We start from the raw sequence: 56836 nt of genomic DNA on the forward strand, positions 1-56836 counted from the left end.
CGTCGCGGGGTTCGTCACCGTCGGGGTCGAGGCGGTCGATGATTTCGGTGGCGAGGTGCTCAAGGTCCCGGGGCCCGAGGGTGTCGGTGTGGTTGGTCAGCAGGGTCTCGGCTTCGTCGAGGTCCGCGGGGTCGATATCGGGACGGCCGTAGAGGCGGTGCAGCGCGCGGTGGATGACGCGGGCCTGCGCCGGGGTGACTCGTCCGGTGGCCTGCCGCCGCGCGAGGTACTCCCGCTCGGGCGGCATCGCCTGCCCGCCGAGGGTGACCCGCTCACCGAGTGCTTTCGCGGCCTGCACCCGCTGGCGTGCGTCGCTCCGGGTGATCCGCAGTGTCTCGGTCAGCAGCGTGACCGCGTTACGCGCGGTGAGCACTTCCGCGGCGCGGGTGTCTTCCAGGGCGCCGATGATCGCGTGGTCGAGGACGGCGAGACTATTCCGGGTCCGTTCCAGGTCACCGGCGAACTGCAGCAGCTCGACCGGTCCGAGCCCGGACAGCGCTCCCCGGGTCGCGGTCGCGATCAACCCGGCGGCCGCGCCTGCGAGGGCGTGCTGGCCGTCGGTGAGCAGGTCCCGTTCGGGCAGGTACGCCACGCTCACGACTTCTCACCCCACTCCGTTCACCAATCATTTCGCTCATTAGCACGTACGTTCGATTATAGGCGATCACTGCAACTCTTGTCTAGTGGTCAGCGGAGGTTTTCCGAGAATTTGATGCCAGGTGATCTTGGACCCGCGTTCAGCTGTCCCATATCGGCCAACTGGGCGTTCAGCGGTCAGATGTCGGCCAACCGAAGCCCGTCGGTCGCCGGTGAGTTGTGCCGGAAACGGACCAATTACCATGAGGCGCAGCCAGGTCGGCAGTACGCCGTACCCATTTCCCGAGCCCGAACAGGAATCCCGTGCCGACGTCCCAGCCGACCCTCGCGCCACTGCGGGTCGCGGGCCTGACCAAGTCGTACGACGGGACGACCGTCGTCGCAGACTTGGACCTTGAGATAATGCCCGGCAAGATCCATGCGCTGTTGGGGGAGAACGGCGCGGGGAAGTCCACATTGATCAAGATGCTTTCCGGCCTCGTCACCGCGGACTCCGGTCATCTCACCACTGACCGTGAGGTGTCGCCACCGCGGACGGTGAAGCAGGCGCAGCGGCTCGGGATCGTCGCGCTGCCACAAGAGCTCAGCCTCGTGCCAACGATGAACGCGACCGACAACATCGCGCTTGGCCAGCGAGTCGGCATCCGCGCGGGCATAGTTTCCGCCGGGCGGCAACGGCAGTACGCCGAGCGGCAGCTTGCGAGACTCAACCAGACGATCCCGATGACCGTTCCGGTTCGTGAGCTTTCGCCGGTCCAGCAGACGATGATCGCGATCGGTCGGGCGCTGTCCCAAGACGCCCGCTACCTAATCTTGGACGAGCCGACGGCCGCGCTCACCGACCAAGAAGCGCAACAGTTGTTCGGAGTATTGCGACAGCTTCGCGACGACGGCGTCGCGATCCTGTATGTATCGCACCGACTCGAGGAAGTGTTTGCGCTGTGCGACACGGCAACGGTGATGCGCAACGGAACGATAGTGGCGACGAAGGCGATCTCGGAATGGACGCAGGACGCTGTCGTCTCAGCGATGATCGGCCGCGACCAGAACACGCTCTACCCGGAGCGTGAGTCACGGCCGGGTCCGCAGGTGCTCACCGTCGAGGGGGTTGACGGATTCCGGCTGCGGGACATCAACCTGCGCGTCGACGCGGGCTCCGTGCTCGGCATCGCGGGACTTGCCGGTGCCGGTCGTAGCGAGTTGATGCGAATCATTGCCGGGGCACAACGTCCGCGTTCCGGGCGGATCGGCGTTGCCGGTACGACGCTTCGCACCGGCTCGGTGACGCGCGCGATGCGAGCGGGGATTGCCTTGGCGCCAGAGGAACGACGCTCCCAAGGCCTTGTGCTCGGTCACACGATCCGGGAAAACGTCAGCATCGGCAACCTTGGAGCGGTCAGCCGCTACGGGTTGGTCACCAAGGCTAGGGAACGTGCGATCACGACCCAGCAGACCGCGGCCCTACAGGTGAAGGCGCGATCCTCCGAACAGCCAGTCGAGCAGCTGTCCGGCGGCAACCAGCAGAAGGTCGTCCTCGCCAAGTATCTTGCGCAACTGCCGAAGGTCCTGCTTCTCGACGAACCCACGCGCGGGATCGACATCGGCACCAAGGCCGAGATCTACTCACTGATCCGCCGACTCGCCAGTGACGGGGTGGCCGTGGTCGTCGTATCGTCCGAGATCCCTGAGCTGATAGGCGTCTGCGACCGCATCGCCGTACTCAACGAAGGCCGCCTCGTTGCTCAGGTAGCGGCCGACGGAGCGACCGACGACTTGATCCTCAACTATTGCTACGGGAGACACCAGTCGTGACGCCGACTTCCATGGAGACAGTTACCGAGGCACCCGAAGGCGCACCGCCCTCGACGTACGCCATGCGCCGGTCGGCTGCACTCGCGAGACTGCGCGCGTCCGGGACCCTCATCGGATTTGCCGCCCTGATCGTCGTGTTTGGCATTCTGAGGCCCGAGTTGTTCTTGAAGACCGGCAACTTCTTCAACATCCTCGAACAGGTCGCCGTACTCGCGATCGTGGCGAGTCTGCAGACGGTCGTCATGATCGTCGGCGACTTCGACCTGTCGGTGGGGACGCTCGCCAGCCTGGTCGGTGTCGTGACGGCCACGCTGCTTCACGGCGGAATGCCGGTTATACCGGCGATCCTGATCGGTCTCGCGGTCGGCGTGGCGGCCGGCGTACTCAATGGATTCCTCGTCGCGTACGTCGGACTGTCGGCGTTTATCGCCACTCTTGCGACCATGACGGCGTTCGGCGGACTCGCACTGCTGATCGCCAACGGTACGACTATCTTCGGACTGCCTGAGTCGTTTGTCGCGATTGGGCAGGACAAGCTCGGACCGATCGCGATTCCGGTGATAATCGCGGTCGTTGTCGCGGCGTTGGTCTGGTTCATCACCACCAAGACCACTGCCGGCCGTCGTTGGTACGCGCTCGGCGGCAACGCGGAGGCGGCCAGGCTGTCGGGGGTGCGGGTACGGCGCTCCCGCCTGTATGCGTTTGTGCTGTGCGCCGTTGGGGCCTCGGTGGCGGGGATCGTGCTCAGCGCGCGGCTTGCATCCGCGCATCCGTCCGCGGGCGACCCGATGATGCTCACGTCGATCGCCGCGGTGTTCCTTGGCATGACGATGGTCCGCACCGGTCAGGCAAACCTGCTCGGCACGCTCGTCGGCATCGGCATCCTGGGTGTCCTGCAAAACGGACTCAACATGCTGCACGTCAACGACTACGTGCAGCAGGTGCTCACCGGGGCGATCATCGTCGTCGCGGTCGCGATGAGCCGGATCGGCAAGAGCCGCACATGAGCGTCGCCTGCCTCGACATCGGCACGAGCGCGGTCAAGGCCGCACTGATTGGGCCGGACGGCGTGGTTCTGGCAACCGGTACGGCGCCGTACCCGACCCGGCGCGCACCTGGCGGAGTAGTCGAACAGTCGCCCGAAGACTGGTGGAATGCCTGTCGTACGGCGATTGCGCAGTGCGGACCACTCGCCGGCGAGGCGCGGGCGCTGTCGGTGACTGGTCAGATGCAAGACCTCATCTTGCTTGACGAGGGCACCGTCGTACGCGATGCCTTGCTATATAGCGACTTGCGGGCAAGCGCCGAACACGTCGAGCTCGCCGCGAACATGCCGGACTGGGACGATTGTGCGGGGACTGTGCAGGACCAGTCGAATGTGGCCGCGAAACTGTTGTGGTTGACCCGGCACGAACCCGACCACATCGCGCGCACCAGCCATATCGTGTTCGGCCCGGCCGGATTTGTGCTGCAGCGTTGCGGCGCGGGGACGTTGTGCGATGTCACGACGGCCTCGCCCACCGGCCTGCTAGACCTGAAGAAGCGCGACTGGAACTGGGATCTCGTTGATGCGTGCGGCGTGCAGCGTGACGTCATGCCGGCACTGGTGAGTGACACCGGGGTGGTCGGCGCTCTCAGCGGCGCCGCCGCGGCTGAACTTGGTCTGCCCCAGGGTATTGCGCTGGTATGTCCGCCGGGGGATGCGGGAGCCGCGACGGACGGACTGGTAGGTGACGTTCCCGGGGCGGCGTACCTCTACCTCGGTACGACGGGCTGGCTGGCGAAGATCTCGGCGCCGTCCGAGACGCTTGCCGCGCACCCTTCGCTGCACCGCCTGGCCTTGCCCGGCTGGTCGACCCTGGGAATCGCCGCCGTACTGCATGCCGGTGCCGCCGCAGACTGGGCTTTGCGCACGTTCCTGAACGGGCGCAGTTTTGGCGATGCGGACGCGCTGGTGCCTGTAGACCGCGCCTCGGGTTTGCTATGTCTGCCAGGGCTCGCCGGTGAACGCTCGCCGGTCCGCGATGCCAACGCGCGCGGTGCCTTCGTCGGGGCCGGGCCGGACACCGGCGCCGAAGACTTCTACCTCGCCACGCTCGAAGGGGTCGCGTTCGCGTTTCGGCACGCGGCCGACGAGCTGGGCGTGGGCTCGGGTGTGCTTCCGGTCGTTGGCGGCGGCGCGCGATCGACCGCTTGGCAACAGGTGCTGGCCGACGTACTGGAGCGACCGATCGCACCGAGCCCGGAGGCCGACGCGGGTACGCACGCGGCGGCGCGGGCGGCGTACCGGGCGATGGGCGAGCGGGTGCCGGACCCGATCGCGGTGTCGCTGGATCCCGTCTCGAGAGTCAATCCTGGTCCGCGAAGCGCGCGCTATCGCCGCCTGGCGCCGGTCCACCGCAACCTCTATGGCACTCTTGCCGAGACCTTCCGGCACCTTGCCGATGCGACGTCTCCTGAACGAAAGGACCCCGGTCATGCGTAACATTTTTCTGAGAGCGGTCGCGGTGCTCATCCCCGCCGTAATGCTCCTGACCGGTTGCACGAGCGGGGAGTCCGACTCCAGCAGCGGTACGTCGAAAAGCATTTCTGTGCTTACGCCGTACCTCGGCAATGCGGCGACCAAAGACGTCATCGACAAGTTCAAGGCCGAGGGTAAGAAGCGCGGCTGGGACGTAAACGTCACTGACACTGCGGGCGACTTCAACAAACTCAATAGCGCGTTTCAGGACGCCGTCGCGCAGAAGCCGGCCGCAATCGTCCTTGGTAGCGGCGATCCGACCCAGATCAGCCTCGGGCTCAAGTCGGCGAAAGCCGCAGGGATTCCAGTGTTTGCCATCGACGCTGCTCCGGCTGACGGCATTACCGCCAACGTCACGAGTGACAACGCGGACCTCGGCAAGAAGAGCGCGGAAGAGATGGTGAAACTCCTCGGCGGCAAGGGGTCGATCGTCATGCTGACCCATGACCCGCACCCCGGCGTGAAGGCCCGGACCGAAGCCGCCAAGAAGGTCTTCGACAAGGCCGGTATCAAGATCATTGCGAGTAAGCACGTCAACGTCCCGGGGCCTGTCGAAGACGCGCGCAATAGCGTGCAGGACCTGCTGACCTCGGACGCAGGCAAGTTCACCGGGATCTGGGGCGGCTGGGATGAGCCCGCTCTCGGCGCGACCCAAGCACTTCTGGCCGCTAACGTGTCGAACGTTCAGGTGGTCGGCGTCGATGGACAAGACTTCGCGATCGCGGAGATCGACAAGGGCGGGCCGTTCAAGGCGACCATCAAGCAGGACTGGTCGGCGATCGCGGCCAAGACCGCCGACCTGATCGCGGCGTACCTCAAGGACAAGGAGACCCCTGACCCGCAAGAGGTGGAGATCCCCGGCGTGCTTTACGAGGGCAAGCAGTAGTGCACCGATTTCGCTCTTTGCTAGATGGCGGGTGCGTCCATGGGGTACGAGTTGGTTCGACCGGGGAGGCCTTCTGGCTACCTGTCGACGCCCTCGTAGCAGATAGCGACCCTTCGACTGGCCTAGTTTTGCGTGGTTTCGGTAAGCGCCGCCAGTTGCATGCTGACGTCGCTTGCTACGTCAGCGATGTCTCGTCCCTCGGCCTGCGCCAGTAGCGACAAGACGATGTCGCAGAGAAATACGCTGCCGGCCACCTTGCACTGCTCGTCGTCAAACGAGCAGAGCAAGGAGTTGGCGCCTGTCAGGTCACCGCGGTGGCGGGCCGCGACCACGCCGGCAAGCCGCTGGGCTGATTCGGCGGTCTGTGCGAACCGGGCCCGCGTTTCTTGATGTTCACTCATGGGGCGACTAGTCCACCGTCGGTTTTGCGCGCTTTATCAAAACGCTTAGCTACATCCGACCAGTTGACTAGGTCCCAGAGCCGTTTCACGTAGTCGGGTCGCACGTTGCGGTATTGGAGATAGTAGGCGTGCTCCCACGCATCGAATGCAAGCAGTGGTGTCGTGCCCTGGCCAACGTTGCCGTGGTGGTCGTAGACCTGCTCGATGATCAGCCGCTTGGATAGTGGTTCGTAGCCGAGTACGCCCCAGCCAGATCCCTGGACCGCAGCAGTCGCTGTGCTCAGACGGCTATGGAACTTTTCGAACGACCCAAAGTACTCATCGATCGCTGACGCCAGTTCGCCTTCTGGCCGGCCGCCGCCCTCAGGGGAGAGGTTCTCCCAGAAAATCGAATGGAGCACGTGGCCGGAGATGTTGAACGCCAGGGTCTTCTCAAGCCCGACAGTCTGAGTTGGTGTTGCCTTGTCCGCCGCTTCTTCCAACTGTTCAAGGGTGTCATTCGCTCCCTTGACGTAGGCGGCGTGATGTTTCGAGTGGTGTAGCTCGAGGATCTCTCCGGTCATCGCGGGCTCTAGAGCCCCGTAGTCGTAGGCGAGATCGGGGAGTGAATAGACGGCCATCGCGCGCTCCTTCTTATTGCCACTTACTTGCAATAGCACCATAGTGGCAATAGATCCAGATGTCAGCACTGGGTGTGGAGCAGTCGATATGACTGGGCCGGCGGTCGCGATCAAGACCGCCGACCTAATCGCGCAGTGCCTCGAGGCCAAGAAGACGTCTGACCTGCAGCAGATCGAGATCCACGGCGTACTTCACGAAGGCAAGAAGCAGAGCGGCTACGTGCTCCAACCACCGATAACATCGCGACCGAAGAGACGCAGGTTATTCAGAATGGCTGCGTGTGACGGCGTCGAGGGCTGCACGTTGCACAAGACATCGGTTGCATACGGCATGACGAGGTCACGACGAAGAGCGTCCCGTACGTCGGACGTGGTGCCGAGATACGCATGCCCGGCGTCGACGTACTGCTGAGCGTCGTACCCCGCGGGAAACCGTCCGGATCGCTTCCCCTCGGCCAGCCACCGATCGATACCGGGGCGTAAGTGGTCCAACGCAAGCTGAGCGTTCGTCGCACACAAGACGGACCGCGACATGCCCACTCGCGGCGAGGCGGCGGTCTTGATGTACGCCGCGGCTCGGCCGGCGGCGATCTCGTCGCGTGGACCAGCGGGCGAGGACGACCGGCCGGTGAGTACGCCGAGGCCGAGGTTGGCGGCGAGCGCGAATCCGGACTCCGACGCCGTACCGATCCACAGCCGATCGCGCAATCCCGGTGAATGCGGTACGACGCCCGCCGAGTCCAAGAGGTCGCGCAGTGCATGCAGGTTCGTAAGGAACGACTCGTGCCGTCGCGCGTGGTCATGTCCGAAACGCCGTGCTGTGGACTCGTTCGCTCCTGCGCCGAGACCGAGTTCGACCCGCCCGTTGCTGAGTATGTCGAGCATCGAGGCGTCTTCGGCCAACCGGATCGGGTCCTCCAACGAACCGATGACGACGGCCGTGCCGAGCCGGATACGCGAGGTTTGCGCGGCGATCGCGCTGAGCAGCACGAGCGGTGACGGGCAGTGCGCGCGCTGTGCGCCAAAGTGATGCTGCGCCACCCAGAACGAGTCGAACCCGACCTCCTCGGCGTACGTCGCCAGCTCAACGGTCCGGTTGATCACTGTGCGCGATGGCTCGGATCCGACTACGTGCGAAATGAATCCAAACCGGGGCGGGGCGAGGGGTGGATAGTCAGTCATCGGATTCCTCAGGGGACTTGAGTCGGATCACTGTGTCGGTAAATTGCTTGAGCATGTCGTCGTCGTGCGACACCATCACGATCGGCAGTCCGTCGGCGGCCAGGTCATGAAGCAGCATGAGGACCCGTTCGGCGGAGGCCTGGTCAAGAGCGGCCGTGGGCTCATCGGCCAGCAGCAGCCGTACGTCCCCGACTAATGCCCGCGCGATCGCCACCCGCTGCGCCTGACCGCCCGACAGCTCGACCGCACGGGAATGCGGATCGACAGATGCCAGACCGACCCGTTCGAGCAGCTTTGCGGCTACCTCAAACTGGTCGGACTTGGGCATGCGCGTGCGCAGTTTACGGCGCAACGGCTCGGTGATGACCCGGTAGATCGGCCAGCGCGGGTTGAGACTTCCCAACGCGTTCTGGAACACCAGTGCAACGTCTCCGGGTGGGGGCGGCCGCCCGGTTTCGTCCCAGTCGACAGTCCCGGCCGACGGTCGTTCTATCCCCGCGACCACCCGCAGCAGCGTGCTCTTGCCACAACCGGATGGACCCCCGACTCCAACGACCTCACCGCGCCGTACGTCGAGGTCCACCGGCGCCAGCCCACCGGCGGCGTACGTCCGCGTGACGGCGCGGGCGCGCAGAACTGGCGTGCCTGACTTTCGTCGCCGAGCGTTCTTCAGCCAGCTATGTTCATCGATGCCGGACAGTCGTTTGCGGATGTCCGCGCCAGAATCAACCGATACGATGCGGCCGTTCGCCATCGTGTAGACGCGGTCGGCGTACTCACTTGCCAGATGCACATCGTGGCTGACAACGACGAGTGCGCGCTCGTCGCTCACGAGCGTGTCCATGACCCGGCGGGCGGTTTGCGAATCTAGTGCAGAAGTCGGCTCGTCAGCGAGTACGACGGCAGGCTCCAGTGCACCTGCGGTCACGACGGAACCGCGTTGGAGCATTCCTCCGGACCACGCGAACGGCGGCTGTCGCATTCGTCGGTCCGCGTCGCCGATATGGACGGCGTCAAGCCGTTTGGCGATGGTAGTTCGCTTCACCGGCAGGCTCTTGGTGCGCCATGCCTCGGCGATGTTGGTGTCGACGTTCATGATGGGGTTCATCGCGCCGTAAGGGTCTTGGCTTACATAGCCGATCGTGCTTCCGCGTAGTGCGCGGGAGGTATCTTCGTCGCTGCCGACTACATCGGATCCATCCACGAGCACCTCACCGCGGATGCGGGCAGACGGCTCGAGAGTTCCTAAGATTGCCTTGAGAATTGTGCTCTTACCGCTGCCGCTCTCACCTACGATTGCGACGGTCTCGGTCTCACGTACCGTCAAACTGACCTCTTGGACCACTTCTGGTCCTTCGCCGTACGCAACCGTGAGTCGACGAATCTCAATGATCGTCATTGTCGCCCCTGCGTGCTCACTGATTTGTGCAGCCCTTCTGCGATGAGGTTCGCGGCCGCGGCCATTGCCAGGATTGCCAGCGACGGCCAGACCAGTAGCCAAGGTCCGGCGGTGATGAATCGCCGCGCGTCGCCGAGCATCGCCCCGAGCTCCGCGGTCGGCATCTGTACACCGAGACCAAGGAATGACAGGCCGGCCAGGGACACCACGATGCCGCCCAGCCGCAGAGTCGAGATGATGAATACCTGCGGGAGGACCGCCGGCAGCACATGTCGGATGCCCAGCGCCGGGCGGCTGATTCCCGCCACTCGCGCCGCCGCGACGTACGGGCGGTTTCGCGCGTCAAGGGTCAAGGCGCGCGAAATGCGCGCATCGGTGGCCCAGCTGGAGATGACGAGCGCGATGAGGAGATTGAGGTAGCCCGGGCCGAGCAGGCCGACGATCGCGAGCGCGAGTACGAGGCTGGGGATGGCGAGGACGACGTCGATGATCCGGGAGATGACCCGATCCACCCAGCCATCTGAAAGTCCGGCCACCATCCCGACGAACAAGCTGACGGTCGACGAGCCGATGAGTACGACGAGCGCCGAGATCAGCGATAGCCGCAGACCGACGACGGTGCGCGCGAACTGGTCGCGGCCGTACTGATCGGTGCCGAGCCAAAACCGTCCGCTCGGCGGCTGAAGTTTGTCAGCGTAGTGCGGTTGATTAGGCGGAAACTTGGCGATGATCGGGCCGACGATCGCGATCACGACAACCGCGATGAACAGCCCGATTCCGATACGGACCGGCGTCGCCAGCCTCTGGCTCCTGGCTCGTGGCAGCGGCTTGATGCTCATGGTTGCACCCGGATCCGCCGGTCGATGAGCGCGGATAGAAGATCCGCGAGCACGCTGACGATCACATAACTTAGCGTCGCAAGTACGGTGAATGCCTGAATCACCGGCAGATCGCGGTTCTTGACGGACTCGACAATGAACGAGCCGAGGCCCGGCCACGTGAAGACCGTCTCGACGATGGCGGCCCCACCGATCAGGGCGGCGACTCCGACCGCCAGCGCGTGCAACGACGGCACGGCGCTGTTGGGAAGCGCGTGACGCCACACGATCCGCCACCGGGTCGCGCCGCGGGACCGCAGCACGTGCGCCGCCGACGTATCCATGAAGGTCAGGATGTTCGCCCTCAGCAACCGGGACCAGGAGTCGGCCAGACCGAGCGCAAGACACACCGCGGGCATCCATACCTGCGACCAGGAACCGTCCAGCGCCGCCTTGCCCTGGCCGAAGCCGATCACCAAGACCTGGATCAGCAGCAGCGCGACGACGAAGCTCGGCACGGACGCGGAAAGGAGCGCGACGGCCTGCGTGCCATAGTCCGGCCACCGGCCACGGCAGTACGCCGCCAGCACGCCCAGCGCGACCGCGAGTACGAATGCCAGCACCAACGCGACCACGGCGAGCCGCAGCGATGCCGGCAGCCTGGCGGCGAGTTCTTCGGAGACTGGTCGGCCCGACCGATACGACACGCCGAACGAACCGCGCACCGCATTCCAAAGCCAATGGAAGTACTGCACGACGACTGGCTGTTCCAGCCCGAGCCTGTCAGTCAGATCCGAGATCTGGCCCGGCGTCGGCTCCGGTATCCCTTGTGCGATCAGGATCAGCCGTGCGGGGGACCCCGGAGCCAACGGGAGTAGCGACCAGATCAGCACGCTCGCGCCCAGGAGCGTGATCACGGCCTCCAGTACTCGGCGGCGTACCAGTCGCAGGACTCGCATCGGACGTGGTGGCTATTTGCCGGTCTGGCTCGTGATGTGGCGCCGGACGCTGGAGACCTTGTAGTCAACCCAGGCCGGGCCGACGACGACGGTGAAGTACTTGTAGGTGCCCGCCACGACGTACGCCTCGTCTGCGACAAGGATCTTCTGCGCGTCCTTCAGGAGCTGGTCGCGTTTCGAATCGTCGAACTCACCACGAAGCTGGTCGCCGATTTTGTCAATGGTGGGGTTGGTTATCCCCTGCGCGTTCGAGGACCCGCCGGTGACCCACCGGACGAGATACGGCTGGATCGGGTCCGCGGTTCCGGACAACGACCCGCTCAGTGCGACAGACGACTCCCACGCATTAGGGCCCTTCTTTACCGCTGCGGAGTCCTCTGCATTGTTGATCTCTAGGTCGAATCCGGCCTTCGCCACCTGGTCTTTCATCGCGATCGCGACGTCGACCGTTTCAGGTCCCTGGGCCTGCGTCACGAATCGGACGGTCAGCTTCTGGCCGTCCTTTTCCCGGATACCGTCCGACCCGACCGTCCATCCGGCATCGTCGAGTAGCGACTTCGCCTTCTTCAGATCGAACTTCTGATTCTTGAGTGCGAAGGGCATCTCGGTCGGATATAGACTCTCCGCGGCCTTGAACTGTCCGTTGCCGACGTCGTCCGCGATGCCCTTGTAGTCAATGGCCTCGGTGAATGCCTTTCGCACGTTGACGTCGGTGAAGATCCCGGCTTTGAGGTTCATCTCGACCAAGAGAGACTGAAGCGCCAGCTTTGAGGAGAGCACGGCTGCCTCGGGATCGCCCTGCAGCTCAAGCTTCGCCGAGGTCGAGGGGTAGAAGGCCATATCCGCCTCACCGCTTTTGACTCCGGCGATACGTGCCTGTTCGTCGGGTACGACCTTGACGGTGATGCCCTTCAGCGGCGGCTTGCCTTCCCAATGCTTAGCGAATGGTTTCAGTTGGAGGTTGTCCGGATCCCAGGCAGTAATCTCGTACGGGCCGGAGTAGGCGCCCTTTCCGACGATCTTGCTGGAGTCACCGCCGGCGGCATCCATGACGCTCACGTCGTAAATCTGTAGCGAGTTGTCCCGGGCGGCGAGCGCCGCCGGGACCATCGCATTCGGTGCGGGCGTGGTCAGGATGACCTTGTCACCCTCGGCGATCACGGTGGTCGCGGTGTCCAGGTAGACCTGGGCGGCCTTCGACTTCGCGATCTGCCGGGTGAGTGCGGCAGCAACAGCCTCGGCGTCTACCGGATTGCCGTTCTGAAAGGTCACGCCATCGCGCAAGGTGACTACCCATCGGGTGTCGCCGTCGCGGGATACATCCTTGGCAAGCCACGGCTTTATGCTGCCATCGTCCTCGACTTGAAGGAGATTCTCGGCGACACCCCAGTCGAAGAGCCAGTTCGTGCCTGTACCGGCCGGATCGAGTCCCGCGATCGTGTAGGAGTTGTAGATCGTAAGAGTGCCGTCGCCTTTGGCCCGGAGCTCTTTCGCCGCGCTGGCGGATCCCTGGTTGCCGTCGCTCGATGCGCCCGCGGAACATCCGGTGACAATCAGCGCAACGATGAGTGTGAGTGTAGCGATTATCGTGGGCGATCGACGTGGTCCGTTGGTGCGCTGGTTTGGCCGTCCGGCAGTAAACCGGGTGCGGTGAGCTGACACTCGCATGTTCATCCTCGTGACGTTGACCTGAATGGGTGCAGGTGTCCTGGCTCCCGGATCAACGCGCGCCTTCGGCCTTCCAACCCAGGGAGGTCGTGACCGTACGTGAAGGTTTGCTACTCGGTGACAGTTGCGGGACAGCCCCGGATTCGCACCGGTGTTCCCTGCGCGTTAGAAGGTAGCACTCGGGAGCGCACGGCAATGCGATCAGGCGGCGCGGTGCGGACCGTGCGTGTCGCTGCGACCGCGATCGGGGTAAGGTCGCGATGCAGCTGGTTTGCCTCGCCGCGTCGTGCGGTAAAGCAAAGTAATAGGGAACCCGGTGAGAGTCCGGGACTGCCCCGCAGCGGTAATTGGGAACGAACGCCGTCAGACAAGCACTGGGCCATCCGGCCTGGGAAGCGATGGCAAGTAGGTGATCGAGGCCCGATCGAGCCCATGAGTCCGAACACCTGCCAGTTGTGCGCCCGACAGCCGTCGGGTGCCGATAGTGACCTCGAGGGCGGGTCATGGCGGCTACGGGAAATCGAAGGTTGTCGCGTGTTCGACACGCATGACCGATGCCGTCGCCGGCCGGTATCTGCTCTCGCGGTCACGTAGGACTCGCGAAGGAGAGTTCGGTATGACCGATCAGGCGACGAGCCAACCACCGATCAGTCAATCGACTGTGTATGGATACCCGCGGCAAGGCGAAGACCGCGAGCTGAAGAGAGCCGTCGAAGGTTACTGGGCGGGCGGGACCGCCGAGGACCTCCAGTCCGTCGCGCGTCACTTGCGCCAGCAGCGACTGACCGTCCTACGCAACGCCGGCATCGATGAAGTGCCGGTCAATGACTTCTCGTTGTACGACCACGTGCTCGACATGGCCGTCATGTTGGGCGCGATTCCCGAGCGTCATCGGCAGGCCGTGCCGGTCACCGATACCCCGACCTCGAAGCTCGATCGGTACTTCGCGATGGCCCGCGGTACGGCGGATGTCGCACCGATGGAGATGACGAAGTGGTTTGACACCAACTACCACTATCTCGTGCCCGAGCTGCGCGAGTCGACCGAGTTCGAGCTCGATGCATCAAAGCCGCTGGAGGAGCTTGCAGAAGCCCGGGAGCTGGGGTTGCGCGCGCGTCCGGTGATCCTGGGGCCGATCAGTTTCCTGCTCTTGTCGAAGGCGGCATCCGGTGCGCGCCAGGGGTTCGAGCCCCTTTCACTCGTCGACCGCCTCGCGCCAAAGTACGGCGAGCTGCTGCAGTTGCTGCACGACGCAGGGGCCGGGTGGGTGCAGCTCGACGAGCCCGTGCTCGTGACGGATCAGTCGCCGCAGGTACTCGCACAGGTAAGAGACGTGTACGCCGCGCTCGCGGCGGAGCAGGCGCGCCCGAAAATCGTGGTGGCGTCGTACTTCGAGCGGCTCGGCGATGCACTCGACGTACTCGCCAAATCGCCGGTCGAGGGCCTGGCGATCGACTTCACCGGACCTGCGGCCCAGAACCTCACCGACTTGGCGGCGATCGGCGGCATTCCCGGCAAACGTCTGATCGCCGGCGTCATCGACGGGCGGAACGTCTGGCTCGCAGATCTGCAGACCGCCCTGTCGGCCCTCGTTACTCTGCTGGCGTTGGCGGATCGGGTAGACGTGAGTGCGTCGTGCTCGCTGCTGCACGTGCCGCTCGATGTCCGCCTCGAGCCGGATCTCGACCCGCAGGTTGCGGCGTGGCTGTCGTTTGCGCGCCAGAAGCTCGATGAGATCGTCACCCTTACCCGTGGAGTGAGTGGCAAGGCAGCGATTGCCGAAGAGCTTGAGTCCAACGGTGCGCTGCGGGTCATCCGCAGCACCTCGCCACTTGTGCGCGACGAAGCAGTCCGGGCGCGCGCCACGGCGGTCGGCGCCGACGACCTACGTCGTCATAGCCCATACGCACAGCGTGCGGAGCAGCAGCGCCGACGGCTTGGCTTACCGACGTTACCGACGACCACGATCGGTTCCTATCCGCAGACCGCGGACATACGCAAGGCGCGGGCAGGGCTGCGCAAGGGGACGGTCACGCCCGAGCAGTACGCCGAGACGATGCGCGAGGAGATTCGTAAGGTCATCGGGCTTCAAGAGGAGATCGGGCTGGATGTGCTTGTGCACGGCGAACCCGAGCGCAACGACATGGTCCAGTACTTCGCCGAACAGCTCAACGGCTATGTCGCCACAGTCAACGGCTGGGTGCAGTCTTACGGCAGTCGCTACGTGCGGCCGCCGATCATTCTCGGTGATGTCTCGCGGCGGCAGCCGATGACCGTCGAGTGGGGGAAGTACGCCCAGAGCCTGACGAGTCGACCGGTGAAAGGAATGTTGACCGGCCCGGTGACAATGCTCGCGTGGTCGTTCGTTCGCGACGACCAGCCGCAAAGCGAGACCGCCCGGCAGGTCGGCCTCGCCCTGCGCGAAGAGGTGCTCGATCTCGAAAGCGCGGGTATCGGAGTCATCCAAGTCGACGAACCCGCACTGCGCGAGACATTGCCGCTGCGCAAGGAGAGTCGCCCGTCGTACCTGCGTTGGGCTGTCGACTCCTTCTTGCTGGCGACTGCTGGCGTGCGTGATCAGACCCAGATCCACACGCACATGTGTTACGCCGACTTCGAGGATATTCTGGGCGCCATTGTCGAGCTCGACGCCGACGTGATCAGCCTCGAGGCCGCGCGCTCGCAGATGGAGATCGTCGATGAGCTCGCCAGCGCGCAGTACCCCAACGAGGTCGGCCCCGGAGTGTGGGACATCCACTCGCCGCGCGTCCCCTCGGCCGCCGAGCTCACGGAGCGTCTCGCCTCGGCGGTCGCGAAGTTCCCGAGCGACCGGCTCTGGGCGAACCCGGACTGCGGCCTGAAGACCCGCGGGTACGGCGAGGTGCGGGAGACCCTCGCCAACCTCGTCGCCGCTGCACAGAAGGTGCGTGCAGGAGGTCAGTAACCACTTGCGGGGGCGGCGTAAACCGCCTCCGCAACGGGCGGCCCGGCAAATGATCAGGGATGGCGTGCGATCGGCTAGACGCACAACCGCAACCTATTTCCGGGTGGAAGTCTCCGGTTCGGTTGTGCCCTTGGCGGGAGCGAGGTGCGCTCGTTCCCCGTCGTGGCTGAGGATAGCGAGGATTTCCACGGGGGCATCGTGTGCGCCGATCGCGTGCGGGATCATCGTGGAGAATTCGGCAGCATTACCTGCCTCGACGAGGATGAGCCGGTCACCTAACCGCAGTTCCGCCGTACCTGACAGCACGATGAACCAGTCGCGGCCCGGGTGCACCCCTAGCTCTTCGGTCGGCGGCGCGGGCGTCGTGATTCGCATCTTCGCTACGGACATCTCGAACGGGGTTCGTTCCCGGGCGAGTGTCCAGATGGTCGCTCCTCGCTGTTCGTTGCGCTGAGGGCGGATCACCACGTCATCGTCGTTCGGGGATTCAATGAGCTGGTCGAGCGTTGTGTCGAGGGCGCGGGCGATCGGAACAAGCTGATCGAGAGCGATCCGTCGCTGGCCGGTTTCAATGCGGCTCAAATTGGAGGGGCTCAGGAAGCTCCGCCGGGCGAGAGTGTCGAGCGACCATCCACGAGCAAGTCGCAGCGCGCGAATCCGGCTACGGACCAGCGCATCGATATTCGTGTCTGTAGAGGCGTCACAATCTTGCGTCATAGGCAAGATTGTATGCCTGAACGGCACGGGGTGCATAGAATCGGCCCATGAATTCTCACTCACACGACGACCACGGCCACCGCCACGACCAAGACCATGACCGTGACCGTGACCGCCCGCACGACCATGATCACGATGATTCGCTCGGTGAACTCCTCGACTTGGATGCTGAGGTGATGCGTCCGTACTTGCTCGACGTCATGACGTGGCTGCACGCTCGCGTGCCAAAGCGGAACTCACAGCGAATCCTCGACCTGGGTACGGGTACGGGCACCGGCACGATCGCGCTGGCAACCCGCTTCCCTGGCGCGGAGGTGGTTGCCATAGACAAGTCGACCGCGATGCTCGAGCGTGTGCGGGAACGGGTCACTGTCAGCGAGCTTGCCGGCCGGGTATCCACCGTGCAAATGGACCTCGACGGGTCATGGACCGATTTGGGATCGTACGACGTCGTCTGGGCTTCGGCGGCGCTTCACGAACTTTCCAGTCCCGATAGGACTTTCAGCAACATCTTGGAGGTGCTGAACCCAGGCGGTCTGCTCGTGGTGGTCGAGATGGATGGACCGCCGAGATTCCTTCAGGATGAGATCGGCGGTGGTCTCGAAGCGCGCATCCACGACGTGCTCCGTGAGGTCGAAACCGGCAGTGCTTATCGTCCCGAATGGACTAAGACCCTCGATCGCGCGGGATTCGCCCCCGTTGAGGTCGCGGCGTTCTCGGTTGACATGGCGATCGAGGGGGCCGAAACCGGCGGCAAGTACGCGCAGACGTATCTACGCCGGATCCAGCCGCACGTCGCTGCGCGATTATCGGCATCCGACCGGACCATGCTTGATGCTCTCGTTGCGGACGTCGGCTCATCGAGCCTTCGTCACCGCGAGGACCTGCGCCTGCGCGCCGGCCGTACGGCGTGGGCGGGGTACCGCCCCTGACGCATCCGCGACGGGCCCCGACTGCTCAGCCGGCCCGTCGCCGGGTGACTTCCTCGAGCCGCGTCAGCCGTTCCGCCGGTCTTTGGCGTGGGCACGTGGAGCATTTGTCCTTGTCGTCGACTTGGTAGAGCAGGCAACACGACCCGCGGCGTACGAACGTCTCGCGCAGCCGATTGCCGCCGACGCCGGCCAACTCGACTTCGGTGAAGCGCGGAACAGGTAGCGACCGCGGTAGGCGCGCGACCACCTCTTGCGCCGCCTCGGTCGCTTCGGTGACTCTTCCGGTCGCGCGGCCGGCCCAGAGATAGCGACCGGCGATTGCGTCGACCGCGACGGACCACAGTCGTCGCTCGCCCTTACCGGCGATGGCTGCGACCCGATCGATCGCCGCACCGAGTGCGTCCGCCAGTTCGGCGGTGCCATCGCCCTCGGCCAACCGCGTCGAGCGCGCGCCGGGTATCCGGCTATCGCCCTGATGGTGCAGCAGTACGTCGTCGAGACGAGCACTGAGCGCCGTACCGGTCAGAAATGAGCTGGCAATCATGGGAAGTGCGAGCCAGTTGCTCGCCGAGTACCACCAGAGAGTGCCGAGGATGAACGGATCGTCGATTCCCCAGATCAGTCCGCGCAGCCGGATCTGTTCGCGTAGCCAAGCGTCATCGAGGACGGCGGTCGCGCGGATCTCGGTCGACCCCGCGCCGCAGATCAAGCTCCCATGTTCGCTCTGGGGCAGGGCTGCCAACATCCTGCTCAGGATCTGTTCTGGAGTCGGCTGATCGGTCACGGCGTTCTTCCTGCTCGGTCGGGCTCGACCAGGCGACCGTCGTGGACGGTAAGCACGCGGCCGGCAATGGCTTCTAGAAGTCGTAGATCGTGACTGACCAGAACGATCGCCGTGCCGCGCGCGCTCACCTGACTGAGCACGTTGATGATCTCGGTGGCCGTGGTGGCATCGAGGCTTGCGGTCGGCTCGTCGGCGACGACCAACGCGGGACTGGCGACCACGGCGCGAGCGATCGCCACCCGTTGGCACTGCCCGACCGACAGTTGGCTCGGGTGCGCCGTCACTGGTATCGCCGAGAGCCCCACGTCGTCGAGGGCCTCACGCGCGAGCGACTTGCGCTCCGCGCGGCGTGGACGAGAGCGTCGGTCGGCGGTAAGTGGTTCGGTGATGCTCCGCCAGAGTGGCCACCGTTGGTCGAGTGAACCGACCGGATCTTGGAAGATCGGCATGATGGTCCCCGGACGAGGGGAGTCCTCGCCGGCGGCGCCGTACCGGATCTGGCCGGCGTCGGGGCGTTCTGTCCCGGCGATGAGACGTAACAGGGTCGACTTGCCGGAACCGGACGGTCCGGCGATCCCGACTATCTCGCCTTCAGCGATATCGATGCTGATCCGATCGACGGCACGGTGCTCGCTGCCGTGCGTACGATACGACTTCATCAGGCCTTCACCGCGGACAACCGGATGGTCGGTACGCAGACTTTCGCCGCGAAGATGGTGACCGCCGTACTTCGATGCTTCGAGCAGTGACCGTGTCCGCTCATGCGCCGGAGCGGCGACGACCGCAGCGGACGGTCCGGTCTCGATGATCGTGCCACGGTCGATGACCACGATCCGGTCAGCGTGCGCGGCGGCAAGAGCCAGATCGTGCGTCACGAACAGCAGTGAACGACTGCGTTCTCGGAGCACGTGCATGACCCCGTCGGCGAGGTCGGCGTCCAGCGCGCTCGTTGGCTCGTCGGCCAGCGTGAGAATGGGGTCGAGGGCGGTGCTGGCCACGATAGTCGCGCGTTGCAGCATTCCGCCGGACCATTGGTGCGGATATTGCCGGCTGCGACGATCCGCATCAGGGATACCGACGTGCTCCAAGCGCCGCGCGACCTCTCCTCGGGGAAGGTCGATCCCGTGCATCCGCCACGGTTCGGCGACATGGTGTCCGACAGTGCGCAAGGGATCGCAGGCCGAGTAGGGATCCTGCGCGACGTAGCCGATCTGCGGTCCGAGGTAAGGCCGCCGCGTCTTGGCAGTCATCCCGTTGAGATCGGTACCTTGTAGGCCGAGGACCCCGGTGATCGTCGTACGAGGACCGAGCAATCCGAGGACGGCGCGGATGCAGGTGGTCTTGCCGCAGCCGGACTCGCCGACGATGGCTACTGACTCGCCGTCTTCGACCTGAAGGTCGATCCCGCGTACGGCCTGGAAGCCGTTCGGATAGGTGACGGTGAGATTCCGGATATCGAGCACGGTCGACGACGACGCGCTCATGCTAGCTCGCTGACGTCGGCGCAGTCGCGCAACGCGTCACTGATCAGCGTGATCGCGGTGACGGTGATAACCAGTCCGATTCCGGGCCCGATCAATAACCACGGCGCGACGTTAAGATCGATCCGGCCCTCGTTGAGCATGCTGCCCCACTCGGCGGTCGGCGGCTGCACTCCGAGCCCGAGAAATGACAGTCCGGCCAGCCCGAGGATCGTCTCGCCGAGTCCGAGGGTCGCGGCAATCAGGCCGTGCGCGAATACGCCGGGCAGCACGTGACCGACCGCGATTCTCGCGCGGCCGATGCCGGCCATCCTTGCTGCCAGTACGTCGGGTCGATGTCGGGAGCTGAGCGCGAGGCTCCGGGAGAGTTTGGCGAGGCCGGCCCAGCCAGTGAGCGACATCGCCAGCACCAGATTGCCGAACCCTGGACCGAGGGCACCGACGACCGCGAGCGCCAGCACTAGGGAGGGCAGCCCGAGCATGACATCGCAGATCCTGCTGACGAAAATGTCGAACGGGCCACCCATCAGACCGGCCGGCACACCGAGTCCGATGCCGATCACGGTCGTCAGGGCGAAGACGATGAGTGCCGCCTCGAAGGACACGCCCGCGCCGTGCACCGCGCGGGACAATAGGTCTCGTCCGTTGGAGTCGGTGCCGAGCCAGTGCATCGCTGATGGAGCCGCCAGCTTGTTCTTGTAGTTGGTCTGGTCCGGATCGCCGACTAGTAGCGGACCGATAATCGCTACCGCTGCAAGGATCAGCACGCCGATCGAGCCGACCTGGAAGCTGCGATGCCGGACCAGGCGGTGCCATAGCCGGACGGTTCGCGCCGGCCGTGCTTCGACGCCCGTGTCGGCCGGCTGGTTCGCCATCGGTTCGGGCAGGACACTCATACGGAGGCCTCGGCGGACCGGTTGATGTCGGCGGCGGTCGTGGTGCCGGAATCGGTGACGGTAGCGGTGGTGGTGCGCCGGCGGCGGAAGTTGCCGTGCCGAAGACGTGGATCGATCATCGCCAGCAGGAGGTCGATCAGCAGGCTGGCGACGACGTACACCGTCACGGCGATCATCGTGAACGCGACGACCACCGGCACGTTGCGCGCGTTAATCGCCTGGACGGTAAATGCGCCTATGCCTGGCCACGTGTAGACGCTCTCGATGATCGGCGCGCCGCCGAGCACTGCGGCCGCACCAAGACCGACGATCGTGAGGAATGGCGCGATCGCGTTTGGTACGGCGTGCACGAGCAGCTGGCGCACCGGTGATGCGCCGCGAGCTCGACAGACCTCCATGTACGGCGCCGACCGGGCCTCGAGGATCGAGGCGCGCAGCACCCGAGTCCAGTAGCCGGCCGAACCCAGCGCCAGGGTCAGCGCCGGCCATCCGACCGTGCGCCACGAGCCGTCCGAGATGATCACACCCAGGTCGAGTTTGAGCACGAGGATATTGAGCACGAACAGCCCTACGAGGAACCCGGGCACGATCACCATCGCGAGACTGACCACCCGCACAACGGAGTCCGGCCACCGTCGCGGTGCCGCAGCGGCGATGGTCCCCATGACGACGGCCATCGCGATTGCCATACACATCGCCACGGTCGCGAGCCGCAGTGTTGCCGGCAACCGAGTCGCGAACTCTTCCATTACCGGTCGGCCCGACTTCCACGAAAGCCCGAAGTCTCCGTGTACGGCGGCCCAGAGCCAGTCAAGATATCGAACAACCGGATTGCCGTTGAGCCCGAGCTCGACGCGCATCGCGGCGATCTGGGCCGGGTCCGGCTCAAGGATTCCGCGTGCGTGCAGGATCCCGGTGGCTGGATCGCCCGGCGCCAATAGCAAGAGGCACCAGACAATAATGCTCGCGACCAACAACGTGGCGAGCGCGATCCCTACCCTCTTGCTAAGGGCGACCAGCACGTCACGAACCGGCGGTCGTCGATGCGTCTACCCACAGGTTCGCCGTCGGTACCTTGTAGTTCTTCCACTTCGGGCCGGCGACGACGCCCGGGACCCGCATGCCGAGGAAACCCATGTAAGCGCCGTCTCCCACCGCAGCTTGGATCTGCTTGAGGAGGTCATCGCGCTCGGTGGTGTCCATCGTGGTCGCCAACTTCGACACAAGAGCGTCGAGATTGGGATCGCTGATGCCGGAGTAGTTGCTTGGGCCGTCGGTGACGAAGTAGTTCTGCAGCGAGCTGATGGGATCGCCTGGGAAGGAGGTCGTCCCGTTACCGACGATCGCGGCGTTCCATTTGACCGACGGGTCCTGCATCGCTTCGTCGGTGTCGGGCACCTGCTGGATCTCGACGCCGATCCCGGCGGTCTTCAGCTCCGACTGGACCGCGACGCCGAGGGTGCCCGAGTCGGGCTGCTGCGGATAGGTCAGGACGGTCAACGTCAGTGGATTACCGTCTTTGGCGTACATCCCGTCCGAGCCCTTGGCGTAACCGGCACCCGTGAGGAGCTTGTCGGTGGCCTTGGTGTCGGTCTTGAACATCGGCTCGTAGTACGCGGCCTTGGGCGAATACATCCCATTCGAGACTTCGTACAGCCCGTTCATGACGTCGTTCGCGATCTCCTTGTAGTTGATCGCCGACAATACGGCCTTCCGGACCTTCACGTCCGTCAACGGCCCGGTTTTCTGGTTGAGCTGGAATTGAAACGTCGGCCCTTTCGGCGTACCGGTGACCCAGTACGAGTCCTTGCGACCGTTCAGGTTTTTGGCCGCATCCGTCGGTGGATAGAGCGCGAGGTCCACTTCGCCTTTCTGTACGGCGAGAATCCGTGACTGGGCCTCTTCGATGAACTTGACGGTCACCGACTTCAGCGCTGGAGTGCCGCCCCAGTAGTCCGGGTCGGCCTTCATCGTCATCGTCTGGGTATCGAGCTTCTGTACGACGTACGGGCCGGTGTAGAGCTTGGCGTCGATGAGCTTCTGCGGGTCGCCCTTCGCCTTGAGGTAGGCGGGGAGGTCGAAGATCACGAACTTCGACTCATCGGCGAGCAAGAACGGAAGGTTTGGTGTCGGCTGCGGAGTCGTGAGCGTGACCTCTAGGTCGCCGGTGGGCTTGACGGTTGTACCGGCGATTGACTTCAGCCCAGCGACCTCGGACAACGAGTACTGCATGACGTCGGCCAGCGCCTTCGCGTCGAGTGGGTCGCCGTTCTGGAAATGCACCCCCTTGTTGAGGGTGAGCTTCCAGGTCAGGTCGTCGACGTTGTCGAGGCTCTTGAGGATCCATGGCTTGGGATCGGCGCCGAGGACGGGCCGCATGAGCAGCTCGCTCCACCCGAACTCGTTTCCCCAGAACCCGTTCTCAAGCGGGTCGACGTCGTCGATAGCGAACCCGGTCGCCAGCGTCAGCGTCGTGGGCTTCTCTCCCGAACCGGCCGCATCGCCGGTCGCACACGCGGCTAGACCGCCGACAAGTGCGGTTGTAACGAGGATCCCGATGATCCGACGGACAACTGTAACTACACGCATTGGAAGCGCCTTTCCAAGAACCTCGTGGAAGTACTGAAAAGTCGCGATCGGTCTCCTGGCTCGTAGCTGTCCGCTGGCGCGAACCGACACGTCACCTTCCCGGGGTTACCCAGTGGCTCCTGCAGCACGTGTGGAACGTGGAACAGCTGACGTGTCGTTGCAACTACTTACAGTGGCGAGGGCCGCTTCGGCATCACACCGAATTCCCGTACACCGCGACCGGCACACTGTACCGCAGCCGTTGCCGCCGGCACCCGCGGCTGCCTCAGATCTCGAAGTCCGCAGTAGTCACGGAACCGTCATAGGGTGTGTGGAGACCCGCTCGCGGGTTAGAGGTACGCCGCGGGCCTTTAGAGCCGGAGGTCATGATGGCGGAACAAGTCGTGGGGCCACAGAACGTCGCACAAAAGCTGATCAGCAGTCACCTAGTGTCTGGCGAGATGACGCCGGGCAGCGAGATTGGTCTGAAGATTGACCAGACCCTCACCCAGGACGCGACTGGCACGATGGTGATGTTGGAGCTCGAGGCACTCGGGCTGGACCGCATCCAGACGCAGCTTTCCGCGCAGTACGTCGACCACAACCTCCTGCAGACCGACGAGAAGAACCCGGAAGATCACCTATTTCTGCGTTCTGCTGCCCAGCGGTTCGGGCTCTGGTTTTCCAAGCCCGGCAACGGGGTGTCGCATCCGGTGCACCAGGCGCGGTTCGGCGTACCCGGTACGACGATGATCGGCTCGGACTCGCACACCCCGGCCGCTGGCGCGATCGGGATGCTGTCGATCGGCGTCGGCGGTCTCGAGGTCGCGATGGCGATGGCTGGAGACCCGCTATATATCCAGATGCCGGAAATTTGGGGCGTCGAGCTGACTGGTGAACTCCCGCCGTGGGTGTCGGCGAAGGACGTCATTCTCGAGATGCTTCGTCGGCACGACGTCAAGGGCGGCGTGGGCCGGATTGTGGAGTACTACGGTCCGGGTCTGGCCAATCTGACCGCGATGGACCGGCACGTCATCGCCAACATGGGCGCCGAGCTCGGCGCGACCACCACGGTCTTTCCGGGTGACGAGGCCGTGCGCGAATTCCTTACGTCGCAAGATCGCGCGGGCGACTTCGTCGAGATCCTCGCCGACGAGGGTGCGACGTACGACGTCACCGAGAGTATCGATATGTCGACACTTGAGCCGCTCATCGCGAAGCCGTCGTCGCCGGGCAACGTCGTACCGGTGCGTGAGGTCGCCGGCGAAGAGGTGTTCCAGATCGTGGTCGGCTCCTCCGCTAACCCCGGACTGCGCGACTTTGCCGTGGTGGCAGAGATCTTGGAAGGCAAGCAGACTCACGATCAGGTGTCCGTCGATATAAACCCCACCTCCCGGGAGATCTTCGAGGACCTCGCGAAGGGTGGCTGGTTGTTTAAGCTGATCTCGTCTGGCGCGCGGATCCACCAGGCTGGCTGTATGGGATGTATCGGTATGGGCCAAGCGCCCGCGATCGGCCGCAACAGCCTGCGCACGGTGCCGCGCAACTTCCCCGGACGCTCAGGTACGGACGAAGACGCCGTCTGGCTCTGCTCGCCGGAGACTGCCGCTGCGGCCGCGCTGACGGGCGTCATTACCGATCCGCGGGACCTCGACATGGACTACCCGCGGCCGTCTCTTCCCAAGCAGGCCAGTGTTAATACCGCGATGCTCCTTCCGCCGCTGCCGGCCGAGGAGGCGGCGAAGGTCGAGCTAGTCAAGGGCGGCAACATCAAGTCGTTGCCGGACTTCGACCCGCTTCCCGATGACCTCGAAGTCCCGGTCATGCTGAAGGTCGGCGACAACATGTCGACCGACGGCATCATGCCTGCGGGCTCCCGCGTGTTGCCGTATCGCAGCAATATCCCGAAAATCTCCGAATTCGTCTACATCCAGGTTGACGACACGTATGCCAAACGTGCCGCGGCCGAGGACGGTGGGCACGCAATCATCGCAGGCGAGAACTACGGACAGGGCTCGTCGCGTGAGCACGCCGTACTCGCGCCTCGCTACCTCGGGCTACGCGTGGTCGTGACGAAGTCGTTCGCGCGGATTCACTGGCAGAATCTCGCCAACTTCGGCGTACTTGCGCTGGAGTTCGCCAACCCGAGCGACTACGACTCCATCGAGCAAGGGGACACCGTCAAGCTGACGGGTATTCCGGAGCAGCTCAAGGCTGGTAACAAGGTCATGGCCACGCTCGCGGGCCGAGAGGTAGAGCTACGGCACCGGCTCTCGCCACGCCAGGTCGAGATGGTGATCGCCGGCGGTCGCATTCCGCAGCGTCGTCAGAGCCTCGCCGGCTAGTCGGCGGAAGTGTCCGCTGAGTGTCCGTTAGTAGGAACGCGGCAGGCCGAGGACATGCTCGGATACGTAGTTCATGACCATCTCCTGTGAGACAGGAGCGATCTTCATGAGCCGCGACTCGGTCCAGTAGCGACCGACGTTGTACTCCTTGGCGAAGGAGAATCCGCCGTGCGTCTGCATCGCCCGGTCGGCGGCGAAGAACGCCGCGTCGGAGGCCAGGAACTTCGCCGAGTTCGCCTGCTCGCCGCAGGGCATTCCGGCGTCGTACCGCCACGCCGCCTCGCGCACCGCGAGCTCAGCGGCGTGCAGGCGCATGTGCGCTTCGGCGAGCGGAAACGCGATGCCTTGGTTTTGGCCGATGGAGCGGCCGAACACGCGGCGATCGTTGGCGTAGTTGACAGCGGTCTTGAGCGCAAGCTTGCCGATGCCGAGCGCCTCGGACGCGATCAGGATGCGCTCCGGGTTGAGCCCGTCGAGTAGGTAGGAGAACCCGCGCCCTTCCTCGCCGACCAGGTCGTCGGCGTCAACCTTGAGGCCGTCGTACCGCACCTCGCAGGAGGCGACCGCGTTGCGCCCGATCTTGTTGATGGGCTGGATATCGACCTGAGGGTTCTGCAGGTCGGCAAGGAGCAGCGACATGCCATCGGTACGCCGCTTGCACTCGGCCAGGGGCGTCGTACGGCACAGCAGGAGGACCTTGTCGCTGTCCTGCGCCTTGGTGGTCCAGACCTTCTGACCGTGTACGACGTAGTGATCGCCGTCCTTGACTGCGCGCGTCGTGATCGAGGTCGTGTCTGTGCCGGCATCGGGCTCAGTGACCCCAAAAGCGACGTGCAGGTCGCCGGCTGCGACTTTCGGCAGGTACTTCTCTCGCATCTGCGCGGAGCCGTGCTTAGCCACCGGATTCATGCCGAAGATCGACAGGTGAATCGCGCTCGCGCCGTTCATTGCGGCGCCAGAGGCGGCGACTTCTTCCAGGATTACGGAGGCTTCGCTAATCCCGCGCCCGCCACCGCCGTACTCCTCGGGGATCGCGATGCCGACCCATCCGCCGTCGGCCATCGCCTTGTAGAAGTCCCACGGAAACTCGTGCTGCTCATCGCGGGCACGCCAGTACTCATCGTCGAATGACTTGCACACATCTCGAATCGCCCCGCGGATGCTGGTGATGTCTTCGTCTTCATCGAACTGCATGGTCGTCTCCTCGCGCGTTTACTCGTGCAGGTGCTGGCGGACGGACGCGCTCCCGCGCCGATGGCCCGCAGTCCACATTAGACGGCACCGTTTGACGGACCGCGAGAATGCCCTGATTGCCCGTGAGCACGTCCGCGCCCATACCGTGCTCGGTGGCGTATGAGCGAGTCAACGTCACGGATGGGCCGGGGCGAGGGTGGTGATCGCTTCTCGCAGTGCGCGCACGACGAATTCCGCCTGCTCGCGGCTGAAATCGGCGCCAAAGGTGAACCGGACGGCGGTCTGTGCCACCTCTCGTTCGATGCCGACGGCCGTCAGCACGTGCGAGGGTTCGTCGCTGCCGGCGGCGCAGGCCGAACCGGACGAACAGACGATGCCGGACTCCTCGAGCCGCAGCAACACCGACTCGCCGCTTGTGCCGGGGAAGCAAAACGACGCGTTGCCGGCGAGGCGTGACGTCCGGTGTCCGGTCAGCACCGCGCCGGGCACCGACTGCAGTACGCCGTCGATGAAAACGTCGCGCACCTCGAACAAGTCTGCGACGGCGGGCGAGGCGAGCCCGAGCGCGGTGGCCAGGCCGACGGCCGCGGCAACGTTTTCGGTGCCGGACCGTGCGCCACGCTCCTGGCCGCCGCCATGTAGGACCGGCTCGAGTTGCACTCGTCCTCGCACGTAGAGCGCGCCGATGCCTTTGGGGGCACCGAGCTTGTGCCCGGACAGGCTGAGCGCGTCGAGTCCGAGGTCGCGCACGTGGATCGGCAGCGAACCGACGGCCTGGACGGCGTCACTGTGCAGCGGTACGCCGACGGCCCGGCAGATCTTGGATATAGCGCCGATCGGTTGTACCGTGCCGATCTCGTTGTTCGCCATCATGATCGATACCAGAGTGCTCGAAGGTGTTACCAGATCGGCGAGCGCGTCAAGGTCGACCATCCCCGTGTGATCGACTGGCACATAGTCGATCTGGAAGGCGTGATGGCGCCGTAGGTAGTCGCACGACTCGAGTACTGCGGGATGCTCGATCGGAGACGTGACGATGTGCCGCGCACGAGGCGTGGCCAGCGAGACCCCTTTGATCGCAAGGTTGTCTGCCTCCGTGCCCCCGCCCGTAAACACGATTTCGGTGGGTCGTGCTCCGACGTACCGCGCTACCGTCGCGCGCGCCTTTTCAAGCGCGACCGATGCCCGGTTCCCGATCTCGTGATGGCTCGACGGGTTGCCGAAGTCGCCGGTCAGGTAGGGCCACATCGCCTCGAGGACCTCGCGGCGTACGGCGGTCGTCGCGGCGGCGTCGAGATAGATCACCACGGCGCCGCGGATCGTGCGGATTTTGTGACGGATGGCCGGGATTTTGTGACGGATCGTGGGGCATTTTGTGACGGATCGCGGGTGGTGGTGGCGAAGTCCAGCCCAAGGTCGAGACTCCGGATCGTGTGCGTCAGCGCGCCGACCGAGATGACGTCGACGCCGGTCTGCGCGATCTCCCGTACGCCGTCAAGCTCGATCCCGCCGCTCGCTTCGACGACGGCCCGACCGGCGATGATAGCGACGCCCTCACGCAACTCGTCCAGCGTGAAGTTGTCGAGCATGATCGAGTCGACGCCGGCGGCGAGGACCGGCTCAATCTGGTCGATCCGGTCGACCTCCACCTCGAAATGGGTGGTGTGCGAGATCCTTCCGCGTGCCTCCCGCAATGCCAGAGTCAGATCATCGCCGAGCACGGCCAGATGGTTGTCCTTGGCCATCACGGCATCCGACAAAGAGTTGCGGTGGTTATGTCCGCCGCCGCAGCGTACGGCGTACCTCTCGATCGCCCGTAGCCCTGGCGTTGTCTTGCGAGTATCGACGATCCGGGCCTTCGTGCCCGCGGTCTCCGCCGCGTAGCGCGCGGTGGTGGTCGCGATCGCCGACATGCGTTGGACCAGGTTGAGTGCGATGCGTTCGGCGCCGAGCAATGACCGCGCGCTGCCGCGGACGGTCGCGAGCACCTGACCGGATTCGAATAGCGCGCCATCGTCGACGAGGACTTCGACCTCGGTGGCGCCGTCGACATGGCCGAACGCCGCCGCGAAGACCTCGCCGCCGCAAAACACGCCAGGCTCACGCGCGACCAGGTCGGCGCGTGCCGAGACCCCTTGGGGGATAAGACAGTCCGACGTAACGTCTCCCCAGGGGGCGTCCTCGTCCCACGCCATCTGCACTATTCGGTGGATCTCGGCCCGGCTCAGCATGCGCGCTCCAAGTTGATGTGGTGGGCGAAACGACCAGAGGTGCTCGGCCGATCCGCGCGATAGTGGGCGCCGCGCGACTCCTGACGAGCCAGTGCGCCCGCCAGGATGCACAGCCCTGCCTGACGCAGGTTCTCGTCCTCCCGACCGGCAATCGTCGTACGGTCGGCGCGCCAGCTGCGCAGCTGCTTGTCAGCGATCTGCAGCCCGTCGTGATCACGCACGAGTCCGGCGTGGTCCCAGAGTTGGTGCTGCAGCTCGGCCCGGTCGAACGGCGTGACGTCGGCCGGGGCGGAGTCGTCGATCCTCACATCGGTGGGAAACGTCGGCCAGTCACTCGGACACCTGTCGATCGCACGTGCCGCGCGGTCGGCGTACACGAGCCCCTCCAGTAGCGAGTTGGACGCGAGGCGGTTGGCGCCGTGTACGCCGGTGCAGGCTACCTCGCCGACGGCGTACAGGCCCGGCAGCGACGTGCGTCCCCACGCATCGGTGCGTACGCCGCCCATCCAGTAGTGCGCGGCTGGAGTGACCGGTATCGGTTCGTGCGCCCAGTCCAGACCGTGGACTCGGCAGGCCGCGTCAATGCTCGGAAACCGCCGCGCGAGGTACGCCGAATCGCCCAGTGCGGTCGCATCCAGTCGGACAGGCGCTCCATCGTGAGTGCGCATCGCGTCGGCGATGCCACGGGCCACGACGTCGCGCGGCGCAAGCTCGGCGTCCGGGTGAACCGAGGCCATGAATCGATGTCCATCATTGTCGAGCAGAACCCCGCCCTCGCCGCGGACCGCCTCGGAAATGAGGAAGTTTCCCGGTGCAGCAAGGGAAGTGGGATGAAACTGATAGAACTCTGCGTCGGCGATGACCGCGCCGGCGCGCCAGGCCGCAGCAAGGCCGTCGCCCGTTGCGACCGCCGGATTGGTGGTGTGCGCGTAGAGCTGGCCGGCACCACCCGTCGCGAGTATCACCGTGGTGCAGTCAATCTGCCGCAGTACGCCGTCCTCCGACATCACCTCGATGCCCTGGATTCGACCGTCATCGGTCACTAGATCGGCGAGGAAGGTGTGCTCCAGGACCGTCACGTCCGACTCGCGTACTGCGCACGCAAGGCTATAAGCAATGGCGGCGCCGGTCGCATCACCGCCGGCGTGCAGGATTCGTGCGTGTGAGTGCGCCGCCTCCAGCCCGCGCGCGAGGTCGCCGCCGGGGCGTCGATCGAACGCCGTCCCATAGCCGAGCAGCTCCCGGACCCGGTCGGGTCCTTCGGTGCACAGGATTCGGACTGGATCGAGGTCACCCAGGCCGGCGCCGGCGGCATGGGTATCTGCCACGTGGGACTCAACGCTGTCCTCGGGTGGGCCGCCGAGGTCGGGAAGAACCGTCGCGATCCCGCCCTGTGCGTAGCGGGTATTGGACTCGAGCAGGCTCGCCTTGCTGATGAGCGTGACGGACTGACCGGCGCGCGAGGCCGACAGCGCGGCGGTGAGGCCGGCGATGCCGCTGCCGACGACGATGATCACGGAGTCGCCGCCAGCATCCGTTCCAGTGCCACCCGAGCCGGAACGGTGACATCGTCCGGAACACTGATCTGGTTGACGATCTCGCCCGCGACCATGCGCTCCAGGACCCAGGCCAGATATCCGGGATGGATGCGATACATCGTCGAGCAGGGGCACACCACTGGATCGAGGCAAAATATCGTGAGCCGGGGATGGTCGTTGGACAGGCGGCGTACGAGGTTGATCTCGGTGCCGATGGCGAACGTCGTACGGTTTGGGGCCGCGTCGATGGCTTTGGAGATGTAGTCGGTCGAGCCGCTCTCGTCGGCCGCGTCAACGACCTCCATCGGACACTCCGGGTGCACGATGACTCGCACGCCCGGGTGCGCCGCCCGCGCCTGTTCGATCTGCGCCACGGTGAAGCGCTTGTGCACCGAACAGAATCCTTGCCACAGCACGACTTTGGCCGCCTGTAGCACCGGTGCGGTGTTGCCGCCAAGTGGTTTGTTTGGGTTCCACAGTGGCATCTCATCGACGCTGATGCCCATGGCCTTGGCGGTGTTGCGGCCGAGATGCTGGTCCGGGAAGAACAGCACCCGCCGGCCACGGGCAAAGGCCCACTCGAGGACCGTCTTCGCGTTGGACGACGTGCACACGATGCCGCCATTCCGACCGCAGAACGCCTTTATCGCTGCCGAGGAGTTCATGTATGTGACAGGGATGATCGGCGCCAGACCGTCGTCCGACGTACCAAACAGCTCCTCTAGCTGCTCCCAACAGTCCTCGACCTGGTCGATGTTGGCCATGTCGGCCATCGAACAACCCGCCGCGAGGTTGGGCAGAATGACCGCTTGGCCGTCACCCGAGAGCATGTCGGCGGTTTCGGCCATGAAATGTACGCCGCAGAAAACGAGTGCTTCAGCGTCCGGGCGTTGCGTCGCGGCCCGGGCGAGCTGAAACGAGTCTCCGACGATATCGGCGTATTTGATGACTTCATCGCGCTGGTAGAAGTGCCCGAGGATCACAACCCGGTCACCCAGTGTTTCCTTTGCCGACAGGATTCGCGCGTCAAGTTCGTCGATCGATGCATGCTGGTATTCGTCCGGGAGCACGCCTTGACGAGGTGCCGAGGCCGGCAGTACGTCGCCCTGAGATGCTCCCGGGCCGTAGCCGGGAATCGAGTCGAAGGTCCATGGCTCGTCGGCGAGGCCGGGCGCGCAGGTGGAGCCCGGCGCTCCCTGGCCGATCAGCTTGATTGTGGTGTCGACAGATGACACGAGATGCTCCTAGTCCTCAGAGAGTTGATGACGATGGTGGTGTCGTCTGCGGGGCTTCGGTTTCGCCGAAGCGGTAAAGCCGCGGAGGGCGGTGCTTGCCGCCGGTGACGGTCTGGTCGGTTGCGACGAGGTCCTTGGATGCGCGCATCTGGCGTCGAAAGTTGGCCGGGTCGATGCGGCGTCCGAGAACTGCCTCATAGACCTCGCGCAGCTGGGCGAGGGTGAACGTCTCCCCGAGGAAGTTGTGCGCGATTGTGCTGTATTCGACTTTGGTGCGCAGTCGCCACAGTGCGTACTCGACGATTTCGTTGTGGTCGAAGGCCAGCCGGGGCACGTCATCGGCGGCAAACCAGCTCACGTTGTCGCCCTCGGTCGCCTTAGCTGCTTCGTCCGCCTGTACAAGGGCCCAGTAGACGATCGACACCACTCTCAGGTCGGGCGAGCGTTCGACCGCACCGAAGGCGTAAAGCTGCTCGAGGTAGCGCGGTCGCAGCTGGGTTGTCTCGTGCAGGTTGCGATGGGCCGCGTCCTCCAGCGACTCGTCCCAGGCGATCGGGCCGCCGGGCAGGGCCCATCGGTCGACGTACGGCGGGCGGGTCCGGCGTACCAGCGGAAGCCAGAGCTCTCCGAGCCCGGGTTCATCCTGGTCGACGGTGCCGTTGCGGATGGAGAAAATGACGGTCGAGATCGCCAGAGACGGCGGGGCGTAGAGCCGCTCGGAGACGTTCGCGGTGGGGAGGACCATGGGCTCGCTATCGAAAAATTAGTTAAGGTCAATATGACACTAACTAACTATAGACCCTGCCCTCCTCGCTGACAACCCTCCGGCCGCTAGCCTCCTGTCATGCACTCTCCGATCCCGGACTATCTCCAGAGCGTGTGGGACACGTGCGCGCAAAATGTCGATGGCGCCGTGGCTGACTACATCCCTGAGCTCGCCGACGTCGACCCCGATCTGTTTGGCATCTGTGTCGCGACCGCGGATGGCTATCTCTACGAGGTCGGTGATACGCGCACTGACTTCTCGATCCAGTCGATGTCCAAGCCGTTCACGTATGCGCTCGCGCTCGCGCACCGCGGCATCGAGGAAGTGGGCACGAAGATCGACGTCGAGCCGTCCGGGGATGCCTTCAACAACATCTCGCTCGAACGGGCCACTGGCCGCCCCAGCAACGCCATGATCAACGCCGGCGCGATCACCGCCACGTCGCTGATTAAAGATGACGGCGCGGAGTCACGATTCGAGCGGATCCGGGCGGCGTACTCGAAGTACGCAGGCCGCGAGTTGGCGATCAACAACGATATCTACGAGTCCGAGTCCCAGACCGGTTTCCGCAACCGGGCGATCGGTTACATGCTGCGCACCGTAGGCATTCTCGAGGATGACCCGGATCCCGTGCTGGAGGACTACTTCCGGCAGTGCTCGATCAGCCTGGACTGTCGAGACGTCGCGATCATGGCGGCCACCCTGGCCAACGGCGGAGTCAACCCGCGCACCGGAGACCGCCTGCTGTCACAGCCGCTCCTGACCCACCTACTTAGCGTCATGACGACGTGCGGCATGTACGACGCAGCGGGGGACTGGGTCACTTCCGTTGGCATGCCGGCAAAGAGCGGCGTCAGCGGCGGGATCATGGCCGTGCTTCCCGGCCAGCTCGGTCTCGCCGTCTACTCCCCGCGGCTGGACCAACACGGCAACAGCGTGCGCGGCGTACAGGCTTGCGAACGGCTCTCGCGTGACCTCGGGATGCACTTTATGCGTGTATCAAGGGAAAGTAGCTCGGCGATCCGCGCGACGTACACGCTGAGCCAGGCGCATCAGAAAAGTCGCGTTGTGAGCGAGAGCCGGCACGACGAGACGCTAGCCGCGCGTGGCAACGGCGTACGGGTCTATGAGTTGCAGGGCGATCTGCTGTTTACCGGCACCGAAACGTTTCTGCGCGACGTGGGCTCACTGGAGATCGAACCCGGGACCCTTGTCATTGACGTGCAGCGAGTCAACGAGGTCAACGAGGTAGCCCGCCGGTTGATCCTCGAGCTGGTACGACGACTCAACGCCGACGGCCGCCATGCCGTTCTTGTCGACTCCGAGGGCGTGTTCTTCGAGGGGGCCGACCCGACGGAGTTTGCAGAGGTATTCGATGACCGCCGCAAGGCGCTTCGCTGGTGCGCCTCCGCGCTCGTCGAGCCGTAAGAGCGGCGTGGGCGGTGCCTGCTACTTGCTCGGTCGGTGGCTTGGCCTACGGCTCGGAATGAGTGAGCCCCGACTCGACCGCGAAAACGACAAGTTGGGCGCGGTCACGCGCATGTAGCTTGGTCATTGCGCGGCTGACGTGGGTGCGTACGGTTGCTGGACTGAGGAAAAGCGAGGTAGCGATCTCGTCGTTCGATTGGCCGGTCGCCACCCAGCGGACAATCTCAACCTCGCGCTCGGTAAGGCGATGAAGCTCAGGGTGCGGATTGCGTGCCGGCCTGTCACCGGTGAACTGCTCAATCACCGTGCGCGTCACCGACGGCGACAGGAGTGAGCCGCCGTCGGCGACGACTCGTACGGCGCGTAGCAGGTCGGTCGGCTCGGCGTCCTTGAGGATGAAACCGCTGGCGCCATTGCGAAGTGCCTCAAACACGTACTCGTCCATCTCGAACGTGGTGAGCATGATGACGCGCACATTGGTCAACTCTGTGTCGGCATTAATCTCGCGCAGCGCCGCCAGCCCATCGAGTTCGGGCATCCGGATGTCCATGAGCACGACGTTTGGCCGCTCGGTGCGCACGACGGCGAGACCGGCGCGCCCGTCCGCCGCCTCACCGGCAAGCTCGATTCCGGCCTCGGACTCGATGAGCGTGCGCAAACCCATCCGCACTAGCGGCTGGTCGTCGATGATGGCAACCCGGATCATGAGGCCTCCTCAAGGACGCACGGCAGTGTTGCGTGTACGGCGAACCCGCCCTCGGCCCCCGGACCCGCCGCGAGAGTGCCGCCGACCGACTCCGCGCGGGCCCGCATGCCGCGGATCCCGGTTCCGCGCGAGGAGGTGGCTGCGGTCGAACGCGATGGCCCGGACCCGGTATCGATCACATCTAAGGAAAGTGCGCCGTTGTCGTGTCGCACCCGTACGCTCGCTCGCGCCGGCCCGGCGTGGCGCAGCACGTTGGTCAGCGACTCCTGCAGGATGCGGTACGCCGCCTCGTCCACATCCGGGGGTATGCCTTGCAGCATGGGGATGTCGACCGCGACATCTACGCCGCCGCTACGGATGCGGCGTACTAGAACCTCGGCGTCGGCGAGTCCCGAACGAGGTCGCAATGGGGCGTCATCGGTGCCGCCGGCGCGCAGCAGATCAAGTTGCGCGCGCAGGCCGTCGATAGACTCCTTACTCGTCGCGCGGATCGCCTCGAGAGATTCGCGGGCCTTATCGGGTCGAGAGTCGAGCACATGCAAGGCGACGCCTGAGTGCATCGCGATCACGGCGAGTCCGTGGCCAAGCGTGTCGTGCAAGTCCTGCGCCATCTGCAGTCGCTCCTCGGATGCGGCCCGCCGAGCCTGCTCGGCTCGAACTCCCGCCTGTGACTCGCTGCGGGTCCGGATCGCGGTCCCGATGGCGGTCGGTACGGCGATCCAGGCGCAGATCCAGATAATCGCGTCTCCGATACCCCACCATGTGGCGTGCCCAAACATGCCGTGTGCGAGGCCGGTCAGGAGCGCCGCGACGTACAAGATCGCCACTGCGACGAGCGTACGACGCAACTCCACTCGCCGAGCCAGCATGAACACAGCCGCGGCCTCGGAGATCAGAATCGGCCCGAATGCATAGCCAACGGCGAAGTAGGTGATAACGGCCGTACTGGTGATCGTGAAAGCCAGCAGCGGGCGCCATCGCATGATCACCAGAGACGCGGCCGCGATCACGATGAGCGCGTAGGCGAGCGGGCCGGGGGTGCCGAGCCCCTGGTTGATCGAGGCCGGCCGTGTGCCGCCCGCTCCGAAAAACAGCATGAGCGCCGCGAACGCTACATATCCCCACGGGACGGGCTTGAGTGCGGCGAAGTTGGGCATATCGACAAGACTAAGCCAGCGCAGCGCGGTGAGCATCCGAAGCGGGACGTATGCGTCGTACGCAGATTTGCGTACGACGAGTTCAGCCGCTCGCCGGACGTGCAACTACGAGCCCGCGGGAAATAGTCGACCGCATGACAAACGAACTAGTGGTCACCGATCGGTTGACCAAGACTTTTGGCAACCGAACCGCCGTGCGTGACGTGAGCCTGACCGTACGACGCGGCGAAGTGTATGGGTTTCTCGGCCCGAACGGCGCGGGAAAGACAACGACATTGCGGATCGTGCTTGGGCTGGCGACCGCGACTAGTGGTACGGCGACGGTCCTTGGCCTGCCGGCCGGCGACTCCGACGCCGTAGTTCGCACAGGGGCTCTGATCGAGGGGCCGGGTTTCTATCCGTACCTCTCCGGGCGCGACAACCTGCGTTCAATGGCCCGCTATCGAGGGCTGAGTGACCGTGAGGTGGACGAGGTGCTCGAGCGGGTCGATCTCACCGCGCGCGGCAAGGACAAGTTCAAGTCCTACTCGCTCGGCATGAAGCAACGCCTCGGCGTCGCGTCCGGATTGCTTGGTACGCCGGAACTCCTGGTCCTCGACGAGCCGACCAATGGGCTCGACCCCGCTGGCATGGCCGACATGCGCAAGCTCATTCGCGAACTGGCAGACCAGGGCCAGACGGTCATGCTCTCCAGCCACATGCTCGCGGAGGTAGAGGAGGTGTGCGACCGCGTCGGCGTGATCGCGGGTGGCAAGCTGCTCGTGGAGAGCAGCGTTCGTGACCTGCGTGGTACGGCGGCCACCCTGGTCCGCGCCGAACCGCTCGATGCCGCGCTCGCCATCGGCATGCGACTTGCCGGCGACGACGGCGTACACCTGCACGATGGGGCATCGATGCGGCTTGACATCGATCCGGGCCGCGCGCCGGAAGTGACCGCAGCCCTTGTCGCAGAAGGGATCCGCGTGTTTGAGGTGCGCCCGATCGAACAGTCGCTTGAGGAGATCTTCTTCCAACTCACCGGTACGCCGGTCGACACCACGCTGGCCGCCGACTCCATATCAACAGAAAGGCAGGTTGCGTGATGCGATCGCTGATAAATAGCACCCGCGCCGAGCTACTGCGCATCCGCAAGTGGCCGGCGATCTGGATGATGGGTGGCGTCTGGCTGATCCTCAACCTCGTCTTCGGCTACTTGTTTCCGTATCTGTCGTATGTCTCGGGCACGAAGACGTTCAGCGTCGAAGGCGGCTCCCGGGCAGAGCTGATCAGTAGCATCTTGCCTGCCTCGGCTCCGGCAGTAGTAGTACAAGGGATGCCGATGTTTGGTGGCGCGATCATCCTGACGCTCGGGGCGCTTGTCGCGGGGAGTGGATACTCGTGGGGCACATGGAAGACGGTCATGCTGCAGGGCCCACGCCGTACGGCGGCCTTCGGCGGCACGATTCTTGCGGTGCTGTCAGTCGTGTTCCTGGTCGTGGTTGCGACGATGGTCGTCGACTTCGGCGCTGCGAGCCTCATCGCGGCCGGGCAGTCGCAGTCGCTGGCGTGGCCGGCGTTCTCGGTCATCTTGCAGGGCTTCGGGTCGGGCCTGCTGATCATGGCGATGTGGGCGCTCGGCGGGATCGCGCTAGGCACCATCGCCCGCGGCCCGGCTCTCGGAATCGGGCTCGGGCTGGTGTGGGCGCTGGTCCTGGAAAACCTGCTGCGCGGCGTATCGAGTGTCCTTGGGCCGTTCGAGAAGGCGGTCGACTGGATGCCGGGTACGGCGAGCGGATCACTCGCCAGCGCGATCAATGGCGCACCGTCCGCCCAGTCTGGGGCGCCGGGCGTGGTTAGTGTGCTCAGCGGAGGATCGGCAACGCTCACTCTCGCGGTCTACGCCCTCCTTTTCGGCGGGATTGCGATGGTGCTCATGCGCCGCCGCGACATCGCTTGAATCTCCGCTCAATCAGCGAGGTGCTGGAGTGCCTCCCTGATTGGCGTGTCGCCGTTGTTAAACTCGATGAACTTGCCAACCGTGCCGGGCAGGTCGAGTGCGGCAGCGGCGACCAAGGCGACGTCCTCGCGCGTGACCTCGCTCTTGCCGCCGTCGCCAACGGTGATCTTGCCAGTCGCCGGGTCTGTCGTGAGGCGGCTGGGGCCAAGAATCGTCCAGTCGAGCCGGGTCTTCTTCAGATAGTCGTCGGCCGCCGCCTTCGCCTCTGCATAAGCGAAGAAGGCGTTGTCTTCGGCGACGCCATGATCGAGTCGTGCGCCGTGGTAGGACACCATGACGTAGCGTCCTACGCCGGCCTGTTTTGCCGCGTCCATTGATCGAATCGCCGCGTCACGGTCCACGGCATACGTGCGGGCCGCGTTTCCGCCGCCTGCTCCCGCGGACCACACAACGGCGTCGTGGTCCTTTAGATGGCTACAGATGGTGTCGGTGGTGAGATGCTCGACGTCGGCGACGACGGGCTTGGCGCCGGTCTGTTTGACATCAGTAGCGTGGTCGGGGTTGCGAAACAGTGCGGTGACCTCGTGGCCCTCGCTGGTGAGGATGCGAGACAGATGCAGAGCGATCTGCCCGTGACCTCCGATGATGGCAATACGCGACATGTAAGGCTCCCTGGCGTTGGTGTCGGTCCCACCGTAGGCACAAATGTCGTGTGCTGCTCGTGTGGAACGGTTTATCCGCTCATAACCGGCGTGAGGAGTCGGTGTCGTTGCCGAAGTGCCGCACTCACCGCGTCGGTACGCCGGTTGTCCGCTCCCGGGCCGGGACTCGCGTCGATGTCCTCGGGGCCTGGGAAGGCTCCGCAAGAGAGGCAGACGCCGCGGTCGTCGAGGTCGCCGCGACAGTCCGCGTGGGTATAGATGCGACTGGGCGGATTCGCCGTACCGAACCGGTCACCCCATCGTCCGAGTGCAAAGATGCTCGGCCAGAAGGCGATCCCGGCTTCGGTAAGCACATACTCCGGATGGCCGCCCTCGGCGTGGCGTACGAGAAGACCGGCCTCGACAAGGCTCGACAACCGATCAGTGAGCACTGCGCGTGAGATATCGAGATGCGCGAGCAGATCGCTGAACCGACGTACGCCGTAGAAGCAGTCGCGCAGCACGAGCACGGTCCAGCGCTCGCCGACAATCTCAAGGGCGCGTGCGATGGAGCAGTTCTGTGCCGAATATCCAGTGCCAAGTGCCATAGAGACAGCGTACAACATTTGGTCTGTTCAACAGACTCAATGTAGAGTACCTTAGTCTTGTGAACAGACTGAACCTCTCCATCCCGTCCGCGTTCGAGGCGCGTGCAGTGACCCCGGGCCGCACGCTGTTGATCTCCTCGTTGGGGACGTTTATCGCGCTGGTCGTGTATTGCGGCCCGTTAGGCAACATGCCCACCATCGCGACCGCGTTGCACGCCGGCCCCGCGTCGCAGACGTGGATCCTCAGTTCGATGAGCGTGGGGCTGGCCGCATTCCTGTTGACCGCAGGGGCACTGGCCGATGACCTCGGACGTCGGCGCATCTTTGCCGGAGGCGCCGTCATACTCGCCGCTGGATCGGTCCTATGCGCAGTCGCCTCGGGACCGGTGCTGTTCATCGCCGGCCGAGTGGTCGAAGGAATCGGTGGTGCGGCCCTTGTCGCATCCAGTCTCGGACTCGTCGCGCACGTTTTCACCACTCCGGCGCAGCGTGCCACCGCAAGCGGCGTCTGGGGAGCGAGCGTCGGCGCCGGGATCGCTGTCGGTCCTGTCGTCACCGGGCTCCTCGACCTCGCGGGCCTCTGGCGGCTGTTCTACTGGGCGATCGTCGTGTTCGGCGTCGGGCTGGGGTGGATCGCGCATCGAGGGCTGATCGAGTCGCGCGCCGACGCGCCGCGCAAAGTCGACCTGTACGGCGCCGCGACTCTCAGTGCCGCCATGGTGCTGATCTTGGTCGCGCTCGTCGAAGGGCGACAGGGGAACGCGCGAGCGCTGGCCCTCTCGGCTATTGCAGCGGTGGCCTTTGGAGTCGCGTTCATCGTCGTCGAACGCCGCGGCCAACATCCCATGCTTGACCTGCGGCTCTTTCGCGGGCGACGGTTCAGTGCCGCTACCCTGGCCGCGCTGGCCACGGGCGTCGGCGTTATCGGGTTGATGTCGTTTTCTTGCACGTTCCTGGTCAACACGATGCGCCTGTCGACTCTGGACGCCGCACTTGTGCTGGTCGTGTGGTCCGGGATCAGCGTGGCCACGGCGTTGTTGGCGCGGCATCTCCCGGCGTCGATCAGCGGCGGCCACCAGCTTGCGATTGGGCTCGCCGGCGTCGGCGTCGGCTTACTCGCGATGACCGGACTGGCGGCAGAATCCTCGCCGTGGCGGCTGGTCCCTGGCCTGATCATCGCCGGCATCGCCAGCGGGGTCCTCAACGCCGCGCTCGGCCGTGAGGCCGTGGCCAGCGTCCCGGCCGACCGCGCCGGGCTTGGTAGCGGAGCGAACAACACCGCGCGATACCTCGGCTCGTCGATCGGGGTCACCCTCGTCGGGATCATCGCGATGGACCCGAGCGGGCGAGTCTCTGGCATGGTCGCCGGCTGGAACCACGCGGCCCTCGTCACCGGCGTTCTGTCGCTCGCCGGCGCCGCCGCAATCTTTCGGCTTAGCCGCCGGACTGGCTAGCGGAAATCAACCAAAAGGTTGATCGGGGATTCAACCTGCGAGGCGATGGTTGGGTGGTTCTGCCCTGAAACCATTGATGACATGAAAAAGAACTATTACGCCGCACTCACCTACATGGTGCTCGGCCTCGTTGCCGGCCTTTACTACCGAGAGTTCACGAAGGCGCGGGACTTCACCGGGGATACACAGTTGTCGGTGATGCACACCCATCTGCTTGCGCTCGGCATGTTGGTGTTCTTGATCGTGCTCGCGCTGGACAAGCTGTTTGACTTGTCACGAACGAAGTCTTTTAACCTCTTCTTCTGGTTCTATAACGCAGGATTGGTCGTGACCGTCGCGATGATGTTCGTGCACGGGACGATGGATGTCCTCGGCAAGGATGTCTCGGGCGCGGTGCCAGGAATCGCCGGGCTTGGCCATATCCTCCTTACGGTCGGGCTGGCCAGCTTCTTCGTGTCGCTGCGCTCGCGGGCGTTTGGCGACAAGGCAAGCGATGAGTCCGCGCGCGTCGCTGTTGACGCCTGATCGACCAGGAACACGGAGTAGCACGTAAATGAGCAGCACGACGTCGACACGAAACGACGGACAAGGTACGCCGCGGCGCACCTGGATCGGGCTCGGCGTACTCGCCGCCGGCCTGTCGATGATCGTCATCGACGGCACCATCGTCGGAGTCGCGCTGCCGGTCATCATCCACAAACTTAATCTGAGTCTCGGCGACGCGCAGTGGGTCAACAGCCTCTACTCGGTCGTCTTTGCGGCGTTGTTGCTGAGCGCCGGCCGCCTGGGTGATCGGCTTGGCCGTCGCAAGCTGTTTGTCGCCGGGATCGTCGTGTTTATGCTTGGCAGCATTCTCGCGGCCGCGGCGACCGGCGCGACGAGCCTGATCATGGGGCGACTCATCCAAGGCATCGGTGGCGCGTTCGTCCTGCCCGCCACACTGTCCACGGTCAACGCGACGTTCCGCGGCAAGGACCGAGTCGTTGCGTTCGCGGTCTGGGGCGCGGTCATTTCGGGCATGGCGGCGATCGGGCCGCTGCTGGGCGGGTGGCTGACGCATTCGTATACCTGGCCGTGGATTTTCCTGGTCAACGTGCCGATCGGGATCGCCGTACTCATCGGTACCTACTTCACCGTCCCCGAGTCGAAATCGGAGGCTTCCGGGCGCGGTATGGACGTCGGGGGGCTGTTGCTCAGCGCGGCTGGCTTCGGCGCGATCGTCTTTGGCCTCATCGAAGGCAGCGCGGTCGGCTGGTGGACACCGGTCGCCGACCTGCACTTTCTCGGTCTGACCTGGCCCGGCTCCGCGCCGATCTCGATCGCCCCGATCGCGGCAGCCGTTGGGGTCGCCCTCCTGATCTTCTTCGCGGCGGCCGAACGTCGCAGAGTCCGTAACGATCGGTCGGTCATCCTGGACCTGCGACTGTTCCAGATCTCGACGTTCGCCTGGGGCAACGTCACAGCGATGATGGTCGCGATCGGTGAGTTCGGGCTGATCTTCGTGCTGCCGCTGTATCTGATCGACGCACTCGGTATTGGCGGTCTCGGGGCGGGCCTGGTGTTGGGCGCGATGGGCGTTGGGGCGTTTTTCTCAGGTGCCGCCGCACGGCATCTGGCCGCGCGCGTCGGGGCCGCCGGCGTCGTGGTCATCGGGCTGGCGCTGGAAGTCGTCGGCGTACTCGCGACGGCTCTGGTCGTCGGTCCCACCTCCAGTCCGGTGCTGATCGCGATCCTCGTCGTCATTTATGGCCTTGGTCTAGGCCTCGCCTCGGCGCAGCTGACTAGTACGACGCTTGGCGATGTACCCGTTGCCTTGTCCGGTCAAGGCTCGGCGACGCAGAGCACCGTGCGTCAGGTCGGCGCGGCGCTCGGGACGGCGGTAGTGGGCGCAGTGCTGTCGACCGGCGTTGGACAGTCAGACCTGGCAGGCGCGTCGCCGGGGTCGTTTAGCGACGCGACTCGCTACGCTCTGTATGTCGCTGCGGCGTTCTTGGTACTTGGCCTGTACGGCGCGACTCGGGTGGCCGTGGCCGTGCGGCGCAGTGATGTGGTCGATCAAGCGAACGAATCTGTTGCCGCTCGCTAGCCTGATGGCCCAAGGTCAAGTGAGAGGGCTGTGGTGGCGATGGATGAGCCGCGCGTCGTAGTTTGCATGACGGGGTACAGGTCGTGATCCTTCCCAAGGTCCGTGACCCCCGCCTCGTCACGATCCGCCGAGGCGGCACCCTCACCGATGCAGATCATCAACTCCTCGCGCTGTGGGCGGCCACGTGCGCAGAACATGTGCTCGATCTCTTCGAATCGGTTCGACCCGATGATCCCCGCCCACGTCAGGCAATAGAGCACGCCCGAGCCTGGGTGCGCGGCGAGGTGAAAATGATGCAGGCGAGAGCGGCGGGCGGTCACGCAATGGGCGCCGCGAGGGACCTGCAGGGGGCGGCGCGGCACGCGGCGTACGCGGCCGGCCAGGCGGGCGCGGTCGCCCATGTAGCCGAGCACGATCTCGGTGCGGCCGCTTACGCGATCAAGGCCGCACGTGCGGCCGCTCCGGACGGCCACGGCGTGGCCGCCGGGCGAGTTGAGTGTCAGTGGCAGCGCGATCAGCTTCCTGCGGCGATCCGCGAGCTCGTACTGGACGATCAACGGCTGCGCAATGACATCTGCTGGTCGGTCTTCGACAGCTAGCGGCCAGGACACACATAATGAGCGCTGACGGGTGCAAAATGCGCGCCGCGTCGTCGCATGGCAGACTTTGATCCGTGTCTATCAACACCCCACCAGGCGACGCGCCGACGCCGCCCGCGCCCGAACCTCAGCCGGTGCTTGCTCCGCTGACGATCTCGGCTGGGTTTCTCGTCGTCAGCGTTCGCGACGCCGACGGCGTGGATGCGAGGGTGCTGGAGGTCGCGTCCGACATCAACTCGTTGGTGCGGGCCGTCGGGTTCCGGGCACCCGAAATGCAGTTGTCGTGTGTCGTCGGTGTCGGACCGGCGTACTGGGATCGAATTCGGCCAGACGGTGCTCCACGGCCCGCGGGTTTGCATCCGTTCAAGGCGCTCACCGGCGCCAAGCACAACGCGCCGTCGACGCCTGGCGACCTGCTTTTTCACATGCGCGCTAACCGGGCGGACCTCACTTTTGAGCTGGCCCGGCAAATTATGGACGCGTTCGGGTCGGACGTCACCGTCGAGGATTACGTCACCGGGCTGCGTTATTTCGAAGCCCGAGACATGCTCGGCTTCGTCGATGGCACCGAAAATCCGACAGGGCGTAGCGCGGCGACCGCCGCGATCGTCGACGCCGACGCCGAACCGGACTTCGCCGGTGGCAGCTATGTCGTGGTGCAGAAATACGTGCACGACCTGGAAGCCTGGGACGCGCTGGACACCGCGGAGCAAGAGCGCGTCATTGGCCGCACCAAGGTCGACGACATCGAGCTCGCGGACGACGTACAACCCACCAACTCGCACGTCACCCTCAACACGATCGAGGACGCTGACGGGACCGAACGCGACATCCTGCGCGCCAACATGGCCTTCGGGGACGCCGGGACCGGCGAGTACGGCACCTACTACATCGCGTACGCCGCGGATATCGCTGTGACCGAGCAGATGCTGGTCAACATGTTCGAAGGCAACCCGCCCGGCAACTACGACCGGATCCTCGATGTGTCGACCGCCGTCACCGGCACTCAGTTCTTCGCGCCATCGCTCGACATGCTGGAGAGTCTTGCCGACGAGCTGGCCGAAGCAGCCCCACAGCCTAATACGGACGAAGACGCGCGCCGTACCGTTGACGACAGCCTTTCTATCGGAAGCCTCAAGGGAGTTTCGCAATGACGACACCGAACGACGATCAGCTGGTCCAGACCGATATCGCGATCGCGGGCTCCAATTTGCACCGCTGGCTTGCGCCGGTGACCGAAGAGGCATGGGCCGAGATCGCCGAGGAAGCGACCCGCACATTCAAGCGCAACGTCGCCGGACGGCGGGTAGTCGACGTACGCGGCCCGCTCGGCTTCGAGACCGCGTCCGTGTCCACCGGGCACGTCACCGAAATCGCTTCGCCGCAGGACGGGATCCGCAGCCGCCTCAGAGATGTGGCGCCGCTGGTCGAGCTCAAGGTGCCGTTCACGGTCACCCGCGAAGCCATCGACGACGTACTGCGCGGCGCCAAGGACTCGGACTGGCAGCCAGTCAAGGACGCCGCGACTTTGCTTGCGCATGCCGAGGACCGCGCTATCTTCGACGGTTACGCGGCGGCACATATCACCGGCATTGGCCCGGGCTCAGACAACGCAAAAGTATCGCTGCCAGAGGATCCGCGCGACCTGCCGGACGCGGTAGCCACCGCGCAGACCGCGCTGCGTCTTGCCGGCGTCGAAGGCCCCTACTCGCTAGTGCTGGATGCCGATCTTTACACCGCGGTGTCCGAGACACGCGACCACGGCTACCCAATCCGTGAGCACCTCGAGCGAATGGTGCAAGACAAGATCATCTGGGCACCAGCGCTCAAGGGGGCCTACCTGCTGAGCACTCGCGGTGGTGACCACGAGCTGATCATCGGTCAGGACGTGTCGATCGGCTACCTCGAGCACTCGGCAGACGAGGTGCGCCTGTACCTCCAGGAGTCGATCACGTTCCAGAGTTACGCAGGGGAAGCCTCCGTCGTACTCGGCTAGTAGACGTAGTCGTCTCCGCTGGCACGCACGGTGATGTCGCTGATGCTGATACCCCACGGCTGGTCGATCACGTAGACAACGTTTTTAGCGAGCTCGGTCGGAGTGATGGCCCAGTACTGCACGTTGTCGGGGTCGGTCTCTGCCGTGGAAAGTTCGCCGGTCGCGAATTTCTGGCCGCTGGCCAAGTAGTGCTCCCGGCGGTTGCCCACGAGTCCGAGTATCGCGGCTTCGTTGACGACGGCGCTGGCCAAGTTGGTACCGGGAACGCCCGTTGGCTTCACGGTCGTGACCTTGATCTTGCCCTTAGCCTCGATCCGCAGCGAGTCCGAGAGACTGGTGACCGCGGCTTTCGTCGCGCTGTAGACGCCTGATCCCTCGATGCCGGCGTTGCCGTAGATCGACGAGATGTTGACGACGTGTCCGCGACCCTGCTTGATCATCTGGTCGTAGACGGCGCTGATCCCGTTGACGACCCCCTTGATGTTGACGTCAATCGCCCTGGACCACGCACGCGACGCCTCCTTGTGGTCGGCGAAGTAGGCGAGCGGCATGATGCCGGCGTTGTTGACGAGTACGTCGATCGCGCCGAATTTGTCGATGGCGTGCTGGGCAAGCCGGTCCGTCTGCCCCCTGTCGGTGATGTCGGTGACGACGCACTCGACGATCTGACCTTTGGCTCGAATGGCTTCCGCCATTGCTTTGAGGCCGTCTTCGTTTATGTCGGCGCCGACGACCTTGGCGCCGGCTGCCGCGGTCATTTCGGCGACGAGCCTGCCGAACCCGCTTCCGGCGCCCGTGATGACGATGACTTTGTCCGCAATATGGTTGGTCATTGTTTCCTTATCCCGGCCGTGAACGATGATTCAGTTCTCCAGGCTATCGGCGATGTCCACGACTCGCGATTACCAAGGGATCGGACCGGACCGATCGAAGTATCCGCCGGTCGGCCCATCTGGATCAGCGGTCGCGAGTGTCACGATCGCGTCGGTGCCTTCACGGACGGTCTGCGTGCCACGATGGTCGTTGAACTCGGTGTCGGTGTAGCCCGGATCGACCGCATTGACTTGTACGCCGTCGAGGGCTTTCGCGTACTGCGAGGTGATCATGTTGAGTGCGGCCTTGGACGAGGTGTAGACCAGCGATTTGAGCGTCGACTCGAACCGGTCGGAGTCGGTCGTGATGCCGAACGAACCCATCCCGCTGGACACCATCACGATCCGCGGCTGCGACGAGGCCCGCAACAGCGGGAGGAAGGCGCGCGTCATGCGCACCGGGCCGAGCACGTTGACGCCGTACACGGGGAGGAAGTCGGCGGGTGTCACCTCTTCGGTTTGGATCCAGCCTCCCGGAATGCCGGCGTTGTTGACGAGTACGTCGAGGTGGTCGTGCTCGGCGGCAACGGACTTTGCCGCAGCCTCGACCGAAGCGTCGTCGGTGACGTCGAGCTGGATCGGTCGCACGTCGGCATTGTGGCGCGAGAGTTCGGCTGCGACTGCTGCTGCCTGCTCGGCGTCCCGGGCGCCCAGCCAGACGGTCCAGCCGAGCGCGCCTAGCCGGCGCGCGGTCTCTCGGCCTAGTCCGCGGTTCGCGCCGGTGATGAGGACGGTGGTCTTGTTCGCTGTTGATGTAGTCATGCGCTCTAGCGTCAACGAGTTCGCCAATTCGATCCAGGACCGCAGAAGCCTAGGACCCGCGCTCCTAGGGAAAATGGGTCGCGGCGAGCGAGAATGGACAGATGAACCGTACTGAGCTCGCTCACGTTCTGCGGCGCGCCCGCGGCCGACTGACCCCGGCCGACGTCGGGTTGGCCGCCGGTGGGAGGCGTCGGGTCAGTGGCCTGCGCCGCGAAGAGGTCGCCTATCTTGCCGGTGTGAGTGTCGACTACGTCGTACGACTCGAGCAGGCGCGCGGCCCTCAGCCGTCGACGTCGGTCCTGTCGGCCCTTGCCCGAGCATTGCAAATGAGTGATGACGAGCGGGACGAGTTCTTTCATCTGGCAGGTAGCGCGCCGCCGTTACCGGGTCGGATCAGCGTGGTCGTGCGCCCGAGTATCCAGCGGCTAGTGGAGCGACTGTCGGATCTACCGGTCATGGTGATGAGCGCCAAGGGCGACATCCTGGCCTGGAACTCATTGTCAGCTGCGTTAGTGCGCGACTGGTCCGAGGTGCCGGTACGCGAGCGCAACATCATCTGGCAACAGTTCCTCGGCGACCCGGATCGGATCGTGTTTACCCCGCAAGAGCGCAAGGTCGCGATGAGCCAGTCGGTCGCGAGCCTGCGTGCGTGTGCGGCGCGCTATCCAGGCGATCCCGGACTTGCTTGGCTGCTTGCCGAGCTCCATCGGCGCAGCCCCGCCTTTAGCGAGTTATGGGAGTCTGGTGCGACGGCGCCGTGGCGCAGCTTTACCAAGACCTTCGCGCACCCCTCGATCGGGCCGATCACGCTGGACTGCGACTCGATGCATCTGCCCGATGCTGACCAGATGGTGATCGTGTACTCGGCCGGTGCCGGGTCGGGCGCCGCCGAGGCGCTCGAGTTGCTGCGCGTCATCGGGATCCAGCGGATGGACAGCGCCGAGCGTTAACTGGTGCGTGACTCATCGTCGGCGACATTCCTCGTATATCGGCGCATTTGTATTAATACGCAGCAGCGACCGCTTTCCCGCGCTGCGAGACGGTACAAATGTGGTCGGGCGAAGGTCGTCAGAATTTGTCGGTCAGTGGTTCTAAGGTGTCGATATCCATCAAGCATTAGGAGTCGACATGACCGAGTCCACCGAAACCACCCTCTCCGGCGAGCGCGCTGATCTCGTGCGGATGCTCGACGATCAGCGCCACAACTTCCTCATCACGGTGCGTGGGTTGAACGACGATCAGGCCCGCGCCAAGCCCAGCGCCAGCGATCTGACCCTTGGCGGGCTCGTCAGCCACGTTATGGACACCGAACGTCACTGGATCAAGACGATCGCCGAACCGGACGAAAACGCCGAGTTCGACATGGAGGGCGCGGCGGAGCAATACATCATGTCCGACGGCGACACTCTTGCGGTATTGCTCGAGCGGTACGCCGAGGTAGCGCGGGCGACCTCGCAGTTCATCGCGCAGATCCCGGACCTCGACGTACTTGTGCCGCTGCCGACCGCGCCGTGGTCGCCGCAGCGGCAGTGGTGGTCGGCGCGCTACATCCTGCTGCATGTCATTCGGGAAACGGCGCAGCATGCCGGCCACGCCGACATCATCCGCGAGTCACTCGACGGGGCGAGTACGACGATGCAGATGGGTGCCGACGCGGGGATGGAGTTCTAGCCGGCCGACGACGCGGGGTTGATCAGGTACTTCTCGCCGGTTGAGTGCTTGGCGTACGCCGCGATCGCGTCCAGCTGCAGTGCTTCCTGCAGCGAGACCTCTTTGGTGTAGTGGCTGGCGAAGGTGGTCTTCAGCTCGGCCGATACCCGCTCCTTCAAGCGGCGCGTGTCCTCGTCGCCGATTTTCTGCAGGAACGGCATGAGTAGCCAGCCGCCCATGCTCCAGGACATGCCGAACGCTCGGTTGAACTCTGTCGGGCCGCGGTTGAGGCCGCCGTAGATGTAGACCTGCTTGAACGTCGATGACCCGTAACGGCTGTAGCCGTCTTCTTTCTGGACCGCCGCTGCCTCCATGGCGGTGAGGATTTGCCCGGCCAGTTTGCCGCCGCCAATGGCGTCGAACGCAATCGTCGCTCCGGTCTCCACCAGAGCATCGATCAGGTCTTTCATAAACGTCGGCGAGCTGCTGTCGCAGACATGGGTTGCGCCGATTTCGCGCAGGAGTTTCTCCTGCTCGGGCTTGCGCACGATGTTGACCAGCGCGATTCCGTCCTTGATGCAGATCTTGTTGAGCATCTGGCCGAGGTTGGATGCGGCGGCCGTGTGCACCAGTGCGGTGTGCCCTTCGCGGCGCATCGTCTCGGTCATACCGAGCGCGGTGAGCGGGTTGACGTAGGACGAGGCGCCGTCGGCGGCACTCGCGTCGTCGGGCAACGGCATGCACGCGGCGACGTTCACACGCCGATACGTCGTATACATCCCGCCGCCGAGCAGCGAGACCTTCTTACCTAAGAGGTCCTGCGCCGCAGGCGAACTCCCAGCAGCGACCACCGTGCCGGCGCCTTCGTTGCCGACAGGCAGTGACTGGTCCAGTCGCGCGCCGAACCCGCGCATGGCGGCTTCCGGGATTTTCGCGGTGACCACGGGGCGCTCCGGCGTACCGGTTGCCTGTGCGGTCGACAGGTCGGCGGCTGCGAGCAGCAGACCGAGGTCGGACGGGTTGATCGGCGAGGCCTCGATCTGTACGACGACCTCGTTTTCTTCCGGTGATCCGATCGGCGTCTCGATCAGCGAAACCTCGACCTCGCCGGTGCTTTTGACGAGCGAGCGCAGGTCGAGGGTGTTCGTGGGATTGTCGTTGCTCATATGGCGGCTCCGTAGTCACGAGATTCGGCAGACGTTTAGTTGCAAGTTAAACATAGAAGACCTTCGGATCACGTTATCGAGACGTTGGTCTGGCCCGACGGCGCGAGCTCGGCCACCACCAAAGGATCATCAGCCGGAAGGGGCTCCCAATCCTTTCCGACACGCCCACCAACCACGGGCCTAGCCAGCGTGACAAGGAATAGTGGTTCCCGAACCCGGTCGAGAGATGGCACCTGGGCCGCTTCTTGCGACATCTCGCGACAGTTAGGACAGTCATGGGTAACCCGCTAGAGCGCACATCGAGACGACTGCGGAACTCGTCGCTGTGGCTTCGCGCGCTGCCGCTAGCGCTGACCGTGTTCCTCGTCGTGGCTTGCACTGCACGCAGCCAGGAGACCAAGGGCCCGCGGTCGTCGGAGGCTGCCGCGCCGTCCTCGTCGGCAGTATCAGGGGACGAGGATCTGATCGCCACGGCGAAACTACAGGCTGCCCAGTACGACTACGACGCGGCGGTCGCCACGCTTTCTAGCCTCGATAGCGCGGCGGCGCAGTCTGAGCTCGCCAGCGTGCAGGCGGCCAAGGCCCAGGCGGTCGCGTGGCCGGACAACACCACGATCCCGCACATCTTCTATCACTCTCTCATCGTCGACCCTGCCCGCGCGTTCGGCGGCAGCCAGAGCGTCGGGTTCAGCCAGTACATGGTGACTGTTTCGGAGTTCACCAAACAGCTGCAGCAGATCTACGCCAACGGCTTCGTTTTGATCCACCCCCAGCGAATTGCCACGTTGGGTCCGGGCGGGAAAATGACGCCAATCCCGATCGTGCTTCCGCCGGGCAAGAAACCATTGGTGCTCAGCCTGGATGACCTGAGCTACTACGAATACATGGACGGCCACGGGTTCGCCACCAACCTCGTCGTGAACGGCGACGGAAAGGTCGTCAACACCTACACCGACGCCGCAGGGAAAACGACCGAGGGTAACTATGACGTCGTGCCGATCGTCGACGATTTTGTCCGGCAGCACCCCGACTTCGCCTATCGCGGTGACAAGGGCTCGATCGGGCTCACTGGATATAACGGGGTACTTGGCTACCGGTCCAGCGTGAAAAGCTACGGCGACACCCCCGCCACCAAGAACGCGCAGGCTCAGGCAAAAGTGGTGGCCGACGCGCTGAAGGCAGAAGGATGGAACTTCGCCTCCCACACGTGGGGCCACATCAACATGACCAAAAGCAGTCTCGGCTGGATCACGACGGATGCGAAGCTGTGGGATACCGAAGTCCGGCCCATCGTCGGTGACACCCATGAGCTGATCTACCCGTTCGGCGCCGACATCTCTAGCGTCACGCCGTACTCCAACGCGAATCCGAAGTTCGCCTTCTTGCACGGGACCGAAGGATTCCAGTACTTCTTCAATGTCGATGCCTCGCGGCCCTTCTGGATGCAGATAGGCCCCGAAAGTGTGCGCCAAGCCCGGATCAATATCGACGGGATCACACTTCAGAAGACGCTCGACGGCAAGACGACAGTATTAGACCAGTTCTTCAACACGAAGTCGACGATCGACCCGCGCCGTCCACTGCCGGTCCCGTTGGGCGGCGGCGCACCTGGCGGCTGAGACACGGCACGGCGCGGGGCGACCTACTCGCCGAGGCAAGACTCCGAGTGAAACTAAGACATGATACCCAGTAGTATGTCGATGGACCTACCGTCGCGCGCTTGGAGTAGAAGTGACTTTGCCACTTGACGGACTTGTTGTTGTCGCGATCGAGCAGGCGGTCGCGGCGCCATACCTCACCTCGCGACTGGCTGACGCTGGCGCACGGGTGATCAAGGTCGAACGCCCACCGGGCGGTGACTTCGCCCGCGACTACGACTCTGTTGTTGAGGGCGACAGTGCCTACTTTGTGTGGCTCAACCGCGGTAAAGAGTCGATCGTGCTGGACTATTCCGACCCCGCCGATGCCGCACTCCTGCAGCGGATACTTGCGACCGCCGACGTACTGGTCCAAAACCTCGGCCCCGGTGCAGCGAAGAGGGCCGGCTTCGGGTGGGAAGAGCTGCGCGCGAAATATCCGCGGCTGATCACCTGCGATATCACCGGGTACGGCGAGGAAGGTCCGTACGCCGCGATGCGCGCGTACGACCTGCTCGTGCAGGCCGAGAGCGGCGTCGCCTCGGTGACCGGTACGCCGGACGCCCCCGGGCGGGTCGGAGTCTCGGCGGCTGACGTTGGCACCGGAATGTACGCCCATGCGGCGATTCTCGAAGCGATCATCAAGCGTGGGATCACCGGCGAAGGGAGCGCTCTTCACGTCTCGCTGTTCGACGCGATGGCCGACTGGATGACCGTGCCGCTGCTGCATTACGACTATGCCGGGACGATCTTTCCGCGAGTGGGGCTCGCGCATGCGACGATCGCGCCGTACGGTGCCTATCCGGTCGGTGGCGAGGTGGGCGAAGAAGAGACCGTGCTGATCTCGATCCAGAGCGACCGAGAGTGGCGCCGGCTGGCACTCGACGTACTTGGTCTTCCCGAGCTGGCCGATGACCCGTCGTTCGCGACCAACCCGCAGCGGTCCGCGCGCCGCGAGGAGCTCAACAAGAAGCTGTGCGCGGCGTTTGCGACCATCGTGCCGGACGACTTCCGCAGCGCGTTGCACGAGGCCAAGCTGGCGTTTGCCTCGGTCAACGACGTCACCGGACTATCGGTCCACCCACAGTTGCGTCGTACGACGATCACGACCGAGCACGGACACGCTAACTTGGTCGCGCCGCCGGTGCAGTTCCGCGGCGAGCCACGCGTGCTGGGACCGGCACCTGCGGTCGGGGAGCACGGCGAGGCGATTCGCAAGGAGTTCGCCGATGGCGCCAGTTGAGGACAAAAGGCTAGCGATCCTCGATGCGGCAGCCTCGGTCTTCATGCGCCTGGGTTTCGCGGCGACCTCGCTCGATGACATCAGCGAGGCGCTCGGCGCGACAAAAGGCACCTTGTACTACCACTTCCGCAGTAAGACGAGCCTGTTTTTTGCGGTGCAGCGACGTGCCATGGAGCTTCTCCAGGCCGCCATCGAACCGCTCGCACACTCCGACGGCAATGCGCGAGATCGGCTGGAGTCCATGGCATTCGCGCATTCGAAGCTGATGATGGAGGACATCGGTTACCTGCGAGTCGCCGGTCAGGGACTCGAGTTGCACCTGAGCGTGCGCACGTCGCAGGCCGAGCGTATCGAGCTGGATGCGATTACCGAACTGCGTGACGCTCATGAACGTCTCTATATCGAGGTCATCGCGGACGGGGTGGCGCGCGGTGAGTTCCGCGACGTGGATCCGCGGATTGTGGTCAAACCGCTGTTCGGGGCCCTGAACTGGACGTCGCGGTGGTACCAGCCGCGCGACAACGAAACGGCCCAGGATCGCGCCGCGCTTGCCGGCGAGATCGCGCGGTTCGCCGTACATGCCTTCCTGCCCGCGGTTGAGTCCGACGTACTTATTGCCCACTCCGAGGTGTCTCGCGCATGAGCAAAAAAATTCTGGTGGAGACCGCAGGTCCCGTCACGACCATCATCATCAACCGACCCGAGGTGCGAAACGCGCTCGACCGCGAAGCCGTCCTTGAACTAGGCGAGTCGTTGCGCGCGTTCGAGACTGACGATGAGGCAAAGGTCGCCGTGCTCTGGGGATCTGGTGGCGCGTTTTGCGCCGGTGCGGATCTCAAAGAGCTCGCCTCCGGCACCGTGTACGACGCGTGGGCCGGAGCAGACGGACCGCTCTCACGCCCACTGATTAAGCCGGTCATCGCCGCTGTCGCCGGTCATGCCTGCGCCGGCGGGCTGGGTCTCGCACTGTGGTGCGACCTGCGAGTCGCGGAGATGACTTCTTCGTTCGCCGTGTTGTCGCGTAGGTGGGGCGTGCCGATGAGCGACGGTACGACGGTCCGCCTGCCACGGCTGATCGGCACCGGCCGCGCGCTGGACATGCTGCTGACGGCCCGAATAGTTGCGGCCGACGAGGCGGCGGCGATGGGACTGGCGACACGCGTCGTCGCACCAGGCGCCGCCCGCCGCGAAGCCGAGGAGCTCGCCGCGCAGATCGCACAGTTCCCCGAGATCGCGATGCGTTCGGACCGGCAGTCGGCGTACGCGCAGGACGGCATGGACATCACCGCGGCACTCGAGCAGGAGGATCTGCTGGCTCGTGAAGCCAAGCTGGTCGAGGCGCAGGGCGGAGCGGCGCGGTTCGCTGCCGGAGCGGGCAGGCACGGAACAAAAGACGGGGCGCAGTAGATGAGCGAGACGATGCGGGCCGTGGTGTGTCACGGCTTTGACCGGCCAGAACAAACCATCGTCGAGACGGTTCCTGCGCCTGCGATGATCGCCGGTGGCGTACGAATCGAGGTGCACTCATCCGGGGTCAGCTTCGCAAACCTACTGGTACTCAAGGGAAAGCACCAGAACCGGGCGGAGCCACCGTTCACGCCCGGCACCGAGGTAGCCGGGATCGTCGTTGAGGTCGGGGACGATGTCACGCGGTTCGCGCCCGGCGACCGGGTCGTCGCCGGACTGCAGACCGGCGGATTCGCGCAGCAGGTCGTCGTACCGGCGCGCACCGTTTTTGCGCTACCGGATGCCATCGACTTCGACTCGGCGGTGCACTTCTCGACGATCTACGCGACGGCGTACGCGTCGCTAGTCTGGCGCGCGCCGCTACAGAACGGCGAGACGCTGCTCGTGCACGGTGCGGCTGGCGCGAGCGGTCTGGCGGCTGTGGAGATCGGCAAAGCCCTTGGTGCACAAGTGATCGCGACCGCCGGATCGGAAGAGAAACTCGCAACTGCGCGGTCCCATGGAGCCGACCTGACCATCAACTACCGTGCTGGCGGCTTCCGGGAACAAGTCCTCGAAGCCACTCACAATCGTGGTGCGGACGTCATCTTCGACCCCGTTGGGGGCGCGACATTCGATGAGTCGCTGCGCTGCGTCGCGCCGGACGGCCGGCTCATCCCCATGGGGTTCGCCAGTGGCGACATTCCCGAGATTCCGGCAAACATCCTGCTTGTGAAGAACGTGACTGTCGTCGGGCTCTACTGGGGCTACTACATGGGCTGGGCACGCGTCCTTCCTCCGTCGGGCGTCGAGGACGACGTACGTCGCGCGTTTGAGGAAATGTTTGCGTGGTTTGGCGAAGGCAAGCTGCGTCCGGTGACGGACAGCACCTTCGGTCTTGATGATTTTGCTCTGGCGCTCGAGCGCGTCTCCGCGCGCAAGGTCATCGGCAAGGTTGTGCTGCGGCCGCAAGACTGAGGTTCACCGTCTGTGCGTGCAATCGGTATATAAGGGGAAAGTATGAGGCACCAGCTGTGAGTACTAAAGACATCGCGCTCGATGTGCGTGGACAGAACTTCTTCATGTCCGATCGGTCATTTCAGTCGGTTTTGCCGTTACGGTTGGACGCCGCGGCGTACCAGCACCTAAGGCCGCATTTCGAGCGGCTGGGGGAACTGGCCGGCGGGCGCCTGGATGAATTGGCGGAGGCGGCGGACAAGAACCCGCCCGTGCTGCATCAACGCGATCGATTCGGCCGTGACGAGGACTGGATCGAATACCATCCGGCGTACCGCGAGATGGAGCAGATCGGCTTCGGCGAGTTCGGCCTGCACGCAATGACGCATCGGCCCGGAGTTCTTGGCTTGGACGGCGTGGCCCCGCACACCGCGAAATATGCTCTGCAGTACCTCTTCTGCGAGGCGGAGTACGGGATCATGTGCCCGATTAGCGCGGGGGACACGACGATCTATCTGATCCGCAATTACGGGAGTCCCCAATTACAGGCCCGGCTACTGCCGCGGATGCTGTCCCAGGACGTCGACACGTATTGGCGTGGGTCGCAGTTCCTCACTGAGACCGCTGGCGGCTCCGATGTCGGTGCGGCCGAGACCGTCGCTACGCCGTACGACGTCGACGAGGACGGTGTCGAGCGATGGACTCTCACCGGCGATAAATGGTTCTGTTCGCACACCGATGCCGACGCCTGCATCATCATCGCGCGGCGGCACGACGGGCCGTCCGGGACCAAGGGCCTGAGCCTGTTCGTGCTGCCGAAAACTCTTGAGGACGGCACCCGCAACTCTTATCGGATCGTGCGGCTGAAAGACAAGCTGGGCACTCGCTCGATGGCCAGCGGCGAGATCAAACTCAACGGCGCGATCGCCTACCTGCTTGGTGATCCGCACAACGGGATCAAGCAGGCCATGGCGCAAGTGAACCTGTCCCGGCTCTCCCATGCCGTTCGCGCTGCTGGTCGGCTACGACGCTGCGTCACCGAGGCGCTCGCCGTGGCGCGTAGCCGCAATGCGTTCGGTAAGGGAATCATCGAGTTTCCGCTGCTGCGCCGCCAGTTGATGAAACTCATGGTGCCGTCCGAGCAGGCGCTGTCGATGACGATGTTCACGGCGCAGGCGATGGACGCGGGCGAGGAGGACTTGCTGAGAATCCTCACGCCGCTGATCAAGCTGCGAGTGTGTCGCGACCTCGTTGAAGCTGCGAGTACGACGATCGAGCTGCGCGGTGGCAACGGCTACATCGAAGACTGGTCCAACGCGCGGATCTTCCGGGATGCGCAGATCGGGCCGATCTGGGAAGGTACGACCAACATCAACGCGATCGATACCGTCGGGCGCGCCGTCGCCCGCGAGGGTGCGCACAAGGTGCTCGCCGATCGGCTGCGCGAACTTCTCGATGAGTCCGAGGTGCCGGCTACGTTCAACGTCGAGCTGCATGGCCTGGTGGACAAGGCTTTTGCGGCTCTCGACCGGTGCGCGCATGACCCGGATCAGGAGCAGAACTTCCGGATTGTCTCGACGTTGACCTACCACGTCGTGAGCGCCGTACTTCTCGCGACGGAGGGTGCGCAGATAGCCCGACAGGCCGGTGATGCACGCAGGCTACTTTTAGCAAGGCAGGTCGTCGACCACTGGATCACGCCTGTCGACCCGTTCAACCCGACGGCGACCCCCGAGGATGCCGAGATGGTCGAACTGCTCCTCACTGAGGAACCGGTAAATATTGAAGCAGCAACTCGATTGATAGGTGGTTAACCGTGCTGGAACGAGCACTCGAAGGCGTCAAGGTTCTGGATCTGTCCCGGATTCTTGCTGGTCCGTGGTGCACACAGAACCTCGCCGACCTCGGCGCGGACGTCATCAAGGTCGAGAACCCCAAGGGTGGCGATGACACGCGAAGCTGGGGCCCGCCGTACCCCGAGGGCACCGGACCCGAGCA

At 64.6% G+C, this 56836-nt stretch carries 52 protein-coding genes and 3 riboswitches (1 of these 55 cut by a window edge); of the genes, 25 read left to right on the forward strand and 27 right to left on the reverse strand.

The window, feature by feature from the left end; genetic code table 11:
* On the reverse strand, positions 1-598 hold a 598-nt coding region (locus CLV47_RS16230; RefSeq protein WP_146135409.1), incomplete at its 3' end, for a DUF222 domain-containing protein.
* Positions 599-900: 302 nt separating this feature from the next.
* Here CLV47_RS16230 and CLV47_RS16235 point away from each other — a divergent pair.
* Genes CLV47_RS16235 through CLV47_RS16250 form a run of 4 tightly spaced genes read left to right on the forward strand, consistent with a single transcriptional unit; the run spans position 901 to position 5816 of the window.
* A complete protein-coding gene (locus CLV47_RS16235; RefSeq protein WP_238145477.1) occupies positions 901-2409 on the forward strand; it encodes a sugar ABC transporter ATP-binding protein in 1509 nt (502 codons plus the stop codon).
* The gene (locus CLV47_RS16240) at positions 2406-3416 is read left to right on the forward strand and encodes an ABC transporter permease (RefSeq protein WP_202862640.1); all 1011 of its coding nucleotides are present in this window, start codon (positions 2406-2408) and stop codon (positions 3414-3416) included. The genes CLV47_RS16235 and CLV47_RS16240 overlap by 4 nt, the downstream gene beginning before the upstream one ends.
* Positions 3413-4894 carry an FGGY family carbohydrate kinase gene (locus CLV47_RS16245; protein ID WP_106350119.1) on the forward strand — a complete coding sequence of 494 codons (1482 nt, stop codon included), beginning with the start codon at positions 3413-3415 and terminating at the stop codon, positions 4892-4894. Before CLV47_RS16240 ends, CLV47_RS16245 begins: the two co-directional genes overlap by 4 nt.
* Positions 4887-5816 (forward strand): sugar ABC transporter substrate-binding protein, encoded by a 930-nt coding sequence (locus tag CLV47_RS16250; protein ID WP_170111117.1) that lies wholly within the window; start codon positions 4887-4889, stop codon positions 5814-5816. The genes CLV47_RS16245 and CLV47_RS16250 overlap by 8 nt, the downstream gene beginning before the upstream one ends.
* Before the next feature lie 122 nt (positions 5817-5938).
* Here the strand turns inward: CLV47_RS16250 and CLV47_RS16255 are convergent, their stop codons facing one another.
* From CLV47_RS16255 to CLV47_RS16285, 7 genes are all read right to left on the reverse strand, one after another.
* Entirely contained in the window at positions 5939-6217 is a 279-nt protein-coding gene (locus CLV47_RS16255) for a hypothetical protein (protein ID WP_106350121.1), read from the reverse strand.
* Positions 6214-6837, reverse strand: coding sequence for a superoxide dismutase (locus tag CLV47_RS16260; protein WP_106350204.1), 624 nt, complete (start codon positions 6835-6837; stop codon positions 6214-6216). Before CLV47_RS16260 ends, CLV47_RS16255 begins: the two co-directional genes overlap by 4 nt.
* A gap of 216 nt (positions 6838-7053) precedes the next feature.
* Positions 7054-8019 carry an LLM class flavin-dependent oxidoreductase gene (locus tag CLV47_RS16265; protein WP_106350122.1) on the reverse strand — a complete coding sequence of 322 codons (966 nt, stop codon included), beginning with the start codon at positions 8017-8019 and terminating at the stop codon, positions 7054-7056.
* Entirely contained in the window at positions 8012-9418 is a 1407-nt protein-coding gene (locus CLV47_RS16270; RefSeq protein ID WP_106350123.1) for an ABC transporter ATP-binding protein, read from the reverse strand. The genes CLV47_RS16265 and CLV47_RS16270 overlap by 8 nt, the downstream gene beginning before the upstream one ends.
* Complete coding sequence (locus tag CLV47_RS16275; protein WP_106350124.1) at positions 9415-10257, reverse strand: ABC transporter permease; 843 nt, start codon at positions 10255-10257, stop codon at positions 9415-9417. The genes CLV47_RS16270 and CLV47_RS16275 overlap by 4 nt, the downstream gene beginning before the upstream one ends.
* Complete coding sequence (locus tag CLV47_RS16280) at positions 10254-11195, reverse strand: ABC transporter permease (protein WP_106350125.1); 942 nt, start codon at positions 11193-11195, stop codon at positions 10254-10256. Before CLV47_RS16280 ends, CLV47_RS16275 begins: the two co-directional genes overlap by 4 nt.
* 12 nt (positions 11196-11207) lie before the next feature.
* Positions 11208-12863 (reverse strand): ABC transporter substrate-binding protein, encoded by a 1656-nt coding sequence (locus CLV47_RS16285; RefSeq protein WP_170111118.1) that lies wholly within the window; start codon positions 12861-12863, stop codon positions 11208-11210.
* A gap of 33 nt (positions 12864-12896) precedes the next feature.
* A riboswitch (cobalamin riboswitch) is annotated at positions 12897-13023 on the reverse strand.
* A gap of 90 nt (positions 13024-13113) precedes the next feature.
* Positions 13114-13331, forward strand: a riboswitch (cobalamin riboswitch).
* A 148-nt stretch (positions 13332-13479) separates the two neighbouring features.
* Between CLV47_RS16285 and metE the strand changes: the two genes are divergently transcribed.
* A complete protein-coding gene (gene metE / locus CLV47_RS16290; protein WP_106350206.1) occupies positions 13480-15807 on the forward strand; it encodes a 5-methyltetrahydropteroyltriglutamate--homocysteine S-methyltransferase in 2328 nt (775 codons plus the stop codon).
* Between the two features lie 93 nt (positions 15808-15900).
* On the opposite strand, the gene CLV47_RS16295 is transcribed toward metE, so the two are convergent.
* Positions 15901-16524: a helix-turn-helix domain-containing protein gene (locus CLV47_RS16295; RefSeq protein WP_106350126.1), complete on the reverse strand. Its 624-nt coding sequence runs from the start codon at positions 16522-16524 to the stop codon at positions 15901-15903.
* A gap of 47 nt (positions 16525-16571) precedes the next feature.
* On the opposite strand from CLV47_RS16295, the gene CLV47_RS16300 reads away from it, so the two are divergent.
* Entirely contained in the window at positions 16572-17456 is an 885-nt protein-coding gene (locus CLV47_RS16300) for a class I SAM-dependent methyltransferase (protein WP_106350127.1), read from the forward strand.
* A 25-nt stretch (positions 17457-17481) separates the two neighbouring features.
* Here CLV47_RS16300 and CLV47_RS16305 read toward each other — a convergent pair whose 3' ends face one another.
* Genes CLV47_RS16305 through CLV47_RS16325 form a run of 5 tightly spaced genes read right to left on the reverse strand, consistent with a single transcriptional unit; the run spans position 17482 to position 23206 of the window.
* Complete coding sequence (locus CLV47_RS16305; protein WP_106350128.1) at positions 17482-18240, reverse strand: (2Fe-2S)-binding protein; 759 nt, start codon at positions 18238-18240, stop codon at positions 17482-17484.
* Entirely contained in the window at positions 18237-19724 is a 1488-nt protein-coding gene (locus CLV47_RS16310; RefSeq protein ID WP_106350129.1) for an ABC transporter ATP-binding protein, read from the reverse strand. The genes CLV47_RS16305 and CLV47_RS16310 overlap by 4 nt, the downstream gene beginning before the upstream one ends.
* Positions 19721-20617 carry an ABC transporter permease gene (locus CLV47_RS16315; RefSeq protein ID WP_202862641.1) on the reverse strand — a complete coding sequence of 299 codons (897 nt, stop codon included), beginning with the start codon at positions 20615-20617 and terminating at the stop codon, positions 19721-19723. Before CLV47_RS16315 ends, CLV47_RS16310 begins: the two co-directional genes overlap by 4 nt.
* Positions 20614-21639 (reverse strand): ABC transporter permease, encoded by a 1026-nt coding sequence (locus CLV47_RS16320; protein WP_202862642.1) that lies wholly within the window; start codon positions 21637-21639, stop codon positions 20614-20616. Before CLV47_RS16320 ends, CLV47_RS16315 begins: the two co-directional genes overlap by 4 nt.
* 1 nt (position 21640) lies before the next feature.
* A complete protein-coding gene (locus tag CLV47_RS16325; protein WP_106350209.1) occupies positions 21641-23206 on the reverse strand; it encodes an ABC transporter substrate-binding protein in 1566 nt (521 codons plus the stop codon).
* Positions 23207-23234: 28 nt separating this feature from the next.
* A riboswitch (cobalamin riboswitch) is annotated at positions 23235-23458 on the reverse strand.
* A 113-nt stretch (positions 23459-23571) separates the two neighbouring features.
* On the opposite strand from CLV47_RS16325, the gene CLV47_RS16330 reads away from it, so the two are divergent.
* Positions 23572-25530: an aconitate hydratase gene (locus tag CLV47_RS16330; RefSeq protein ID WP_238145478.1), complete on the forward strand. Its 1959-nt coding sequence runs from the start codon at positions 23572-23574 to the stop codon at positions 25528-25530.
* A 27-nt stretch (positions 25531-25557) separates the two neighbouring features.
* Here the strand turns inward: CLV47_RS16330 and CLV47_RS16335 are convergent, their stop codons facing one another.
* The 6 genes from CLV47_RS16335 to CLV47_RS16360 form a co-directional block, all read right to left on the reverse strand.
* Positions 25558-26724 carry an acyl-CoA dehydrogenase family protein gene (locus CLV47_RS16335; protein WP_106350130.1) on the reverse strand — a complete coding sequence of 389 codons (1167 nt, stop codon included), beginning with the start codon at positions 26722-26724 and terminating at the stop codon, positions 25558-25560.
* Positions 26725-26898: 174 nt separating this feature from the next.
* Positions 26899-28029, reverse strand: a complete 1131-nt coding sequence (locus CLV47_RS16340) for a cysteine desulfurase family protein (RefSeq protein ID WP_106350211.1) — start codon at positions 28027-28029, stop codon at positions 26899-26901.
* The gene (gene nadC, locus CLV47_RS16345; RefSeq protein ID WP_106350131.1) at positions 28026-28955 is read right to left on the reverse strand and encodes a carboxylating nicotinate-nucleotide diphosphorylase; all 930 of its coding nucleotides are present in this window, start codon (positions 28953-28955) and stop codon (positions 28026-28028) included. Before nadC ends, CLV47_RS16340 begins: the two co-directional genes overlap by 4 nt.
* The gene (gene nadB, locus CLV47_RS16350; protein ID WP_106350132.1) at positions 28949-30472 is read right to left on the reverse strand and encodes an L-aspartate oxidase; all 1524 of its coding nucleotides are present in this window, start codon (positions 30470-30472) and stop codon (positions 28949-28951) included. Before nadB ends, nadC begins: the two co-directional genes overlap by 7 nt.
* Positions 30469-31728 (reverse strand): quinolinate synthase NadA, encoded by a 1260-nt coding sequence (nadA, locus tag CLV47_RS16355; protein WP_106350133.1) that lies wholly within the window; start codon positions 31726-31728, stop codon positions 30469-30471. Before nadA ends, nadB begins: the two co-directional genes overlap by 4 nt.
* A gap of 16 nt (positions 31729-31744) precedes the next feature.
* The gene (locus CLV47_RS16360; protein WP_106350134.1) at positions 31745-32473 is read right to left on the reverse strand and encodes an NUDIX hydrolase; all 729 of its coding nucleotides are present in this window, start codon (positions 32471-32473) and stop codon (positions 31745-31747) included.
* Positions 32474-32572: 99 nt separating this feature from the next.
* Between CLV47_RS16360 and glsA the strand changes: the two genes are divergently transcribed.
* On the forward strand, positions 32573-33922 hold the full coding sequence (glsA, locus tag CLV47_RS16365; protein WP_106350135.1) for a glutaminase A: 1350 nt from the start codon (positions 32573-32575) through the stop codon (positions 33920-33922).
* A 46-nt stretch (positions 33923-33968) separates the two neighbouring features.
* Here glsA and CLV47_RS16370 read toward each other — a convergent pair whose 3' ends face one another.
* Together CLV47_RS16370 and CLV47_RS16375 are read right to left on the reverse strand one after the other, a co-directional pair.
* Positions 33969-34628, reverse strand: a complete 660-nt coding sequence (locus CLV47_RS16370) for a response regulator transcription factor (RefSeq protein WP_106350136.1) — start codon at positions 34626-34628, stop codon at positions 33969-33971.
* Entirely contained in the window at positions 34625-35785 is a 1161-nt protein-coding gene (locus tag CLV47_RS16375; RefSeq protein ID WP_170111119.1) for a sensor histidine kinase, read from the reverse strand. The genes CLV47_RS16370 and CLV47_RS16375 overlap by 4 nt, the downstream gene beginning before the upstream one ends.
* 134 nt (positions 35786-35919) lie before the next feature.
* Between CLV47_RS16375 and CLV47_RS16380 the strand changes: the two genes are divergently transcribed.
* Positions 35920-36867, forward strand: a complete 948-nt coding sequence (locus CLV47_RS16380; RefSeq protein ID WP_106350138.1) for an ABC transporter ATP-binding protein — start codon at positions 35920-35922, stop codon at positions 36865-36867.
* Positions 36867-37721, forward strand: a complete 855-nt coding sequence (locus CLV47_RS16385) for an ABC transporter permease (protein ID WP_106350139.1) — start codon at positions 36867-36869, stop codon at positions 37719-37721. Before CLV47_RS16380 ends, CLV47_RS16385 begins: the two co-directional genes overlap by 1 nt.
* Before the next feature lie 8 nt (positions 37722-37729).
* On the opposite strand, the gene CLV47_RS16390 is transcribed toward CLV47_RS16385, so the two are convergent.
* Together CLV47_RS16390 and CLV47_RS16395 are read right to left on the reverse strand one after the other, a co-directional pair.
* Positions 37730-38383: an NAD(P)H-binding protein gene (locus CLV47_RS16390; RefSeq protein ID WP_106350140.1), complete on the reverse strand. Its 654-nt coding sequence runs from the start codon at positions 38381-38383 to the stop codon at positions 37730-37732.
* A 71-nt stretch (positions 38384-38454) separates the two neighbouring features.
* Entirely contained in the window at positions 38455-38970 is a 516-nt protein-coding gene (locus CLV47_RS16395) for a winged helix-turn-helix transcriptional regulator (protein ID WP_106350141.1), read from the reverse strand.
* A gap of 59 nt (positions 38971-39029) precedes the next feature.
* On the opposite strand from CLV47_RS16395, the gene CLV47_RS16400 reads away from it, so the two are divergent.
* The 6 genes from CLV47_RS16400 to CLV47_RS16425 all read left to right on the forward strand — a co-directional run bounded on the left by CLV47_RS16400 (position 39030) and on the right by CLV47_RS16425 (position 45105).
* Positions 39030-40424, forward strand: a complete 1395-nt coding sequence (locus tag CLV47_RS16400) for an MFS transporter (RefSeq protein WP_202862643.1) — start codon at positions 39030-39032, stop codon at positions 40422-40424.
* An 81-nt stretch (positions 40425-40505) separates the two neighbouring features.
* On the forward strand, positions 40506-40949 hold the full coding sequence (locus tag CLV47_RS16405; protein ID WP_106350142.1) for a DUF2871 domain-containing protein: 444 nt from the start codon (positions 40506-40508) through the stop codon (positions 40947-40949).
* A 28-nt stretch (positions 40950-40977) separates the two neighbouring features.
* Entirely contained in the window at positions 40978-42510 is a 1533-nt protein-coding gene (locus CLV47_RS16410) for an MFS transporter (RefSeq protein ID WP_106350143.1), read from the forward strand.
* An 83-nt stretch (positions 42511-42593) separates the two neighbouring features.
* Positions 42594-43109 carry a putative immunity protein gene (locus CLV47_RS16415; RefSeq protein ID WP_106350144.1) on the forward strand — a complete coding sequence of 172 codons (516 nt, stop codon included), beginning with the start codon at positions 42594-42596 and terminating at the stop codon, positions 43107-43109.
* A 74-nt stretch (positions 43110-43183) separates the two neighbouring features.
* A complete protein-coding gene (locus tag CLV47_RS16420) occupies positions 43184-44263 on the forward strand; it encodes a Dyp-type peroxidase (RefSeq protein WP_202862644.1) in 1080 nt (359 codons plus the stop codon).
* Complete coding sequence (locus CLV47_RS16425; protein WP_106350145.1) at positions 44260-45105, forward strand: family 1 encapsulin nanocompartment shell protein; 846 nt, start codon at positions 44260-44262, stop codon at positions 45103-45105. Before CLV47_RS16420 ends, CLV47_RS16425 begins: the two co-directional genes overlap by 4 nt.
* Here the strand turns inward: CLV47_RS16425 and CLV47_RS16430 are convergent.
* Entirely contained in the window at positions 45102-45938 is an 837-nt protein-coding gene (locus tag CLV47_RS16430) for an SDR family oxidoreductase (protein WP_106350146.1), read from the reverse strand. The two genes, CLV47_RS16425 and CLV47_RS16430, sit on opposite strands and share 4 nt — an antisense overlap.
* A gap of 69 nt (positions 45939-46007) precedes the next feature.
* Positions 46008-46739, reverse strand: a complete 732-nt coding sequence (locus CLV47_RS16435; RefSeq protein WP_106350147.1) for an SDR family NAD(P)-dependent oxidoreductase — start codon at positions 46737-46739, stop codon at positions 46008-46010.
* Between the two features lie 101 nt (positions 46740-46840).
* Between CLV47_RS16435 and CLV47_RS16440 the strand changes: the two genes are divergently transcribed.
* Together CLV47_RS16440 and CLV47_RS16445 are read left to right on the forward strand one after the other, a co-directional pair.
* Positions 46841-47689, forward strand: a complete 849-nt coding sequence (locus CLV47_RS16440) for a helix-turn-helix transcriptional regulator (RefSeq protein WP_106350148.1) — start codon at positions 46841-46843, stop codon at positions 47687-47689.
* Positions 47690-47867: 178 nt separating this feature from the next.
* Entirely contained in the window at positions 47868-48410 is a 543-nt protein-coding gene (locus CLV47_RS16445) for a DinB family protein (RefSeq protein ID WP_106350149.1), read from the forward strand.
* On the opposite strand, the gene CLV47_RS16450 is transcribed toward CLV47_RS16445, so the two are convergent.
* Complete coding sequence (locus CLV47_RS16450; RefSeq protein WP_106350150.1) at positions 48407-49555, reverse strand: zinc-binding dehydrogenase; 1149 nt, start codon at positions 49553-49555, stop codon at positions 48407-48409. The two genes, CLV47_RS16445 and CLV47_RS16450, sit on opposite strands and share 4 nt — an antisense overlap.
* Before the next feature lie 275 nt (positions 49556-49830).
* Between CLV47_RS16450 and CLV47_RS16455 the strand changes: the two genes are divergently transcribed.
* From CLV47_RS16455 to CLV47_RS16485, 7 genes are all read left to right on the forward strand, one after another.
* Positions 49831-51174 (forward strand): polysaccharide deacetylase family protein, encoded by a 1344-nt coding sequence (locus CLV47_RS16455; protein WP_106350151.1) that lies wholly within the window; start codon positions 49831-49833, stop codon positions 51172-51174.
* Positions 51175-51286: 112 nt separating this feature from the next.
* Positions 51287-52435 carry a CaiB/BaiF CoA transferase family protein gene (locus tag CLV47_RS16460; protein ID WP_106350152.1) on the forward strand — a complete coding sequence of 383 codons (1149 nt, stop codon included), beginning with the start codon at positions 51287-51289 and terminating at the stop codon, positions 52433-52435.
* Complete coding sequence (locus CLV47_RS16465; RefSeq protein WP_106350153.1) at positions 52422-53078, forward strand: TetR/AcrR family transcriptional regulator; 657 nt, start codon at positions 52422-52424, stop codon at positions 53076-53078. Before CLV47_RS16460 ends, CLV47_RS16465 begins: the two co-directional genes overlap by 14 nt.
* A complete protein-coding gene (locus CLV47_RS16470; RefSeq protein WP_106350154.1) occupies positions 53075-53842 on the forward strand; it encodes a crotonase/enoyl-CoA hydratase family protein in 768 nt (255 codons plus the stop codon). Before CLV47_RS16465 ends, CLV47_RS16470 begins: the two co-directional genes overlap by 4 nt.
* Positions 53843-54859, forward strand: a complete 1017-nt coding sequence (locus CLV47_RS16475; RefSeq protein WP_202862645.1) for an NADPH:quinone oxidoreductase family protein — start codon at positions 53843-53845, stop codon at positions 54857-54859.
* A 56-nt stretch (positions 54860-54915) separates the two neighbouring features.
* A complete protein-coding gene (locus tag CLV47_RS16480) occupies positions 54916-56652 on the forward strand; it encodes an acyl-CoA dehydrogenase family protein (protein WP_202862646.1) in 1737 nt (578 codons plus the stop codon).
* 2 nt (positions 56653-56654) lie between these two features.
* Positions 56655-56836: the start of a CaiB/BaiF CoA transferase family protein gene (locus tag CLV47_RS16485; RefSeq protein WP_177557564.1), read on the forward strand. Its footprint extends 1048 nt past the window's final position; only the first 182 of its 1230 coding nucleotides appear in the window; its start codon is at positions 56655-56657; its stop codon lies beyond the right edge, outside the window.

Source organism: Antricoccus suffuscus (assembly GCF_003003235.1).
In the GTDB taxonomy this organism is placed as follows: Bacteria; Actinomycetota; Actinomycetes; order Mycobacteriales; family Antricoccaceae; genus Antricoccus; species Antricoccus suffuscus.

What these genes read in the sequence shown, in the direction of transcription:
- CLV47_RS16405 (WP_106350142.1), top strand. Translation starts at nt 40,506, where the DNA reads ATGAAAAAGAACTATTACGCCGCACTCACCTACATGGTGCTCGGCCTC.
- CLV47_RS16260 (WP_106350204.1), bottom strand. Translation starts at nt 6,837, where the DNA reads ATGGCCGTCTATTCACTCCCCGATCTCGCCTACGACTACGGGGCTCTA.
- CLV47_RS16455 (WP_106350151.1), top strand. Translation starts at nt 49,831, where the DNA reads ATGGGTAACCCGCTAGAGCGCACATCGAGACGACTGCGGAACTCGTCG.
- glsA (WP_106350135.1), top strand. Translation starts at nt 32,573, where the DNA reads ATGCACTCTCCGATCCCGGACTATCTCCAGAGCGTGTGGGACACGTGC.
- CLV47_RS16370 (WP_106350136.1), bottom strand. Translation starts at nt 34,628, where the DNA reads ATGATCCGGGTTGCCATCATCGACGACCAGCCGCTAGTGCGGATGGGT.
- CLV47_RS16425 (WP_106350145.1), top strand. Translation starts at nt 44,260, where the DNA reads ATGACGACACCGAACGACGATCAGCTGGTCCAGACCGATATCGCGATC.
- CLV47_RS16465 (WP_106350153.1), top strand. Translation starts at nt 52,422, where the DNA reads ATGGCGCCAGTTGAGGACAAAAGGCTAGCGATCCTCGATGCGGCAGCC.
- CLV47_RS16395 (WP_106350141.1), bottom strand. Translation starts at nt 38,970, where the DNA reads ATGGCACTTGGCACTGGATATTCGGCACAGAACTGCTCCATCGCACGC.
- CLV47_RS16250 (WP_170111117.1), top strand. Translation starts at nt 4,887, where the DNA reads ATGCGTAACATTTTTCTGAGAGCGGTCGCGGTGCTCATCCCCGCCGTA.
- CLV47_RS16325 (WP_106350209.1), bottom strand. Translation starts at nt 23,206, where the DNA reads ATGCGTGTAGTTACAGTTGTCCGTCGGATCATCGGGATCCTCGTTACA.
- nadC (WP_106350131.1), bottom strand. Translation starts at nt 28,955, where the DNA reads ATGCTGAGCCGGGCCGAGATCCACCGAATAGTGCAGATGGCGTGGGAC.
- CLV47_RS16315 (WP_202862641.1), bottom strand. Translation starts at nt 20,617, where the DNA reads ATGAGTGTCCTGCCCGAACCGATGGCGAACCAGCCGGCCGACACGGGC.
- CLV47_RS16435 (WP_106350147.1), bottom strand. Translation starts at nt 46,739, where the DNA reads ATGACTACATCAACAGCGAACAAGACCACCGTCCTCATCACCGGCGCG.
- CLV47_RS16430 (WP_106350146.1), bottom strand. Translation starts at nt 45,938, where the DNA reads ATGACCAACCATATTGCGGACAAAGTCATCGTCATCACGGGCGCCGGA.
- CLV47_RS16255 (WP_106350121.1), bottom strand. Translation starts at nt 6,217, where the DNA reads ATGAGTGAACATCAAGAAACGCGGGCCCGGTTCGCACAGACCGCCGAA.
- CLV47_RS16410 (WP_106350143.1), top strand. Translation starts at nt 40,978, where the DNA reads ATGAGCAGCACGACGTCGACACGAAACGACGGACAAGGTACGCCGCGG.
- metE (WP_106350206.1), top strand. Translation starts at nt 13,480, where the DNA reads ATGACCGATCAGGCGACGAGCCAACCACCGATCAGTCAATCGACTGTG.
- CLV47_RS16265 (WP_106350122.1), bottom strand. Translation starts at nt 8,019, where the DNA reads ATGACTGACTATCCACCCCTCGCCCCGCCCCGGTTTGGATTCATTTCG.
- CLV47_RS16445 (WP_106350149.1), top strand. Translation starts at nt 47,868, where the DNA reads ATGACCGAGTCCACCGAAACCACCCTCTCCGGCGAGCGCGCTGATCTC.
- CLV47_RS16385 (WP_106350139.1), top strand. Translation starts at nt 36,867, where the DNA reads ATGCGATCGCTGATAAATAGCACCCGCGCCGAGCTACTGCGCATCCGC.
- CLV47_RS16330 (WP_238145478.1), top strand. Translation starts at nt 23,572, where the DNA reads ATGATGGCGGAACAAGTCGTGGGGCCACAGAACGTCGCACAAAAGCTG.
- CLV47_RS16270 (WP_106350123.1), bottom strand. Translation starts at nt 9,418, where the DNA reads ATGACGATCATTGAGATTCGTCGACTCACGGTTGCGTACGGCGAAGGA.
- CLV47_RS16335 (WP_106350130.1), bottom strand. Translation starts at nt 26,724, where the DNA reads ATGCAGTTCGATGAAGACGAAGACATCACCAGCATCCGCGGGGCGATT.
- CLV47_RS16380 (WP_106350138.1), top strand. Translation starts at nt 35,920, where the DNA reads ATGACAAACGAACTAGTGGTCACCGATCGGTTGACCAAGACTTTTGGC.
- CLV47_RS16275 (WP_106350124.1), bottom strand. Translation starts at nt 10,257, where the DNA reads ATGAGCATCAAGCCGCTGCCACGAGCCAGGAGCCAGAGGCTGGCGACG.
- CLV47_RS16310 (WP_106350129.1), bottom strand. Translation starts at nt 19,724, where the DNA reads ATGAGCGCGTCGTCGTCGACCGTGCTCGATATCCGGAATCTCACCGTC.
- CLV47_RS16375 (WP_170111119.1), bottom strand. Translation starts at nt 35,785, where the DNA reads ATGCCCAACTTCGCCGCACTCAAGCCCGTCCCGTGGGGATATGTAGCG.
- CLV47_RS16440 (WP_106350148.1), top strand. Translation starts at nt 46,841, where the DNA reads ATGAACCGTACTGAGCTCGCTCACGTTCTGCGGCGCGCCCGCGGCCGA.
- CLV47_RS16280 (WP_106350125.1), bottom strand. Translation starts at nt 11,195, where the DNA reads ATGCGAGTCCTGCGACTGGTACGCCGCCGAGTACTGGAGGCCGTGATC.
- CLV47_RS16360 (WP_106350134.1), bottom strand. Translation starts at nt 32,473, where the DNA reads ATGGTCCTCCCCACCGCGAACGTCTCCGAGCGGCTCTACGCCCCGCCG.
- CLV47_RS16285 (WP_170111118.1), bottom strand. Translation starts at nt 12,863, where the DNA reads ATGCGAGTGTCAGCTCACCGCACCCGGTTTACTGCCGGACGGCCAAAC.
- CLV47_RS16390 (WP_106350140.1), bottom strand. Translation starts at nt 38,383, where the DNA reads ATGTCGCGTATTGCCATCATCGGAGGTCACGGGCAGATCGCTCTGCAT.
- CLV47_RS16475 (WP_202862645.1), top strand. Translation starts at nt 53,843, where the DNA reads ATGAGCGAGACGATGCGGGCCGTGGTGTGTCACGGCTTTGACCGGCCA.
- CLV47_RS16245 (WP_106350119.1), top strand. Translation starts at nt 3,413, where the DNA reads ATGAGCGTCGCCTGCCTCGACATCGGCACGAGCGCGGTCAAGGCCGCA.
- CLV47_RS16470 (WP_106350154.1), top strand. Translation starts at nt 53,075, where the DNA reads ATGAGCAAAAAAATTCTGGTGGAGACCGCAGGTCCCGTCACGACCATC.
- CLV47_RS16300 (WP_106350127.1), top strand. Translation starts at nt 16,572, where the DNA reads ATGAATTCTCACTCACACGACGACCACGGCCACCGCCACGACCAAGAC.
- CLV47_RS16450 (WP_106350150.1), bottom strand. Translation starts at nt 49,555, where the DNA reads ATGAGCAACGACAATCCCACGAACACCCTCGACCTGCGCTCGCTCGTC.
- CLV47_RS16295 (WP_106350126.1), bottom strand. Translation starts at nt 16,524, where the DNA reads ATGACGCAAGATTGTGACGCCTCTACAGACACGAATATCGATGCGCTG.